Origin of the sequence: Streptomyces incanus (assembly GCF_042656345.1) — a bacterium.
In the GTDB taxonomy this organism is placed as follows: domain Bacteria; phylum Actinomycetota; class Actinomycetes; order Streptomycetales; family Streptomycetaceae; genus Streptomyces; species Streptomyces incanus.
Window position 1 is genome coordinate 17,776 of the sequence record NZ_JBHSPC010000011.1, and the last position, 51,957, is coordinate 69,732.

General features: G+C 71.4%; 43 protein-coding genes and 2 pseudogenes. 24 read left to right on the forward strand and 21 right to left on the reverse strand.

What is annotated here, in order from left to right:
- Positions 1 to 70 precede the first annotated feature (70 nt).
- On the forward strand, positions 71 to 439 hold the full coding sequence (locus tag ACFP2V_RS02915) for a hypothetical protein (RefSeq protein WP_381204860.1): 369 nt from the start codon (positions 71 to 73) through the stop codon (positions 437 to 439).
- A 38-nt stretch (positions 440 to 477) separates the two neighbouring features.
- On the opposite strand, the gene ACFP2V_RS02920 is transcribed toward ACFP2V_RS02915, so the two are convergent.
- On the reverse strand, positions 478 to 1,644 hold the full coding sequence (locus ACFP2V_RS02920) for a sugar ABC transporter substrate-binding protein (protein WP_381204862.1): 1,167 nt from the start codon (positions 1,642 to 1,644) through the stop codon (positions 478 to 480).
- 438 nt (positions 1,645 to 2,082) lie between these two features.
- Here ACFP2V_RS02920 and ACFP2V_RS02925 point away from each other — a divergent pair, with 438 nt between their 5' ends.
- On the forward strand, positions 2,083 to 3,054 hold the full coding sequence (locus ACFP2V_RS02925; RefSeq protein ID WP_381204864.1) for an SCO2400 family protein: 972 nt from the start codon (positions 2,083 to 2,085) through the stop codon (positions 3,052 to 3,054).
- Between the two features lie 46 nt (positions 3,055 to 3,100).
- Here the strand turns inward: ACFP2V_RS02925 and ACFP2V_RS02930 are convergent, their stop codons facing one another.
- Positions 3,101 to 4,606 (reverse strand): SulP family inorganic anion transporter, encoded by a 1,506-nt coding sequence (locus ACFP2V_RS02930; protein WP_381204866.1) that lies wholly within the window; start codon positions 4,604 to 4,606, stop codon positions 3,101 to 3,103.
- 229 nt (positions 4,607 to 4,835) lie between these two features.
- Between ACFP2V_RS02930 and ACFP2V_RS02935 the strand changes: the two genes are divergently transcribed.
- The gene (locus tag ACFP2V_RS02935; RefSeq protein WP_381205128.1) at positions 4,836 to 5,243 is read left to right on the forward strand and encodes a MerR family transcriptional regulator; all 408 of its coding nucleotides are present in this window, start codon (positions 4,836 to 4,838) and stop codon (positions 5,241 to 5,243) included.
- Positions 5,244 to 5,390: 147 nt separating this feature from the next.
- Positions 5,391 to 5,732: an antibiotic biosynthesis monooxygenase family protein gene (locus ACFP2V_RS02940; protein ID WP_381204868.1), complete on the forward strand. Its 342-nt coding sequence runs from the start codon at positions 5,391 to 5,393 to the stop codon at positions 5,730 to 5,732.
- A 568-nt stretch (positions 5,733 to 6,300) separates the two neighbouring features.
- On the opposite strand, the gene ACFP2V_RS02945 is transcribed toward ACFP2V_RS02940, so the two are convergent.
- From ACFP2V_RS02945 to ACFP2V_RS02955, 3 genes are all read right to left on the reverse strand, one after another.
- The gene (locus ACFP2V_RS02945; RefSeq protein WP_004985680.1) at positions 6,301 to 6,504 is read right to left on the reverse strand and encodes a cold-shock protein; all 204 of its coding nucleotides are present in this window, start codon (positions 6,502 to 6,504) and stop codon (positions 6,301 to 6,303) included.
- Between the two features lie 241 nt (positions 6,505 to 6,745).
- On the reverse strand, positions 6,746 to 7,126 hold the full coding sequence (locus ACFP2V_RS02950) for a MerR family transcriptional regulator (RefSeq protein WP_381204871.1): 381 nt from the start codon (positions 7,124 to 7,126) through the stop codon (positions 6,746 to 6,748).
- Between the two features lie 119 nt (positions 7,127 to 7,245).
- Positions 7,246 to 7,995 carry a TetR/AcrR family transcriptional regulator gene (locus ACFP2V_RS02955; protein WP_381204873.1) on the reverse strand — a complete coding sequence of 250 codons (750 nt, stop codon included), beginning with the start codon at positions 7,993 to 7,995 and terminating at the stop codon, positions 7,246 to 7,248.
- A 154-nt stretch (positions 7,996 to 8,149) separates the two neighbouring features.
- Here ACFP2V_RS02955 and ACFP2V_RS02960 point away from each other — a divergent pair, with 154 nt between their 5' ends.
- Positions 8,150 to 9,013, forward strand: a complete 864-nt coding sequence (locus tag ACFP2V_RS02960) for a patatin-like phospholipase family protein (protein ID WP_381204875.1) — start codon at positions 8,150 to 8,152, stop codon at positions 9,011 to 9,013.
- 51 nt (positions 9,014 to 9,064) lie between these two features.
- Positions 9,065 to 10,321, forward strand: coding sequence for a cytochrome P450 family protein (locus tag ACFP2V_RS02965; protein ID WP_381204877.1), 1,257 nt, complete (start codon positions 9,065 to 9,067; stop codon positions 10,319 to 10,321).
- A gap of 18 nt (positions 10,322 to 10,339) precedes the next feature.
- On the opposite strand, the gene ACFP2V_RS02970 is transcribed toward ACFP2V_RS02965, so the two are convergent.
- A complete protein-coding gene (locus ACFP2V_RS02970; protein ID WP_381204879.1) occupies positions 10,340 to 12,412 on the reverse strand; it encodes a TerD family protein in 2,073 nt (690 codons plus the stop codon).
- Between the two features lie 410 nt (positions 12,413 to 12,822).
- Here ACFP2V_RS02970 and ACFP2V_RS02975 point away from each other — a divergent pair, with 410 nt between their 5' ends.
- Positions 12,823 to 13,194, forward strand: coding sequence for a DUF6479 family protein (locus tag ACFP2V_RS02975; protein WP_381204881.1), 372 nt, complete (start codon positions 12,823 to 12,825; stop codon positions 13,192 to 13,194).
- A gap of 34 nt (positions 13,195 to 13,228) precedes the next feature.
- On the opposite strand, the gene ACFP2V_RS02980 is transcribed toward ACFP2V_RS02975, so the two are convergent.
- Entirely contained in the window at positions 13,229 to 14,992 is a 1,764-nt protein-coding gene (locus ACFP2V_RS02980; protein ID WP_381204883.1) for a glycoside hydrolase family 13 protein, read from the reverse strand.
- A 305-nt stretch (positions 14,993 to 15,297) separates the two neighbouring features.
- On the opposite strand from ACFP2V_RS02980, the gene ACFP2V_RS02985 reads away from it, so the two are divergent.
- Positions 15,298 to 16,272 carry an LAETG motif-containing sortase-dependent surface protein gene (locus tag ACFP2V_RS02985; protein WP_381204885.1) on the forward strand — a complete coding sequence of 325 codons (975 nt, stop codon included), beginning with the start codon at positions 15,298 to 15,300 and terminating at the stop codon, positions 16,270 to 16,272.
- A gap of 143 nt (positions 16,273 to 16,415) precedes the next feature.
- Here the strand turns inward: ACFP2V_RS02985 and ACFP2V_RS02990 are convergent.
- Positions 16,416 to 17,370: pseudogene (locus tag ACFP2V_RS02990) on the reverse strand (nucleoside hydrolase); the annotation flags it as partial.
- A gap of 392 nt (positions 17,371 to 17,762) precedes the next feature.
- On the opposite strand from ACFP2V_RS02990, the gene ACFP2V_RS02995 reads away from it, so the two are divergent.
- Complete coding sequence (locus ACFP2V_RS02995) at positions 17,763 to 18,566, forward strand: hypothetical protein (RefSeq protein ID WP_381204887.1); 804 nt, start codon at positions 17,763 to 17,765, stop codon at positions 18,564 to 18,566.
- 3 nt (positions 18,567 to 18,569) lie between these two features.
- Here the strand turns inward: ACFP2V_RS02995 and ACFP2V_RS03000 are convergent, their stop codons facing one another.
- The gene (locus ACFP2V_RS03000) at positions 18,570 to 18,839 is read right to left on the reverse strand and encodes a hypothetical protein (protein WP_381204890.1); all 270 of its coding nucleotides are present in this window, start codon (positions 18,837 to 18,839) and stop codon (positions 18,570 to 18,572) included.
- Between the two features lie 161 nt (positions 18,840 to 19,000).
- Here ACFP2V_RS03000 and ACFP2V_RS03005 point away from each other — a divergent pair, with 161 nt between their 5' ends.
- A complete protein-coding gene (locus ACFP2V_RS03005; protein ID WP_381204892.1) occupies positions 19,001 to 19,168 on the forward strand; it encodes a hypothetical protein in 168 nt (55 codons plus the stop codon).
- Positions 19,169 to 19,233: 65 nt separating this feature from the next.
- Here the strand turns inward: ACFP2V_RS03005 and ACFP2V_RS03010 are convergent, their stop codons facing one another.
- The 5 genes from ACFP2V_RS03010 to ACFP2V_RS03030 form a co-directional block, all read right to left on the reverse strand.
- On the reverse strand, positions 19,234 to 20,679 hold the full coding sequence (locus ACFP2V_RS03010; RefSeq protein WP_381204894.1) for an extracellular solute-binding protein: 1,446 nt from the start codon (positions 20,677 to 20,679) through the stop codon (positions 19,234 to 19,236).
- The gene (locus tag ACFP2V_RS03015; RefSeq protein ID WP_381204896.1) at positions 20,676 to 23,513 is read right to left on the reverse strand and encodes a caspase family protein; all 2,838 of its coding nucleotides are present in this window, start codon (positions 23,511 to 23,513) and stop codon (positions 20,676 to 20,678) included. The genes ACFP2V_RS03010 and ACFP2V_RS03015 overlap by 4 nt, the downstream gene beginning before the upstream one ends.
- Before the next feature lie 4 nt (positions 23,514 to 23,517).
- On the reverse strand, positions 23,518 to 23,880 hold the full coding sequence (locus ACFP2V_RS03020; RefSeq protein ID WP_381204898.1) for an effector-associated constant component EACC1: 363 nt from the start codon (positions 23,878 to 23,880) through the stop codon (positions 23,518 to 23,520).
- A gap of 106 nt (positions 23,881 to 23,986) precedes the next feature.
- Positions 23,987 to 25,153, reverse strand: a complete 1,167-nt coding sequence (locus ACFP2V_RS03025) for a hypothetical protein (RefSeq protein WP_381204900.1) — start codon at positions 25,151 to 25,153, stop codon at positions 23,987 to 23,989.
- Between the two features lie 80 nt (positions 25,154 to 25,233).
- Entirely contained in the window at positions 25,234 to 26,415 is a 1,182-nt protein-coding gene (locus ACFP2V_RS03030) for a PP2C family protein-serine/threonine phosphatase (RefSeq protein WP_381204902.1), read from the reverse strand.
- A 471-nt stretch (positions 26,416 to 26,886) separates the two neighbouring features.
- On the opposite strand from ACFP2V_RS03030, the gene ACFP2V_RS03035 reads away from it, so the two are divergent.
- From ACFP2V_RS03035 to ACFP2V_RS03045, 3 genes are all read left to right on the forward strand, one after another.
- The gene (locus ACFP2V_RS03035) at positions 26,887 to 27,330 is read left to right on the forward strand and encodes a hypothetical protein (RefSeq protein ID WP_381204904.1); all 444 of its coding nucleotides are present in this window, start codon (positions 26,887 to 26,889) and stop codon (positions 27,328 to 27,330) included.
- 607 nt (positions 27,331 to 27,937) lie between these two features.
- Complete coding sequence (locus ACFP2V_RS03040) at positions 27,938 to 28,894, forward strand: hypothetical protein (RefSeq protein ID WP_381205131.1); 957 nt, start codon at positions 27,938 to 27,940, stop codon at positions 28,892 to 28,894.
- A gap of 46 nt (positions 28,895 to 28,940) precedes the next feature.
- Complete coding sequence (locus tag ACFP2V_RS03045; RefSeq protein WP_381204906.1) at positions 28,941 to 29,951, forward strand: endonuclease/exonuclease/phosphatase family protein; 1,011 nt, start codon at positions 28,941 to 28,943, stop codon at positions 29,949 to 29,951.
- 150 nt (positions 29,952 to 30,101) lie between these two features.
- On the opposite strand, the gene ACFP2V_RS03050 is transcribed toward ACFP2V_RS03045, so the two are convergent.
- Positions 30,102 to 32,198, reverse strand: a complete 2,097-nt coding sequence (locus ACFP2V_RS03050; RefSeq protein ID WP_381204908.1) for a PhoX family protein — start codon at positions 32,196 to 32,198, stop codon at positions 30,102 to 30,104.
- A gap of 255 nt (positions 32,199 to 32,453) precedes the next feature.
- On the opposite strand from ACFP2V_RS03050, the gene ACFP2V_RS03055 reads away from it, so the two are divergent.
- From ACFP2V_RS03055 to ACFP2V_RS03065, 3 genes are all read left to right on the forward strand, one after another.
- Positions 32,454 to 34,274: a VWA domain-containing protein gene (locus ACFP2V_RS03055; RefSeq protein ID WP_381204910.1), complete on the forward strand. Its 1,821-nt coding sequence runs from the start codon at positions 32,454 to 32,456 to the stop codon at positions 34,272 to 34,274.
- A gap of 142 nt (positions 34,275 to 34,416) precedes the next feature.
- Positions 34,417 to 36,144: a methionine--tRNA ligase gene (gene metG, locus ACFP2V_RS03060; protein WP_381204912.1), complete on the forward strand. Its 1,728-nt coding sequence runs from the start codon at positions 34,417 to 34,419 to the stop codon at positions 36,142 to 36,144.
- Between the two features lie 101 nt (positions 36,145 to 36,245).
- Positions 36,246 to 36,611, forward strand: coding sequence for a PH domain-containing protein (locus ACFP2V_RS03065; protein WP_381204914.1), 366 nt, complete (start codon positions 36,246 to 36,248; stop codon positions 36,609 to 36,611).
- A gap of 112 nt (positions 36,612 to 36,723) precedes the next feature.
- Here ACFP2V_RS03065 and ACFP2V_RS03070 read toward each other — a convergent pair whose 3' ends face one another.
- Positions 36,724 to 36,933: a DUF397 domain-containing protein gene (locus tag ACFP2V_RS03070; RefSeq protein ID WP_381204916.1), complete on the reverse strand. Its 210-nt coding sequence runs from the start codon at positions 36,931 to 36,933 to the stop codon at positions 36,724 to 36,726.
- A complete protein-coding gene (locus tag ACFP2V_RS03075) occupies positions 36,930 to 37,805 on the reverse strand; it encodes a helix-turn-helix domain-containing protein (protein ID WP_381204918.1) in 876 nt (291 codons plus the stop codon). Before ACFP2V_RS03075 ends, ACFP2V_RS03070 begins: the two co-directional genes overlap by 4 nt.
- Positions 37,806 to 37,958: 153 nt before the next feature.
- On the opposite strand from ACFP2V_RS03075, the gene ACFP2V_RS03080 reads away from it, so the two are divergent.
- From ACFP2V_RS03080 to ACFP2V_RS03100, 5 genes and pseudogenes are all read left to right on the forward strand, one after another.
- Entirely contained in the window at positions 37,959 to 38,390 is a 432-nt protein-coding gene (locus tag ACFP2V_RS03080; RefSeq protein WP_381204920.1) for an ATP-binding protein, read from the forward strand.
- Positions 38,391 to 38,681: 291 nt separating this feature from the next.
- Positions 38,682 to 39,631 (forward strand): annotated as a pseudogene (locus ACFP2V_RS03085) (helix-turn-helix domain-containing protein).
- Positions 39,632 to 39,720: 89 nt separating this feature from the next.
- Positions 39,721 to 40,068, forward strand: a complete 348-nt coding sequence (locus tag ACFP2V_RS03090; protein ID WP_381204923.1) for a hypothetical protein — start codon at positions 39,721 to 39,723, stop codon at positions 40,066 to 40,068.
- Positions 40,065 to 40,322: a hypothetical protein gene (locus tag ACFP2V_RS03095; RefSeq protein ID WP_381204925.1), complete on the forward strand. Its 258-nt coding sequence runs from the start codon at positions 40,065 to 40,067 to the stop codon at positions 40,320 to 40,322. The genes ACFP2V_RS03090 and ACFP2V_RS03095 overlap by 4 nt, the downstream gene beginning before the upstream one ends.
- Positions 40,323 to 40,441: 119 nt before the next feature.
- Complete coding sequence (locus ACFP2V_RS03100) at positions 40,442 to 40,681, forward strand: hypothetical protein (protein ID WP_381204927.1); 240 nt, start codon at positions 40,442 to 40,444, stop codon at positions 40,679 to 40,681.
- A 233-nt stretch (positions 40,682 to 40,914) separates the two neighbouring features.
- Here the strand turns inward: ACFP2V_RS03100 and aspS are convergent, their stop codons facing one another.
- Positions 40,915 to 42,678 (reverse strand): aspartate--tRNA ligase, encoded by a 1,764-nt coding sequence (aspS, locus tag ACFP2V_RS03105; protein ID WP_381204929.1) that lies wholly within the window; start codon positions 42,676 to 42,678, stop codon positions 40,915 to 40,917.
- A 156-nt stretch (positions 42,679 to 42,834) separates the two neighbouring features.
- Here aspS and ACFP2V_RS03110 point away from each other — a divergent pair, with 156 nt between their 5' ends.
- On the forward strand, positions 42,835 to 45,054 hold the full coding sequence (locus tag ACFP2V_RS03110) for a SpoIIE family protein phosphatase (protein WP_381204931.1): 2,220 nt from the start codon (positions 42,835 to 42,837) through the stop codon (positions 45,052 to 45,054).
- 6 nt (positions 45,055 to 45,060) lie between these two features.
- Here the strand turns inward: ACFP2V_RS03110 and ACFP2V_RS03115 are convergent, their stop codons facing one another.
- The 3 genes from ACFP2V_RS03115 to ACFP2V_RS03125 form a co-directional block, all read right to left on the reverse strand.
- A complete protein-coding gene (locus ACFP2V_RS03115) occupies positions 45,061 to 46,152 on the reverse strand; it encodes an AI-2E family transporter (RefSeq protein WP_381204933.1) in 1,092 nt (363 codons plus the stop codon).
- 179 nt (positions 46,153 to 46,331) lie between these two features.
- Positions 46,332 to 47,312 carry a pirin family protein gene (locus ACFP2V_RS03120; RefSeq protein WP_381204935.1) on the reverse strand — a complete coding sequence of 327 codons (981 nt, stop codon included), beginning with the start codon at positions 47,310 to 47,312 and terminating at the stop codon, positions 46,332 to 46,334.
- Positions 47,313 to 47,498: 186 nt separating this feature from the next.
- The gene (locus ACFP2V_RS03125) at positions 47,499 to 48,002 is read right to left on the reverse strand and encodes an SseB family protein (RefSeq protein WP_381204937.1); all 504 of its coding nucleotides are present in this window, start codon (positions 48,000 to 48,002) and stop codon (positions 47,499 to 47,501) included.
- Between the two features lie 280 nt (positions 48,003 to 48,282).
- On the opposite strand from ACFP2V_RS03125, the gene ACFP2V_RS03130 reads away from it, so the two are divergent.
- The gene (locus ACFP2V_RS03130; RefSeq protein WP_381205134.1) at positions 48,283 to 50,109 is read left to right on the forward strand and encodes an acyl-CoA dehydrogenase; all 1,827 of its coding nucleotides are present in this window, start codon (positions 48,283 to 48,285) and stop codon (positions 50,107 to 50,109) included.
- Between the two features lie 487 nt (positions 50,110 to 50,596).
- Positions 50,597 to 51,919 (forward strand): M18 family aminopeptidase, encoded by a 1,323-nt coding sequence (locus ACFP2V_RS03135; protein ID WP_381205137.1) that lies wholly within the window; start codon positions 50,597 to 50,599, stop codon positions 51,917 to 51,919.
- Positions 51,920 to 51,957: the final 38 nt, after the last annotated feature.

Consider the following 51,957-nt stretch of genomic DNA (forward strand, 5'->3'; position numbering starts at 1 on the left):
GGCCGCCACGGCGAAGTGATCCGGGCCCGCACCGCCCGGCCGGGCCGAGGCTCGGCTACGCTCTTCGACCATGTCGCACCCTGACGATCTGCTCGTCGCCGTCGCCGCGATGGTCGAGACGGACCAGGACAGCCAGATGTCACTCACCGTAGTGATCCCCGGCGCCGTCATCACCGGACGGCTGGCCCCCGAGGCCCTGTGGCGGGAGCGCGTGGCGGAGGTACTGCGCGACTCCGCGCGCCTGCGCCACTTCGCCGTTCCGTTCGCGGAGGCCGGCCGGGGCGAAGCGCCGTCGCGCCCCTCCCACCTGCATTTCCACGTCGCCCGGATCCTCCAGGGGAGCTACGGCATCCCGGACACGGGCGGCATGTACCGGGTGGCGCTCGCCGATGTGAGCGCCTGGACGGTGGGAGACATCGGGTACTCCGACCAACAGTGAGCGGGCCGTCGTCGTCCTGCCCGCGGTGCTTACGACGCCTACGGCGTGAGGCCGATCGACGCGCAGGCCGCCCGGTACTCCGCCGTGCAGATGTCCTCCACGTCGTAGACGCCGTCCCGGATCACCGTGTCCTCGATGTTGTCCTGCGTCAGGGCGACCACCGGCACCAGCATCGACGGGATGTCCTTCTGCGTCGGGCTGTCGACCCGTTCGCCGGTCAGCGAGTCGAACTGGATGTCCCGCTCCTGGACCCTGGCCACCGCCATCTCGACGGCACCGCCGGCCTCCAGCAGGAACGACTTGTACACCGTCATGTACTGCGTGCCCGCGACGACCCGCTGCACGGCCTCCAGATCGGCGTCCTGCCCGGTCACCGGCGGGATGCCGGGGACGCCCGCCTCCTCCAGCGCCTCGATGACGGCTCCGGCCATGCCGTCGTTCGCCGCGTAGACCGCGGCGACGTCGTCGGCGCCGACGGCCTTGATCGCCTTCTTCATGTTCGCCTTGGCGACGGCGGGCAGCCACTTCTCGGTGTCGTACGACTCGGCTATGACCACGTTGCCGTTCAACTCTCCCATCGCGCCCTCCTTGAACAGCGCGGTGTTCGGATCGGCGGGCTCACCGTTCATCATGACGATCTTGCTGTTCTCCGCCTCGCTGCCGAGCGCGTCGACGAGCGCACGGCCCTGCACCTCGCCGACGAGTTCGTTGTCGTGCGACACGTACGCGTCGATCGGACCCTCGGCGAGCCGGTCGTACGCGATGACGGGGATGTCCGCTTCCTTGGCCCTCTCCACGGCCGGTCCGATGGCCCCGGCGTCCACCGCGGCCACGATGATCACGTCGACCTCGTCGGCGACCATGCGGCCGAGCTGCTCGCTCTGCTTGGCCGTGCTGCCCCCGGCGTTGGCGTAGGCGACCCTGCCCTCCTTCCCGGTGAGGACGCCGACCCGTTCCTGGATGAGGGGGCGGTCGAACTTCTCGAAGCGTGCCGTTCGCCTGTCGGGGAGAAGGAGGCCCACGGTGATGGCGTTGCGCCGGCCCGGCGACGCGGAGCCACCGTCTTCGCCGGTGGCGTCGAGCGCACCGCACGCGGAGAGCGAGAGCGCCGAGAGGGCCGAGAGGGCGGCCGTCAGAGCTGTGGTGCCCCGACGCCCCCGGATCGTGCGGCGTGCGTGGGCGGTACGGGCGGTACAGGGGTTCACATCAGGTGCCTTCCAAGCGAGAGTGCGGCGCGGCGACCAAGTGGTGGGCAAGCCAACGCCGCACGGCCCGGCAGCGTCAAACCGCGCCTTCACGGGAACAGCCTTGTCATTTCCGTGTCTTGAGCGCCTTCCGCCGGTTCCGATATCCGGTCGTGACGGCGCAAATCGACTCCGCGCGCGGCCCTCAACTGCCTTTGTCCCCCATGATTTTGGTGGAATGACATTCAGTCCGGGCCGCATTGCGCGCCGCTTGACGCACATGCTCACGGCATTCACGCGAAGCGGGCAGAGAATGTGTGCAGGAGTGACACACAGGCTGCACACAGCGGCTCGTGGGTGTCGTTAGCGTTGCTGTCCTGCTTCACCCGCTCTCGCGTGCGCAACGCGAACGGGCCGTCCCCGGCTCGGCGGGTGCCTGCCAACCCGGGAAGACAGCGGATGAACTACTGCTCCACGTGCCGTCGGCATCTGAACGGCGCCCTCGTGTGCCCCGGATGCGGCGCCTACGCCCCCGACATCGCGCCGAGCGTCATCGGCGGTCACACCGTCCCGGGCACGGCGACCTCGACCGCACCCGCGGCAGATTCCGGCACCGCGGCCGGTGCGGGAACCGGTACGGGGCCGGCCCCTGCCGCGGAAGTCCCGGACCCGGTGTCCACGGCCGCGTCCGTGCCGGCGCCCGTGTCCGCGTCCGTGATGTCCGCGCCCACGGGGCGGGCGGCGCGGCGGCGGCAGTTGGTCCGCTGGAAGAAGACCCAGCGACGCGCCCTGGTCGCCACGGCGGTGGCCTTCGTCGGCGGTGGACTCACCCTCGCCTCGATGGACCGGGATTCCGGCGACCGCGCCCAGGCCGCCACAGCACCCGAGGTGTCCGGCATGGGCGGCACGGACGGGCCCGCGGACCAGTACGGCGGCCCGGCGGCGCCGTCCGGGAGCCCGGCCGGCACGCAGCGCTCCCAGGACCGGTCCTCGCAGCCGGCCCCGGGCGACGCCGCACACCGGAAGCCGACCGGCACCGTGCCGGCGCCCACCACCGCGTCGAGCACCCGGCCGGACGGCGCCACCGGCGCCCCCACGACGGCCACGTCCCCGGCACGGACCGCATCCCCGTCCGACGGCTCGGGCACACGGACGGGCTCCGACTCCAACGGCTCCGGCGACGGTTCCAGTTCCGGTACGACGACCCCGCCCGAGGGCTCCTCGGGCAACGGCGGCGACAGCGGCAACGACGGAAGCGGCGGCTCGGGCGGGCGGAGCGGCTCGCAGCCCGTCACCTCGGCCCCCTCGGCACCCGCGCCCGAGCCACCGGGCACGTCCGGCTCCGACTTCGGCTCCGGTTCCGGTTCCGGTTCCGGTTCCGGTTCCGGTTCCGGCGCCGAGCTCTGTCTCCTGGTGATCTGCCTCGGCTGACGGCCGCCCCCGGTGACCTCTACCGGGCCTGCCCCGGGGCCGTCCGTCAGTGACCGCCGACGAGTTCCCCGCTGAGCTTGTCGTGGAGGCGGGCACTGGGCTCGTTCAGGCCCGTGATCTCGACGGTCTTCCCGCGCTGCGCGTACCGCGTCTCGACGGCGTCGAGGGCGGCGACGGAGGAGGCGTCCCAGACGTGGGCGGACGACAGGTCGATGACGACGCGGTCGGGGTCGCCCGAGTAGTCGAAGCGGCCGACGATGTCGTTGGACGAGGCGAAGAACAACTCGCCGGTGACCCGGTAGACGACGGACGTGCCGTCGGGACCGGTGACCGCGGTGACCTCGGCGAGGTGGGCGACCCGCCGGGCGAAGACCACCATGGCGGTGACCGTGCCGACGACGACGCCGACGGCGAGGTTGTGCGTGGCGACCACGCACACGACGGTGATCACCGTGACGCCGATCTCCCCGGCCGGCATCCGCTTGAGGGTCTTGGGGGCGATGGAGTGCCAGTCGAAGGTCGCGAACGACACCATGATTATCACGGCGACGAGCGCGGCCATGGGAATGCCGGAGACGATCGGCCCGAAGACGATGCACAGCACCATCAGGAACGCGCCCGCGAGGAAGGTGGACAGACGGGTCCGGGCACCGGAGACCTTCACGTTGATCATCGTCTGGCCGATCATGGCGCAGCCGCCCATCCCGCCGAAGAACCCGGTGACGATGTTGGCGACGCCCTGGCCGATCGACTCGCGGGTCTTGGAGGAGTGCGTGTCGGTGATGTCGTCGACCAGCTTGGCCGTCATCAGCGACTCCATCAGGCCGACCAGCGCCATGGCGAAGGCGTAGGGGGCGACGGTGGTGAGGGTGTCCATCGTGAACGGCACGTCGGGCAGGCCGGGTACCGGCAGGGACGAGGGCAGCTCCCCCTTGTCCCCGACGGTGGGGACGGCGATCCCGGCGGCGAGCGTGATCACGGTGAGGATCACGATGGAGACCAGGGGCGCCGGGATCACGGTGGTGATCCTCGGGAAGAACACCATCAGGGCCAGGCCACCGATGATCAGCGGATACACGGCCCACGGGACGTCCCGCATCTCGGGGACCTGGGCCATGAAGATCAGCAGGGCCAGCGAGTTGACGAAGCCGACCATCACCGAGCGCGGGACGAACCGCATCAGCTTCGCCACGCCCAGCGCGCCGAGGACGATCTGGAAGACACCGGCGAGGAGCACCGCGGCGACGAGGTACCCGAACCCGTGCTCACGGTTGAGTGGCGCGATGACGAGCGCCACGGCACCGGTCGCCGCGGAGATCATCGCCCGGCGTCCGCCGACGAACGCGATGGTGACGGCCATCGTGAAGGACGCGAACAGACCGACGGCCGGGTCGACACCGGCGATGATCGAGAAGGAGATCGCCTCCGGGATCAGCGCGAGCGCGACGACGAGGCCGCCGAGGATCTCGGTCCGCCAGACCTTCGGGTCGTTCAGCCAGTCGGGGCGCGCGGCGCGCAGCCGAGCGGCGGGGGACAGTGCGGGAGAGGACAAGGGGGCAGTACCTGTCGTGCTCGGGCGCGCTCCGGCCCGGCGGCGACGGCGGCGCGGGGGCGGGGCGGGGCGTGCGGGGGCCGAGGCCGGCCGAGGGATGGTCCGGGTGGCGCGGGGCGGGGTGACTCTACCCTAACGTTAGGGTAGAGATCGGGGTGCGTCCGACCGGTCACACCTCCGGGGCTGACCAGCAGAGCAGCACATGGACGAGAAGGGCCGAATCGGGCACGTGGACGGCAAGCACATGCAGATCGGCGAGGTCGCCGCGCGCACCGAACTGTCCCTGCGCACCATCCGGCACTACGAGGAGACCGGCCTCGTCGTCCCGTCGGCCCGCTCGCGGGGCGGCTTCCGGCTCTACACCGAGGGCGACGTGGCCCGCCTCATGGTGATCCGCCGGATGAAACCGCTGGGCTTCGCCCTGGAGCAGATGCGGGAACTGCTCGCGGCCACCGACCGCCTCGACGAGCACGTCGCGACCGGCCTGCCCGAGGGACAGGAACGTGAAGAACTGCTCGAGTCGCTGCGCGGCTTCGAGGAAGCGGCACGTCAACGGACGGCGGACCTCCGTACGCAGCTGGCGCGGGCGGAGGAATTCGCCACCACCCTGCGCAAACGAATCGAACAGATCGAATGAATCGAACGAACCGAACCGATCAAGACAGGCCGGACAGGTGAAGAAAGCGAAGGCGGATCCCGCCCGGAACTCACCGCACCCGCCTGCCTCGGCACGGCGGGAAGGCCCCGCCCGCGTCTCGCACCGGTGTTGCGGAACAATCGGGGCATGAGCATCGTCAAGATCAACGTACTCACGGTCCCGGAAGAGCAGCGGGAGACGCTGGAGAAGCGGTTCGCCGCCCGGGCGGGGGCGGTGGAGGGTTCGGACGGATTCGAGTGGTTCGAGCTGCTCCGCCCCGTGGAGGGCACCGACACCTACCTCGTCTACACCCGTTGGCGGACCGAGGAGGACTTCCAGCGCTGGATGGCCGGCCGTGGCCAGGCCGCGCACGGCGGTGGCGGCGCGCAGGGCGGCGGCGCGCAGGGCGACCGGCCGAAGCCCGCCGCCACGGACGCGACGCTGTGGTCGTTCGAGGTGGTCCAGCAGACCGGCCCGAAGCAGGCCTGACCCGCCCGCCGGCGCCACCGAAGCACACACCACGAAAGGGCCGGGGCGACGCCCCGGCCCTTTCCGAAGGACGCGTACCGGGAACCGGGACCGCGTTCAGGAATCCTGCATGCGCGTGGGCCCCGACCGTTCCTGGGCAGTGAGCAGGAGTGAGTCCTGACTCTCCAGCACGCCCCGAACGGTCTTGGGCGCACTGGTCCTCCGCTTTCGCGTCCTGGGCGGCGACGCATATCACGTATGCGGTCCGTCCCAGGTGGGCGGAATCCCTACGACCTGGTCATGTGGGTGTGGCCAGAGGCCACGGGGAGGCCCCGAACCATCTCTCTGGTAGAACCGGGGGCCCCGACTGCTGACGCCACACCCGGCGTCCCAGATCGCACCGAGTACGTTACGCGCACCCAGCCAGGCACACCCACGGAACGTCACGCCGTTCACTCAATCGTGCCCATGTGCACCAAAACGAGGTACTGGACCAGCAGTTGTGTACCCCTGGAAAAAACGGAGCAGGGGCCCCGCACCGATGTGCGGGGCCCCTGCTGCAATCCCTGCGTACTCGCGTACGTACGGGTCAGGCGGGAACGATGTTCTCGGCCTGCGGGCCCTTCTGGCCCTGCGTGACGTCGAAGGTCACCTTCTGGCCTTCCTGGAGCTCACGGAAGCCCGAGGTGGCGATGTTCGAGTAGTGAGCGAAGACGTCGGCGCCGCCGCCGTCCTGCTCGATGAAGCCGAAGCCCTTTTCCGAGTTGAACCACTTCACGGTACCGGTGGCCATATCAAATCTCCTGAGACAGTGCCGGGAAATCGCACTTTACGAATTCCCTCATCGTCGCGATGATCACCTGCCCGGAGAACCGGTAGCAAACTGGCAACCACAACTGCAACTGACGTCAGCGTAGCACGAACCATATCCGAGGCAAGCGAGGAAAATCACCCAGGAAAAGCATGGTCAACGCGTTTGAAGAAATAGATTTCTACGGCGGGCGCTAAATTTCTGTTCTGGCGAGGACAGATTTTCACTGATGCTGACGCACGGCGCGCCCGCCCTGCCGGCGCAGCTCCTCGCAGTCCCGCTCGACCCGCTCCAGCCGCTCCTCCAGGTCGACGATGCGGCACGCGGCGTCGGCCGGGGTCCCCTGATCGACGAGTTCGCACACCCGTGCGGCGAGCTTCAGCTGATGGCGCGAGTAGCGGCGGTGGCCGCCGTCCGAACGTGTCGGGGTGATCAGTCCCGTCCCGTCCAGGGCGCGGAGGAAGGCGGGTGTCACTCCGACCAGTTCGGCGGCCCTGCCCATGGTGTAGGCCGGGAAGTGGTCGTCGTCGAGCCGGCCGGCGACGGGGAGCCGGTCATCGTCCGGCTGCCGGGCACCGGCATTCGGCTGACTCTCCGGGGACATGCGCACCTTCCTGCGGCCCGCCGCGGACACGGACCGCCACGGGGACGGGTTCCCCGCACAGGAACTCTAACCAGCTCGACGGAAAAACTACTGCGACGCACACAGGTATCCACCCTTGCTCAGGGCGTCCGCGGCCGGCGTGCCCCCGCCCGGGCAGCAGAGCCGCCCGTCGGGCTCTGCCCGGGCCGTGACCGGTGCGGACCCATCTCCCGGAGTACGTCGCCGAGCTCGGCACCGGTGAGGGCGCGGTCCGGCAGCGGCGACGGCGGGGCGGTGCGCAGGCCGTCGAGGAACAGGGCGAGGGGGCGACGCCAGGCATCGGGCGTGGCGACCGTGGTGAGAGGCGGTACGGCGCGACCGAGGGCGGCGAGGGCGAACAGGACGTCCTCCGTGGTGACGTCGGGACGCACGACGCCTTCCTCGCGGCCCCGACCGAGCAGCAGCTCCACAGTCCGGCGGTTGTGGGCGTGCACGGCCTGAAGGGCCTCGACGTCCGGCAGGTGGGTGGTCATGAGGTCGTTGGTGCCGCGGTCGTCGGCCAGGGTGCCGAAGACGGCGCCGAGGTAGTCGCTCAGCCCCGTCCAGGCATCGGGTGCGGTTCGGGCCCGCTCGCCGGCCGCCATCGTGTCCGTCAACCGGTCTCGGAACACGGCGTCGACGAGTGCCGCACGGGCGGGGAAATGCCGGTAGAGCGTCGCATTGCCGATGCCTGCCCGGCGGGCGATCACGTCGAGCGGCGCGTCGAGCCCCTGCTCCGAGAACACCTCGCGGGCCGCCGCCACCAGCCGGTCCCGGTTGCGCCGGGCGTCGCGCCTTCGCCGGGGCGCGGGCTGCGGCTCCGGGACCGTGGAGTCCTCACCGACGCTCATGGCCGTCCCTCCGTCCACGCATCCGTCCGCCCACCCGCCGATCCGCCTTCGCGCGAAGGCGGGGAGTACTCCCCGGTGAGGATGCTATCGTCAGAAAACCAAGTGGGGAGTACTCCCCATTTAAGCTGCTTCGAAGTGTCGGAGGGCGTATCTGATGGGCGGAACGGACGGGGCAAGCGGAGCCGCGCTGGTGCTCGGAGGTGGAGGCCCGGTCGGCGGAGCCTGGCTGACCGGGGTGCTCGCCGGTCTCGCGGAAGCCGGTGTCGACCTGGACCGGGCGGACGTCGTCATCGGTACCTCGGCCGGAGCGATCTTCGGTTCCCGACTGCTCGGGGGAGAGACACCTGTCGAGATGTACGAGCGTCAGCTCACCGGCGCCGACCGGATCAACATCAACTCCGGCTTCTCCACGACGCTCCGCTTCCTCTGGGCAGCGCTCGGCTCCCGCGACCCCGACCGCTCGGTGCGGCGTCTGGGCCGGGCCGCCCTCGCCACGCGCAGCGGCCCCGAGTCCGAGGTGTTCGACGTCCTGCGCCCCCTGCTGAGGGGTGCCGCCGACTGGCCGGCCGGAGGGAAACTGCGGGTCACCGCGGTCGACGCCGTGACCGGGGAGGTGAACGCCTTCGACGCCGAATCCGGACTCACGCTCCTCGATGCGGTCGCCGCCAGCTGTGCGGTGCCGATGGTGTGGCCGCCGATCACGGCTGCCGGACGGCGCTGGATCGACGGCGGCACTCGCTCCACCGGCAACCTCCACCTGGCCCGCGGTTACGAACGGGTGCTGGCCGTCACCCCGATTCCCTCGGCCGTCGGCCCGCATCCCGACGCCCGGCGGCAGGCGGCCGACCTCACGGCCGAGGGCGTCGCGGTCACCCTCGTCACGCCGGACGCCGCGGCCCGACGCGCCATGGGCCGCGACATGACGGCCGACGCCCGACGCCCGGACGCCGCCCGCGCGGGACACACCCAGGGGGCCGCCGTCGCGGGCGCGATGACCGGGGTATGGCCCGGCCGGTGAGGTGAGCTCCCCACCGAGGTACGACACGGCCGACGCGGAAAGGACAGTGGCATGCGAGCACACACCCCGAAGGAGCCGGGCCTCGAGGACATCGACCCGGCGGCCGACCCGTACGCCGCCTACGCGGCGCTGCGCGCCAAAGGCCCTGTGCACCGCGTCCCTGTTGTCCCCGCCGGCGGGGACAGCTGGCTGGTGGTCACGCACGAGGCGGTCCGCCGTGCCCTGACCGACCCCCGGCTGCGCAACGACATCCGGTACTCCGCGGCCTGGGAGACCGACGGCGGCCACGCCGTCGGCCGCAACATGCTCCAGAGCGACCCACCGCAGCACACGCGCCTGCGGCGGCTGGTGGCGGGCCACTTCACGCCGGGACGGATCGCCGGGCTGCGCCCGCGGATCGAGGCCGTCGCACGGGAACTGCTCGCGGAGCTGCCCGAGCAAGGCACCGCCGACCTGGTGAGCGGTTACGCGCTGCCGCTGCCCGTCACGGTGATCTGTGAGGTGCTGGGCGTGCCCGTGGCTGACCGCACGGCCTTCCACACCTGGTCGAACGAGCTGGTCATGCCCACGAGTGAGGAGGCCGCCGCCGGTTCGGCGGACGCGCTGACCGGTTACCTCACCGAGCTGATCGCCGAGAAGACCCGGGCCCCGGACGACTCCCTGCTCGCAGCCCTGGCCGCGGCGGCCGCCGACACGAGTGCGGGTCCCCTCCCCGAACCCGGAGCCGGAGGCCTCACCTCTGAGGAACTGCTCGGGATGGCCTTCCTCCTCCTCGTCGCCGGCCACGAAACGACGGTCAACCTGATCTCGGCGACCCTGCACAGCCTGCTGACCCACCCGGACCAGCTCGCCCGGCTCCGCGCCGACCCGTCACTCACCGGCGGGGCGGTCGAGGAGTCCCTGCGCTACAACTCCCCCGTCCACGCGGGCGCCTTCCGTTTCGCGGCCGAACCACTGAACCTGGCAGGCACCCACATCGACGCCGGAGACGCTGTCCTGGTATCCCTGGCGGCGGCCTCCCTCGACCCGCTGGCCTTCCCCGACCCCGACCGTTTCGACATCACCCGCCGTCCCCGGGGTCACCTGGGTTTCGGCCACGGCCCCCACCACTGCCTCGGCGCCCCGCTCGCCCGCGCGGAGGCCACGATCGCCCTTCGCCTCCTCCTGGACCGCTACTCCTCCCTCACCTTCGCGACCGACCCGACGGACCTCGTCTGGCGGACGAGCACCCTGCTGCGCGGCCTGAAGGAACTGCCTCTGCGTCTGGGCCGGCCGGGAGGCCGGGACAGCACCGGACCACCGGCCTGACGATTCCGGCAGCACCGCTCACGCGGGCTTCGGATCGGCCTTGCGGGACGTCGGCCGCTCGAGGTGGACCACCACGGTGGAATAGAACCGGTGGACGGCGTCGTCCACGCTGCGGATGAACCCGGACTCGGCGTTGCCGCGCGTGCTGCCCATGCCCTTGAAGAGGGTCAGCCGGAAACCGGTGATCTGCGTACCGTTCTTCGGCAGCAGGTCCCCCGGCTCGGGTCGAAGCCGTTCCAGAGTGCCCCTCGGCCCGCCCGTCCCGGCCTCGACCAGCGTCTCGACGTGCAGGTCGGCCGGGGCCCCGCTCAACCACTTGACGAGCCGCTTCGCCCGGGCCAGGGGATAGCCCTGGTCGGGTGCCGGGATCTCGATGGACGTGCGCAGCCTGCCGGTCCGCAGGTCGGCGCTGATCGCGAGGACACCCGGCGTGTCCTCGATCCGCACCTCGGCCTGCAACCGCCCTTCCAGGCACAGCTGGTCGGCCATCCGCGCACGGCGCTCCCCGGGATCGGCTCCCCGCTTGACCCGGCGTACGGGAAGCACCTTCTGGCCGATTTCGCCGCCCAGCCCCAGACAGACCTGGCGGATCAGCCGTTCCCAGCTCTCGACCACCTCAAGGGCACGGGAGTCGCCCTGGCACAGGGTCTCGTCGTCGATGCCCCTGCGCACGGGGACCCACGCGGCACCCATGTTCTGGAAGCCGTGACAACCGGAGTTCTCGTGCTGGACGTAGTGCAGCAGCTCATGGAGCAGCCAGGCGTGCGCGCCGTTGCCGACGCCTTCGTGCCGGATGAGCATCTGTGCCTGGTGCGCCACCTCCGCCCAGGACAGATGCCACAGGGCCACCTTGTGCTTGCGCCTGCCGTCGATCTTGACGTCGACCAGCGGGCTTCCTTCCAGCGCGACGTCGTTGGACAGCGTGATCACGGCCTCGTAGCCACGCCGCGCCGCTATGTCCATGTACGCCTGCACTTGATCGGCCTTGAGGGCGTTGCCGTTGGTCTTGGTCTCGACGAGCGCCGTCCAGAGCTTTCCGGCCCGCTCGACCCGGATCACACCATCGGGACGCCGCGGGGAGTCGCCGTGCGGCAACGTGACTTCCGTATAGGTCTCCATACGGCCCGTGGGGGCGCCGAATCCGGCCGTCAGCCGGCGACCGAACTCCGGCACCTGCGCCATCACCGACAACAGCACGGAGGTGGCGCGCATCTCGCGGTCACGGTCGCTCTTGAGTACCGAAAGGGGGAAGAGTCTCGCCTGGTTCCACGCGTCGTTCTCGGCGAGAGACTTCTGCTCCGCCTTGGGCAGCGTGACCTTCTTCTTGGCGGTGCGGGGCCGCGACGTCTTCCTGCTCCGTCCTGCGTCCACCTCGGGCCGCCGCGGGGCGGGGACGGCCGGCGGAGGCGCCGGCGGTTCCTGCCCGCCGGGCACGGCCGAAGGCGCTGTGGCCGGCTCCTCTCCGGCCGTCGTCCCGCCCACTGCCGCCGACTCGCGTGGAGCTCCCGTCCCGCCGGCCTCCGCCGCTGCTCCGGCTTCCGCCGGATCGTCGTCGATGTCGACTCCGAAGTCGGCCGCCAGCCCGGCGAGGCCGGTGTCGTACCCCTGTCCGACGGCCCGGAACTTCCACTCGCCCGATCGCCGGTACAGCTCACCGAAGATGAAGGCGCTCACCGATCCGGTGCCCTCGATCGGGAACCGGAGCAGGCCGTCGCCCGAACCGTCGGCCAGCGTGACCTGCAGGCCGTCCAGTTCGTCGAAACGCATGTCCTCGTACCGGCTCGCGGCGACGACGATCCGCTCGACATCGTCCGGGACCGCTGTCAGATCGAAGACGATCCGGTCCTCGCTGCCCTCCCCGGCCGGCTTCTTGCCGAGGAGTTCCACGCTGCCGTCGGCGGCCACCGGATTGTTGTAGAAGTAGAAGTCGGCGTCACTGCGCACCTTGCCGTGCGCGCCCAGCAGCAGAACGGATACGTCCGCGTCGCCCTCGCCGGTCTGGCTGACCCACCCCAGACTCGCGATCACCGAATCCACGTTGTCACTCAGGGTGGCCAACCCGACGTTGGCCCCCTTGGTCATTTCGTGCATGAACCCCCCCCAGGAAGACCACGGCGGGCCAGAGGGACCCCTCCCTCGGCAGTCCGCCGCGCACCGTGCACGCCAGGACGCGCATTCAACGCAGCCGAAACTCTAGTACGCGAAACGCGCAGTCCGCGATGTTCCGGCGGAAACGGGGTGATCGCGAATGGTCGCGGATGGTCCCCGCAACGCGCGCACAGCGAAGGCCCGGGCAGAGGTGGCCCGATCACCTCCTTCGCGACGGCCGGAAAGGCCGGGGCGGGCCCCGAGCTGCACACGTGGGGACGCGACGGCCCGTCCCGGCCTCCCCCCTGGCCGCAATCTGCCACGGGACGGGGAGCCGCGCCCTCCGGGGCGGCCGAACGATGCAGCGGGACATTCCGGGCGCTCTATCTCATTTCATCGTCCATACTCGGAACATGAGTACGGCAACGTATGAACTGCTGGCCGCAAGTACGCCAGTCCTGCATCTGGTCGCTGCCTTTGTCGGCGGGCTGGTCATAGCCGGCGCGCTGATCTGGGCTGTACGCGTCGGCATGAAGGTCATGGACCAGGAGGAGCTCCGCCCCAACCCCGAGGACCAGCCGAGACTTCCGGAGACCGGCGCAATCCGCGAGGAGCGGGAGATGCGGGAGCCCGACGAGATGCCCTTGTCACCGAGGGACGGCGAACGCCTCATGCCCTACCAACTCCATCACTCCGCAACCAGAACGGGGAAGGACCAGCAACGGAAGCGCTGGCTGCCCGGGTCGAGCGGCGCCTTCGGCAGTGGGGGCCCGGGACACGTGTGACCGACGGAGCCGGAGACGCTCCGGCTCCGGCTCGTCAGCGGCTCAGCCAGGCCGTCGTGTCCGGGGCCAGGCGGCCGTCCGTCAGGGGTGCGCTGGTCAGCAGAACCTCGCCCGGGGGCAGGGGGACCGGGGCGGCCGACAGGTTGGTCACGCAGCGCCAGCCGTCGTAGCGATCGAACTGCAGCACCCCGGCGGGAGCGTCCTCCTCCCAGGTCAGCGTCTCGCCCTCCTGGAGTTTGCGGCGCAGACGCAGGGCCGTGCGGTAGAGCTCCAGGGTCGAGCCCGGCACGCCCTCGCGTGCCTCGACGCCGTCCTGCTCCTCGACGGCGTACGCGGCGAAGCCGGGCGGCTGCGGCAGCCAGGCACCGCCCGCGCCGAAGCCGTACGACGGTCCGGTCGTCGTCCACGGCAGGGGCACCCGGCAGCCGTCGCGGCCCTTTCGGACGTGGCCGGTCTGCTCCCAGACCGGGTCCTGGAGGACCTCCGTGGGCAGGTCGGCGACCTCGGGCAGGCCGAGTTCCTCGCCCTGGTACAGATAGGCCGAGCCGGGCAGCGCCAGCATCAGCAGGGTCGCCGCGCGGGCCCGGCGCAGCCCGGCGGCGGTGTCGACGGCAGGGGCGCGGCCGCCGGACAGCAGCCAGGCGTTGCCGTCGGTGTCCGGTGGGAGCATCAGGCGCGAGGCGTGGCGTACGACGTCGTGGTTGGAGAGCACCCAGGTCGCCGAGGCGCCGGCCGCTCGGGCGGTCGCGAGCGAGTCGGTGATGACCTGGCGGAGCGCCTCCGCGTCCCAGGGAGCCTGTAGGTACTCGAAGTTGAAGGCCTGGCCCAATTCGTCCCGCCGGGCGTACAGGGCGCGCCGGGCGCCGGGGACCCACGCCTCCGCGACGGCCGTGCGGGGCGGGGAGTAGGCGTCGAGGATCTTGCGCCAGTCGCGGTAGATCTCGTGCACCTCGTCACGGTCGTAGAACGGGTGGGTGCCGGGCGGGAACTCGGTGAGGGCGGCCTCGCCGCTCGGTTCGGAGGCGCCGAGGTCGCGCAGCGGCTCGCTCAGGTCCTTGGCGAGGGCATGCGCGACATCGACGCGGAAGCCGTCCACCCCCCGGTCGGCCCAGAACCGCAGGGTGGTGCGGAAGTCGGCGCGGACGTCCTCGTTCGCCCAGTTCAGGTCGGGCTGTTCAGCGGCGAAGAGGTGCAGGTACCACTGGCCGTCGGACACCCGCCGCCAGGCGCTGCCGCCGAAGACGGACTGCCAGTCGGTGGGCGGGTGTTCGCCCCGCGGGCCACGCCCATCGCGGAAGACGTAGCGCTCGCGGGCCGCGGAGCCGGGGCCGGCCCGCAGCGCCTCCTGGAACCAGACGTGCTGGTGGGAGGTGTGGTTGGGGACGATGTCGACGATCACCTTGAGGCCCAGGCGGTGGGCCCCGGCGACCAGCGCGCCGAAGTCGTCGAGGGTGCCGAGGCGCGGGTCGACGTCACGGGGGTCGGCGACGTCGTAGCCGCCGTCGGCGAGCTCGGAGGGGTAGAACGGGCTCAGCCAGAGGGCGTCCACGCCCAGGGCGGCGAGGTGGGTGAGGCGCCGGGTGATGCCGCGCAGGTCGCCAAGACCGTCGCCGTCGGCGTCGGCGAAGCTGCGGGGATAGACCTGGTAGACGACGGACTGCCGCCACCAGTCGGGGTTGCGCGAGGAGAGGTCGGGCGCGGCGTCGGAGAGAACGTCTGTGCCGGGTGTGACGGGTGCAGTGGGGGCGGAGGCCGACGGGGCCGGCCGGGGGGCGGGCGGATTGATGCGGTCGGTCACGCGGTCTCCTCCGGGTGGGTGCGGATGACAGCATGAATCTGTCCGGAACGCCGCAAAAATGAACACACGGGCGGAGCGGAGGCATTCCTTCCTTGTGTGAAGGAAGCATGAAGGGTGCGCAACTCCCCTTACTCCGCCGCAGGTTGACAGGGTGATGTGGCGCGGCCACCATGAAGGCGCACTGAGGCACATGTGACCAATGAGCTTCGTGTTTCTTCGACCACTCATACCCGGGCCGGCCGGCCGCCGCGTGCTGTCCTGCCGCCGTGCCCCGGTTTCCGGCACACGCCAAGAATGGGATCCGCATGTCCATAGCGAGACGTGTCCTCACCCGCCGCCTGCTGGGGACGGGCGCCGCGACCCTCGCCCTCTGCGCGGCCACCACCGTCGCCGCGACCTCCGCCTCCGCCCACGGCACCCCCGGCGGCGACGGCTGGAAGTCGGGCGGCGACTACCGGCCCGGGACCGGTGCCGGTACGGTCACCGAGACCGACCGCTGCCAGTTCTCGCTCGACGGCGCGAACTTCTTCGACTCCGTCAAGGTCGACGACCAGAACCTGCGGCCCAGCGAGGACGGCAAGGTGCACATCAAGGTCCGCGCCGCCGGCGACGCGACCACCTGCACCGCCTCGCTCGCCTCCTACCTGGCGCACGGCGCCACCTTCGCCTCCTCCGGCGAGCAGGTCTTCGTCGACTTCGGCACGGTGACGGTCAAGCCCGGCAAGACCGACTCCCTCGACATCGCCATCCCGGACAAGGGCTGCTTCGCGCAGATCGACCTCTACCGGGGCGCCGTGAAGTTCGACGGCAAGCTGGACGCGAACGACGGCTTCGAGCACGGTGAGCTGCCGAAGGGGCCGGACCGTCCGGTCATCAAGGACAAGCTGATCGCGGCCTGGAACGGCGGCACGAAGGACTGCACCGCCGACACCCCGCCCGAGGAGGAGACCCCCGAGCCGTCCACCCCCGCGCCGTCCACCCCCGCGCCGTCCACCCCTGCGCCGGAGCAGTCCGAACCGGCCGAGGACACCACTCCGCCGGCCTCCGAGACGCCGGGCGAGCCGTCCACGGCGCCCAGCACCGACGCACCCACCCAGTCCCCCTCCGAGCCGGCCACCGAACCGGGGGCCTCGCCGAACGGCGGCAGCGACAACCTCGCGGAGACCGGCGCCGACAGCAACACCGGTCCGTTCGCGATCGGCGCGACGGTCCTGCTGGCAGGCGGCGCGGCGCTCGTCGTGGCCACCCGCCGCAAGCGCGCCGGCGCCAACAGCCAGTAGCCAGTAGCCAGTAGCCAGTAGCGCCCCCATACGCGCCCGGCCCGTCCCACGGGCCGGGCGTTCGGGTTCCGGGGGCAGCACCGCGGGGGCGGCAGAGATGTCCGCGACGGACAGCGGTCCTCCTGCCGTGCCCCGGGCCCGCCTCCCTCGACGGTCGCCGGACAGAGCGTCACATAGCGCTGTACGTCCACGTCCAGCCCGACGTCCACCAGGCACTGCTCGCGCACGCCCTCGTGCAGTTCGGGCTCGCCGATACGGGGGCGGCGGTCGACGACGGTCTGGCCGCGGGCGGGGCCGGGGCTCAGGGGGACTTCGGCGGGGAGCCGGTGGGTGGTCAGGCCCTCCGGATCGACGACCGCGCACAGCGCACCCGCGTCGCCGAGCCCGCCCGCGTCCTCGGTGGGGTCGTCGGGGGCGCTGCCGGGGGTGACGGGACGGTGGGCCGGTCGGGCGTCCGGTTCGGTGCTCGCGCGCAGCCTGTGCACCTCGGCCGCCGGGACGACGACCCGGTTGAACACGTCCAGGCCGTACATCGTGATCGGCACCCCGGCGGTGAGCAGGATCGCGGCGGCCTCCGGGTCGTGCCATACGTTGAAATCGGCGACCGGGGTGGCGTCGCCGGCGCCCGCCGCGCCGCCCACGAACACGATCCGCCCGATGGTGCGGGTGACCTCGGGACGCGTCCGCGGCAACAGGGCGATGTCGGTCAGCGGGCGGTGGGCACCAGGGTGACCGGGCGCGGGGAGGCGAGGATCTCGCGGCGCAGCAGGGTCACCGCGTCCACGTCGGCCGGGGTGCGCCGCGGAGCGGGCAGGCCGAGGTCGCCCATCCCGTCGTGGCCGTCCACGCGGGCCGCGGAGCGCGGGGCCTCGATCAGCGGGCGCTCGGCCCCCGCGCGACGGGCACAGCGGGCGCGCCCGCCGTCTCCAGCACGGTGAGGGTGTTGCGCACCACGCCGTCCACGTCCGTGTTGCCGGCCGCGCAGGTCACCGCACGCAGGCCGATCCCGGGGTGACGGACGGCGAACAGCAGGGCGAGGGCGTCGTCGACACCCGTGTCGCAGTCGATGATCACCGGAATGGGCGGACCGTACGTCACGGCGAGGACTCCTTCGGGACGCGGGCTACGGGACACCGGGCGTGGGGCACAGGGCACCGGGCACCGGGCACGGGGACGCGGGCACGGGGACGCGGACGCGGGCACGGGGACGCGGGGACGCGGGGACGCGGGGACGCGGGGACGCGGGGACGCGGGGACGCGGGGACGCGGGGACGCGGGGACGCGGGGACGCGGGGACGCGGGGACGCGGACATTTTTCCTTGTCGTACTCACCCGGACGGACCGCCGCGCTGGTGGGATGGGCGGTGCGGTGGTGCCGTATGAGCACGTGTCGCTGCCCCGGCCCCGGTCCTGTCCCGGTCCCGTCCCGGACGGCCGGGGCGCGGTCGCAGCCACATCCACAGCCCGGCTCCACCAGGAGGCACACCCCGATGACGCATGCCCCGGCCGCCGCCCGCGCCCTTCTCGCCTCCGTGCTGTCGGTGTCCGCGCTGCTGACCACGGCAGCCTGTTCCGCCCTCGGGAGCGACACGGCCGGGCCGGCGGTCCCGGCGTCCGCCACCGCCTCACCCTCCGCCGTCACCTCGGCCGCCGAGCAGTCCTCGTCGGCGGCGCCCGAGCCCGGGCTGAGCGGGGAGCAGCTGCGGGCCGCGCTGATCACGGAGACGGACCTGGGACAGCCCTGGGTGCCGACGCGGGGCGCGGCGACCTGGCGGGACGGGCTGCTCAAGTCGAGCACGAAGAACGCCGACTGCCGGCGGCTGCTCGACGTCCTCTACACCGAGAAGCTGTTCGGCGTGCCGGCCGGGCCGGGGGCCGTGGTCGCCCTGGACGACGCCTACAGCGGCGCCCAACTGCGTTACCAGGTGGCCGCGTACCCGCCCGCCGACGTGGACCGCACGCTGAAGTGGCTGGGCGGTCTGCCGAAGAAGTGCGGAAAGTTCACCGCCACGGCCAAGAAGGACGGCGTCCAGAAGGTCGAGGTCGACGCGCTGACGCTGCCGGAGGCCGGGGACGCCCGGCAGGCGCTGCGGGTCACCATGACCGGCGAGACGTCCGACCACCAGCTGACGCGCCTCACCCTGGATGTGGCAGTGGTCCGGGTCGGTGAGGAAGCCATCACCCTCACCAACGGCGGCTTCGGTGATGTCGCCTCCGAACTCACCCAGGTGATCGCGGAGTTCGGGGTGAATCGGCTGACGGAGATCCAGAAGCAGGGCCGGGTACGGGTCTGATCGTCACGTCAGGCGGTCCACGGCCTGCTTGGCCTCGAGCAGACCGGCCCCGGTGGCCTCACGGTAGGCCTTGACCGCCTGGACCGTCTTGCCCTCCCGCACGAGCGCGACGATCCCCTCCTTGCCCGGGATCTCCTCGTGCAGGTCCAAGTGCTGGAGCACCAGGTCGAGTTTGCGTTCGACGCGCGCGGCGGTGCGCTCTGCTCGGGAGATGTCCTTCTGAACGGCCCACATCCCGAGAACCACGAGGCAGGCGAGGAAGAGTATGCCCATGGTCGGCCAGTGTACGGACCGAGGGCGGCCCCGGCCGCCCTCCCCGGATCATGACGCTCGCACCACCAACCCTCCTTGTGCCCCTTGCCGTTCGAGTCCGGCAGCCCTTAGGTTCAACCGCGGATTCACCGTGTCCAACCCATCGCTGTTGCGAGGTCGCCGTGCTGGAACGCATTCGCACCACCAGGCGTTACGCCAGAGGCTTCGTCGCGGCCATCGCCGCGGTCACCGCACTGGTCCTGGCAGCCAACGCGGGTCCGGCCAAGGCCACCCGCTCCGAGGAGCCGGACCACCGCACCACAAGCCCGGTGGAAGCCACCGTCCGCTAGAACCCGGTCTGTCCGCAGGCCCTCCGCGGTCACTCCGCGGTCACTCCGCGGTCACTCCGTCGGCCCTAATGCGGGAGGGCCTTGCGCAGGGCCCTGTCCAGTTGTTCGGCCAGGGCCTCGTCCGACGGCACGCCGTCGCCGTGCAACGGGTCGAGCTGGGTGATGAGCGTCTGGGTGAACGCGCCGTACAGCGGGGTCCTCGGCCGGTGGACCGCCTTGCGCAGGGCCGGCAGGAGGACGTCGCGGGCGTAGGCGGGGCGGCCGCCGCTGTCCCGCGGGACCGGGTCGGCGCCCTCGCCCGTGGGGGACGCGGAGGGTCCGGGGCCGACCGCGGTGCACCGCTCGCTGTCCGCGTCGCCCTCGTAGGCCGAGGTGCGGGTCGCCGCGAAGCCCGCCTCCAGCAGGCAGCGCTCGCTCTCCTTCCCGGTGAGGAACCGGATCAGCTCGGTCGCCTTGCCCTTGCGCTGCGACACCCCGGTGACCGCGAGGTTCTGCCCGCCGAGTACCGCCCGGCCGGGCAGCGGGGCGACCCCGAGCTGTCCCTGGGAGAAGGTCCGGTACAGGGTGCGGTACTCCGACGGCCAGTGGCGCAGGAACGCGGTGCGGCCCTCGGCGAAGTCGCTCAGGGAGGTGCCCTCGTCGGAGGCGACGGCGTCCTGAAGGGTGTACGCCGTCTCCGTGCGCCGGCGCAGCTCGGCGATCCCGTCGGCCAGTTCGTCGACGTCGCCGACGTAACGGCCGTCCTCGTCGACCAGCTCGAGGTCCGGCACCGCGGACGCGAACGCCTCCACCGCGTTGACCGTACGGCCTTCGTAGGCGGCGAGCTGGGTGGTCCAGCCCTTCTCGTAGGCGTCCGGGGCGGGATGGGCGTCCAGGACCTCGACCAGGCCGCGCAGCCCGTTCCAGTCGAGGTTCGCGCCGGGGTCGGGCCGCTCGACGCCGGCCCCCTTCAGGTAGTCGCGCCGGTAGTACAGCAGGCCGACGTCGCTGTTGAACGGCGCCGCGTACACCTGTCCGTCCCACCAGGCCGTGCCGGCCACCGACGGGATGACGTCGTCGTTGTCGACCAGGTCGCGCGGCAGCGGTTCGATCAGGTCCGCGGTGGCGAACTCGGGCACCCAGGTCACGTCCAGGTTGACCACGTCGTAGTCGGCGCTGCGGGACTGCAGGGCGCCGAGCAGTTGGCTGCGCTGTTCGTCGGCGCTGCCGGGAAGCTCGACCAGTCGGGCCTGGAAGCCGGATTTCTTCCGCTGCTCACGGAGGTTCCAGGCGTCGATGAGCTGCCGGCGTATGCCGTTCTTACCGGTGACGTCCCGGCCGCTGGCGACCACGATGAAGCCGGTCACGTCGCCCGGGGCCGCGGATCCGGCCGTCCCCGTGGGAGCACCGCCGCCGTCGGCCGGGCCCCGTGTGCCGCCGGTGCAGGCGGCGCAGACGGCGATCAGCAGCAGGGCGAGTGACAGGGCGAGCAGCGGCACCCGTGGAGCGGTGAGCCGTCGGGGCCGGGTCATGAATCCCCCGTTCCGGTGCGGGCGACCTCGTCGCGCAGGGCCGGGCCGGGATTGTCGCCGCTGTCCAGGCAGCGCCCCCTGGAGGCGTCGGCGATCCGGCGGTCCGGCCGGCCCGGGTCGCAGCCGCGGTTCGTCAGGGACACCACGGTCACCGGCACCTCGGAGTTCCGCGCCCCGGAGAGGATGTCGTCCAGGTGGTCCCGGGAGAGCTGGTCGCTGTCCTCGCTGTCGGTGATGTACACGATCAGCCGACGGCTGTCGGACCCGGACGGTCCCATCGCCTCGAACGCGGCGTCCAGGGCGCCGCGCGGGTCGGCCTCGGCGTCCCGGACCCGGGCGCGGGCGTCGAGGGTGCGCTCGACGTCGGCCCGCCGGTGCTGACCGATCGGCAGCAGCGGCTCGTACGAGCGGTCGCCGGTCTCCGCCACCGCCCAGACGCCGTACTTGTCCCGTTCGCCGAGGCCGCCCAGCGACTGCTTCAGCAGTCCGGGGCCGCCGCTCGGCCCCTCCCACAGGCCCTTCATCGAGAGGGAGCTGTCCAGCAGATACAGCACCCGTCCGGGGCCGCCCGCCGCCCGGTACTCCGTCAGGGCCGCCTCCATCGCGTCCCGCCCGGCGAACCGGTCGAGCGCGGAGGGCGCGGGCAGTACGCCGCCGGCGACCGTGTCCTGGTCCATCAACTGCCAGTCGTACGGGGAGCGGAAGCCGTCCCGGGCGAACACCGCGCGGCCCTCCTTGCCGGTCAGCCAGTCCTGGAAGGCGGCGGCCGACGCGTCGCGGGTCTCCTCGTCCCGGTCCGCGCCCTGCCAGCGGACCCGGACGAACACCGGCGCCACACCGGGGACGTCCGTGGGGTACTGGGCGGTGCGCGCGGTGCGCGTGGCCCGGTCGCAGCCGACGCCGCTGCGCAGCAGGAACTCGGGGACCAGGGCGGCCGTGTGGTTGTCCACATCGTCGCGGTCGGGCAGTGTGCACAGCAGCTCGGCGGCGGTGGGGGAGGGCGGGCCCTGCTGGGCGACCCGCCGTTCGGCGGTGACGACGGACTCGTCACCGCCGTACAGGCCGATCGTGGCGAGCAGTCCGATGTCGGTGAACTCCGGGTCGGGGCGCCGCACCGCGGCCTCCTCGTCCCGCTCGGACAGGTCCTCGATCATGCGGTTCAGGGTCAGGCCGGTACGGTTCTCCACGCCCTGGGCGGCGCTGTCCCCCGGGACGGCCAGCACGACCGGGGAGTAGGCGAGGGGCTTGTCGGCGGCCTCGGCGACGGCCACCGCGTCGGTGTCCTGGCCCGCCACGACCCGGGCGAGGTCGGCGCGGGAGGCGGGAATCCAGATGTCCGGCTGCGGCCCGATGTCCCGTTGCGGGTTGACATTCTCGTCGTGGGGCTCCTGCCAGGCGCCGGTCTCCTTGCGCAGCGCGGTGACCACGTCGGAGGAGCCCGCACTGTAGACGGTGATGCCGGTGCGGCGGCAGCCGTCGTCCAGGGTGTTCGCCGCCGAGGTCAGATGGGCGTCGGCGGCGGCGCGGATCGTCGGCTCCAGATCCGGGTCGGTCAGGACTCGCAGCTCCAGCGGTGGGGCGCAGACCGTGTCGCCGCCCCGGAGGTGTCCGACGAGCCCGAGCACGCCGTAGGCGCCGGCGGTGAGGAGGCCGAGGACGGCGAGGCACAGCGGGAGGACCGTCCGGGGGGTGCACCACCAGGCCGTCCTGCCGTGTCTGCCGGCTCTGCCCGTCAGGCCGGTTCCGCCCGTCAGGCCCGACCGGCCCGTCCACCGGTCGGTCCGGCCCGTCCGGTCGGTCCGGCCCGTCCGCTCCGTCCCGCGAGGGCTGCGGAGGCGGCCGACGAGCCGGGCGGTGAGCGGGGGCCTTGGCGCATCGGCGGCGGGCGTGGGCGTGGGGTGCGGCGTGAAGATGGGCGTGGGCGTGGGGGCGGATGAATCCGGATCCGGGTGCGCGCCGGGTCTCTTCGGGTCCGGGTCCGGGTCCGGGTCCGGGTACGTGCCGGGGTGCTCCGCCGGTCTCGCACCTCCTGCCGTTTTCGACGGTTCCGCCCGCCTCGATGGCTTCTCCGGTCTCCACGGCCTCGCCCGGGTGCGTGGCTTCGCCGCCAGCAGGACGTCCTCGCCGGGCTCCGCGCGCCACTGCGGCTCCCACTCGTCGCCGCGCACGGTGCTGAGGCCGCGGGCGGCCATCCGCTCCCGTATTCGCTCGGAGAGGTCCAGGAAACCCGTCTCGCCCTCCTCGTCGAGGAGCCGGACGAGTTCGGCGGTGTACGGCGTCGGTGTCCGCGGATCGCCCGCGTCGATACGGTGGTTGGCCTGGACGCTCATCATCAGCAGCAGGCGGTGCTTGTCGCCCAGGGTCTCCCGGACCCAGGCCGCGTTGCCCGCGAAGCAGCAGTCGAGGATCACCACGATCCGCCGGGCCGGGCTGGTGGCCAGCATCGTCAGGACGGTGGTGAAGGGCTCCGCGCCCGGGAACACCGCGTGCCCGCCCGCGACGATGCTCGCGTTGCGCATCTGCAGGAACAACTCGTCGCCCGCGCTGGGGATGGCGCCGTGCCCGGCGAAGTAGAGCAGCAGCACCCCCTCCGCCTCCGCGGCGGCCGAACGCAGTGCCCGCCCGAAGTCGTCCAGGGACGGCGAGCGGGCGACCGTTATCTCGTGCTCGCCGAACACCCGCCCGCGCGCCAGCACTTCACGCAGGTGGTTCACATTGTGCTTGACCGCCGGAAGGTCGCCGGGCACACCGTGCGGCGGCTCCGTGAGGTCGTACTCGGACACGCCGACCAACAACGCCCTGCTGGGCAGCCCCCGCGGGTCGAGACGGATCACCGGCCTACCTGTCGTCGAGGTTCACCGATTCGACTCTGCCCCCGGGCGGTTCGCCGTCCTCGACGTCGCGCCGGTTGGCCCGCCAGGCCGACACGGCCTTCTTGACCTGGTCCAGCAGCTCCGTGGCGATCGCGCCCGCACCCGCACCGACGAACAGGACGACGATGTCCATCCCGAGACCCATCGGGGCACCGGACTCGTCCGTCCTCGGCCGCTCCTGGATCTGCAGATCGCCCGCGCGTACCCGTTCGTCGAGCGGTTTCTCCCGTTCCAGCCACTTGCGCAGCGCACCGATGTCGCTCGCGTTCGCGGTGGCGTCCAGCCGGATCCGAATGCCCCCGTTGGCCACACCATCCCCCTCAGCCATAACTCACCATCATGGCACCGTTGTTGCTCAACGGGGAGAGGGCGGCAACGGTTGCTTCCTCCCGGCGGAAGAGGAAGGGTGCGGGCAGATCCGGTCGGGTCCCGGTTCAGTTCTGCGTCTGCAACTGGCTCAGCTGCCGCCGCACATGGTCCAGGGCTCCTTCCCGTCGTCCGGGCACACGGCTGCGCAACTCCGCCAGTGACAGGCCGAGTTCGCGGGCCCGCACCGGGTCGCCGATCCGGCCCCACTGGTGGTGCGCCCGGTCCACGGCGGTCTCGACGGAGGAAGCGTCCGCCGCCTGCCCGGTGCTGAGCCGTGCGGCGGCCACCGTCAGCCAGATGTGGCAGCTGAGCGCCGCGTCCCCGGCCAGCATCGCCAGATCCGCGCGCACCTCGGCCCAGTGCAGCGCCTCCTCGGAGGCGGGCCCGTGGGCGAGGGCGGCGCTCTGCTCGTACCGCGCGGCGAGCGCGTGGGCATCGGCGTGGCGGCCGGACCGTACGGCCTCCGTGATGACCGTGTGCGGGTCCCCCGGCACGGGCCCGGGTCCGGGCCGCGCCAGGACGAATCCGACGTGCGCGCCCTCCGCGGCGACCCGGACCAGCGCCTGCCGGTGCAACTCCTCGTCCGGTGGGCGCCGTCCACTGCGCAGCAGCGTCGCGACCGCCTTCATGTACGCCGGTTCCGCGACCGTACGACGGGAGCGGGTGGACGGCGGCGCGATGCGGCCGTGGACGGCGGTGTCGCGACCGGAGTCGAGCGCGGGCGGGAGCGCGGGCGGGCCCGGGTCCGGCGCCGGACCCGGTGGGCCCGGCGGCTGCGCGATGCCCAGTGCCTGCCAGGTCTCCTGGTCCACGTGCAGGTCGAGGATCAGCGTCGTGACACCCGGGGGACGCAGTCGCAGCTCGTCCCGGAACCAGTGCCACGGGAACGCCGTGTAGCGCACGGTCGACGCGGTGGTGCGGGCCAGTGCCAGATGGGGCAGACGCTGGCGGCGGTCGAGCAGCAGTTGCCCCGCGACGTACAGGGTGAGCGGTCCGGGGGCGGTCGCGGCGGCGCGCAGCCGGGTCAGGACCGCCTGCGGCTCCAGCGGGTCGGCGAGCTCGACGACGTTCGCGGTGTCCGTGCCGGACAGGACGGCGGGCGGTACGGCCGCGAGGACGGGGAGCACGGACGCCGCGTCCACCAGCCGTCCCCGCCCGGGCGGCGAGGCCGCCAGCAGCAGTGCGGTTCCGGGCGCGGCCCCGGGCTTGCTTCCGGGTGGGGTCCCGGGCATGGTTCCCTCCCCTGTCGATCACCATCCAGAGCAGCACCGTAACCGCTGCGGCTCCACCACGGGGCCTCGGATCAATGAACTTACCCCTTCGGGGCGTTCGCCCCCGGGCCGCGGATCCGGCGCACCGCGAAGACGGTGGTGTCGTCGTTCAGGTGACCGCCGCTGTGCCGGAGCGTCCCGTCCCGTACGGCGGCGGCCAGCCGGGCCGGTTCGGCGGCGCGTGGGTCCCGTGCGACCGTCCGCGCCAGTTCCTCGACGAGCGGGTAGAACGCCCCGCCGGCGTCCCGCGCCTCGGTCACCCCGTCGGTGACCAGCAGCAGCGTCTCGTCGGCGGCCAGCGGCAGCCGGTGCACGCGCACCGGAGCGGGGTCCAGTTCGCGCAGCCCCAGCGGAAGCCCGCCGGTCACCGGCAGCGGCCGTACGCCCGCGGGGCCGACGGCCAGCGGCGGTTCGTGACCGAAGACCACGGCCTCCACCGTGCCGGGGCCCACCGTACCGGGACCCGCGGCGTCGGCTCGCCCGGTGTCGGGTCGCCCGGTGTCGGGCTGGTCCGCGTCCGCCGGGAAGCCCAGCAGCACGGCGGTGGCGAAGCGGTCGCCGTCGGCCCGGCCGAGGGCCGCGGTGTAGCTCCGGTGCCGGAGCATCCGCTCCTCCAGCCGTTCGGCCACGGTCGCCAACTCCGGCTCGTAGTAGCCCGCCTCGCGGAACGTGCCGAGCAGTGCCGCCGCCGTCTCCACCGCGCCCAGCCCCTTGCCCTGCACGTCCCCGACCAGGACCCGGGTGCCGTACGGGCCTGGCTGAATGTCGTAGAAGTCGCCGCCGACCCGGGCACCGGCGTCCGCGGTGAGATAGACGCCGGCGTTCTCCAGACCGCCCCAGGACGGCGGAAGGGGGCGCAGCACCGTACGGCGGACCGTGTCGGCGACGTCCCGCATGTGCAGCGCGCGGTTCTCGCCGCGCACCCGGACCCCGCACGCCAGCGTTGCCAGCACACCTCCGGTGGCGACGAGGATGAAATCGGGCACACCCGTCTGGAACTCGTGCGGCCAGCCATGGTCCACGATCGTGAAGGTGCCTATCGAGAGCACTGCGAACACGGCTGTGCCCGGCACCCCGCAGATCGCGGCCGCGATGCCCGGCACCAGCACGATCCAGGAGATGATCCGGAACTCGCCGGTGGTGTGGTAGTCGATCGCCGCGATGGCGATCAGCAGCAGAAGCGGCGGCACCCAGGCGACACTGCGCCCCCGCACCTGCAGCATTGCGTGCCGGTACACGACGTCCCGGCGGCCGGCCCGGGGGTACCGCCGGATGAGCGTGCCGAGTCCCCTGCTGCCCTGGCCCACCGCCCCAGCGAAGCACGCGGGCGCACGGCCCGCATCCGGTCGGCCGGATTACGGGACGGGACGACGGGACCGGGGTCGAAGGCGGGAGGGGATCCGGGACGGGCGGGTGGGGGGTCGAAGGCGGGACGGAATCCTGAACGGGGCGGGTGGGGCCGAAGGCGGGACGGGATACAGGACAGGTGCGGGATCGGCGGCGAGACAGATCCGGGACGGATGCGGGCCGGGCCCCAGGGCGGGATGCAGGGCGGGTGCGGGCCGGGACTCGGGCCGGATCCATGGCGGGGTTCGGGGTGGGACGCGGAACGAGTTCGGGTGGCCGAGTTGCCGGCCACCCCGCACAGGTGTGCGCTGGAGGCGGGGGCGAGGCGAGGCGAGAGGAGTGCGCTCATGACTCATGCGGCACCCAGAACCCAGCTCATGCCCGGGCGGCAGCCGGACAGAACCCGCTTCTTCGGCGAACGGGCCCACGTCGTCGGAAAGCTGGCGGTGTCCGTCGTCCTCGGACTCGTCTACGGCTACTGGGCGGCGGCCAACCGGCGCGACGGCGGCCCCATCACCGGCTGGAACCTCCTGTTCGGGTTCCTCAGCGCACTGGTGTTCGCCGTCCTGTGCATGGCTCTGCTGAGCGTCGCGCCGAAGCTGCGGCGCGAGGTGCACGCCGTGTTGTGGGGCGCGTTCTCCGGTGCCGCGGTCGGCTTCCTGTTCAACCAGACCAACCTGAGCGTGCTGCAGTCGACCGGGCTGGGACTGGCGATCGCGGCAGGCGTCTTCGTCTCCATGTTCTACCGGTACTACACGCACGAGGACGCGCAGGGCCACCACATCGAGTGACACGGTCGTTCCTCCGGCCCGACGGACGCAGGGCGCAGGGCGCAGGACCCCGGGGACCGGCCCTGGGCGCTCCGGGGCCTCGGACCTCAGGTCTCGGATCTCAGGGTCCCGGGTCCTCCGGGGTCCTCGGACCTCGAAGCCTCCGGGGCCTCGGGTCCTCGAGTCCTCAGGTCCTCGAGTCCTCGAGTCCTCGAGTCTCGGGTCCGCCGAGATCCTCCGGGTCCTCGGATCTCAGGGTCCCGGGTCCTCGGGTCCCCGAACCTCGAAGCCTCCGAGGCCTCGGGCTCTCGGGTCCTCGGGCTCTCGGGTCCTCGGGTCCTCGGGTCCTCGGGTCCGCCGAGATCCTCCGGTTCCTCGGGTCTCAGATCCTCGGAGCCCCGGGTCCTCGGGGCCGCTGAGACCCTCCGGGGCCTCGGAGCCCCCGGGTCCTCGGGCTTCCGGTCTCGGAGCCTCCGGGCCTCCAGGTGGTCTCGGTACTCCGGATGCCCGCCCTGCGCTCGCGTGTACGTCTCCCCGCGCCTTGGCTGAAGGGGTGCCGCCCCACGTCGTACCGCTGGAACCACCGGAACCGCCGGAACCGCCCCGCCGCGAGCGGACGCCCGCCCGGCTGCGCAACGCCCTGTCGGCGGCGCTCGTCGCCCTGGCGTGTCTGCTCGTGCCCTGTGGCGCGCTCGCGGCCTGGGTGGTGCACGGGCTGGCCGACACCGGACGGTACGTCGGCACCATGGCGCCGCTGTCCGCCGACCCCGCCGTGCGCGACGCGGTCGCCGACGCCGTCGGGGACGGGGTCGTACAGGAGCTGGACGCGGGGTCGGCGCGCGACCTGCTCGAGCCGTTCGTACGGGACGCCATCCGCTCGTTCACCCGTACCGAGGCGTTCGGCACCGTGTGGGAGGTGGGCAACCGGGCCGTCCACGACGCGGTCCTGCACGCCCTGCGCGACGGCCGGGCGGACCCCGGCCCGGTCACCGTCGACCTCGCGCCCGTCACCGTCGAGGTGAAGCGGCAACTCGTCGCCGACCGTATGCCGTTCGCCGACCGCATTCCGGTCGAGCACACCCGGGTCGCGGTGGTGCGGGCCGGGGAGACCGCCGGGCTCCGGACGGGGTACCGGCTGCTGGCCGCCGCGGCCTTCTGGATGCCCCTCGCGGCCGTCGTCCTGGCCGTCGCCGGGATCGCCGTCGCCGTCCACCGCCGTCGCGCGCTCACCGCGACCGGGCTCGGTATCGCCCTGGGCGGCGGCCTGCTCGCCGTCGCCGTCGCGGTCGCCCGCCGGCTCACCCTGGCCGACGTGCCCGAGCCGGTCCACCGCCCCGCGGCGGGCGTCATCTACGACGCCCTCACCGCCACGCTGCGCACCGCGTCCTGGACGCTGCTCGCCCTGGGCCTGGCGGTGGCCCTCGCCTGCCTGCTGACCGGACTCCGCGGGCGCGGGCCCGCGGTACGGCGTTCGCGGAGGCCGCGGGCAAAGACCCGGACCACCGTTGCCGAGGCGTCGTCACCGGCCTGTGACGAGGCGCGGAACGGATCGCCGCAACCTCCCGTCGCCGGCCCTCGTCTTTGAGGGAGGATCTCCACGGATCGATCCACCGCGAGCGGAAGGCCGGACGTTGGACACTGCGATTGCCGAGACGGCCGAGTGGGCGGAGGCCGGGGAAGGGGCCGGCCGCCGCAGCGGAAAGCGGCGGTTCGGCGGCTGGTCGGCGGCACTGCTCTTCGCCGGGGTGAGCGTGATCGTCGGCTGCCGGGCCGTCGGCACCGACGCGGTCACCCCCGTGCCCCAGCTGCTCGCGTTCCTGCCCTGGCTCCTCGTGCCGACCGCCCTCGGGCTGCTGTTCACCCTGCTCGCCCGATGGTGGACCGGAGCGGTCTGGGGCGTCGTCCTGCTCGGGCTGCTGGCCTGGTTCATCGAGCCGTACGGGAAGACCGGCGCACCCGCCGGGCCGTCCGTCGCCGAGTTCCGGGTGATGACGTCCAACGTCGAGTTCGGCCGGGCCACCGACGGGCTGGTCGACGCCGTGCGCCGGCTGAAGCCGGACGTGGTGTTCGTCCAGGAGTGCGAGCACACCTGCGACGCGCTGCTGCGGCGGGAACTGACGACGGACTATCCACACCGCCGGGCCGTGGCGGGCGGCGGTTCCGAGGGCTCCGTCATCCTCAGCCGCTTCCCGCTCAGGGGCACCGACGGCGTCCCCGGCACCATGGGCATGCCCGGCGCCGTCGCCGACGTCGACGGGCATGCCGTACGGCTCCAGCTCGCCCACCCCATGCCCCCGGTCCCCGGCCAGGTGGACGTCTGGGAGCGGGAGCTCGGCGGACTGCGCGACGTCGCCACCGCGGACCCGACGGCCCCGATGGTGTTCGCCGGGGACTTCAACGCCTCCCAGGACCACGCCGCCTTCCGGCGCCTCCTCGACTCCGGGCTCAGCGACGCCGCCCGGCTGGGCGGCGCCCACCGGGTCCCGACCTGGCCGGCCAGGACCATGCCGACGTTCGGCGCCCAGATCGACCATGTGCTGGTGTCCCGGCAGTTCGCCGCGGACCGGCCCCGCTTCCTCGACCTCGCCGGCACCGACCACCGCACCCTGGTCGTCGACCTCGCGCTGCGCCGCGACGGCTGACCTCGGGCCGGCGCCTCGCCGCACCCGGATACGGCGGATGGGGTGCGGACGCCCCGCAGGGAGCCCGCACCCCATCCTTGACCGAACCCGAACCCGAACCCGAACCCGAACCCGAACCCGTGTCGGTGTCGGTGCCCTTGTTCGTAGAGGTCAGACGCCGATGTCGCGGCCGTCGGTGCGCCACACGGCGACCACGGCGGGCCGGGGGTACGTGCCGGGTCCGTCGGGCCAGGTGCTGCCCGGGTTCTCCACCGACGCGCCGTCCACCTCACCGGGGTGCTGCACGGCGACGAGCACCCGCCGGTCCTGGACGATCGGACCGCAGGTCTCCGCGCCCTTCGGCACGGTGAGGAACTGCTTCAGCTCACCGCGGCGGTCACCGCGGGTGGCGACACCGAAGAGCCCGTCGTGCGAGCCGAGGGCGGCACCGTCGGTGGAGATCCACAGGTTGCCGTGGTCGTCGAAGGCGACGTTGTCCGGGCAGGAGATGGGGCTCACGGAGTCCTTCGGGAAGCCGGCGAAGTACGTCGCCGGGTCCTGCGGGTCGCCCGCGACCAGGAACAGCGACCAGGCGAACCGGGTGCTCTCCGGCCGGTTCCACTGCTCGGTCAGTTCGAGGACGTGGCCGTGCTTGTTGGCGTTGCGCGGGTTGGCCTCGTCCGCCTTGGGGTTCGAACCGACACCGCGGTTGGTGTTGTTGGTCAGGGCGACATAGACCTTGCCGGTGACCGGGTTGGGCTCGACGTCCTCGGGGCGGTCCATCTTGGTGGCGCCCACCTTGTCGCCGGCGAGCCGCGTGAAGACGAAGACCTCCTCGGCGGTCATGCCGTCGACGTGCGAGACGGCGCCCTTGGCGGTGGCGGTGGCCAGCGGGATCCACTGGCCACCGCCGTCGAACTCGCCGTCCTTCGGGAGCTTGCCGGTGCCGTCGATCTCGATGGCGGGCGAGTCGCCGGTGATCCGGGCGACGTAGAGCGTGCCCTCGTCCAGCAGCGTGAGGTTGTGCTCGCGCGCGGAGCGGCTGTTGCCCTGCCGCATCCGCTTGCTGCCGACGAACTTGTAGAGGTAGTCGAACCGCTCGTCGTCGCCGGAGTACACGACCGGGCGGCCGTCGTGCGTCAGGCGCACGGTCGCGCCCTCGTGCTTGAAACGGCCGAGCGCGGTGCGCTTGCGCGGGACGGAGTCAGGGTCGTACGGGTCGAGTTCGACGACGTAGCCGAACCGGTGCGCCTCGTTGGGCTCCTGGGCGAGGTCGAACCGCTTGTCGAACCGCTCCCACTTGCGCTCGGTGGCGCCGGTGCCGATGCCGTACCGCTTGTCGGTCGTGCGGCTGCTGTTGGCGAAGTACTGGTTGAAGTTCTCCTCGCCGTGCAGGGTCGTGCCCCACGGGGTGGTGCCGCCGGCGCAGTTGTTGAGGGTGCCGAGCACCTTGCGGCCGGTCGGGTCGGCGGAGGTCTTCACCAGGTCGGACCCGGCGACGGGGCCGGTCAGCCGGAACTCGGAGGTGGCGGTGAGCCGCCGGTTGAGGTGGTGCCGGGTGACGGGCGTGAGCTTGCCGCTCTTGCGGTCCTCCTCGACGACGACGATGCCCAGGCCGTGCGCGGCCCAGCCGATCTCCACCTGCTCGCGGGTGGGGTTGTCGGCGTCGTAGCCGCGGAACATCAGGACCTCGTCGGTGTACTCGTGGTTGGCCACGAGCAGCTGCCGGCCGCGCTCGCCCTTGAGGGGGAGCAGCGCGAGGAAGTCGATGTTGTACCCGAACTGCCCGGCCTGCGCCTTGGCCGTCTGGTTCTCCGGGTCGAAGGCGGGCGCGCCGCGCAGGATGGGCTCACCCCAGCGGATGACGACGTTCTGGCCGTAGCCCTCCGGCACGGTGACGGCGTCGGCGGTGTTGGGCGCGACAGGCGTGAAGCGCAGACCGCGGGCGCCCTTCGGCTTCTGGTTCCCCTGGCCGTGCCCCTTACCGGGGCTTCCCTTGCCGGCGACGGGGGCGGCCTGGGCCTCGGGAGCACCGGCGAGGCTGACCGCGCCGGCACCGGCCGCGACAACCGTGACAGCGGCGGCGGCCCGCATCATCGACCGGCGGCTGAGGGCGTCGGAGATGACGTCGCCGACGTATGCGTTGGAACTGGTGTTGGGCACCTCGTGGAAGCAGGCGTCACCACACCGGAAACGGCAGGTCATGGCGGACCGGCCGCCGGGGTGCGAACCGGACGGCGTCCCGATCAACGGAAGCAGCTTGCGCACGTGTTCTCTCCTTGGGTACCCGGGGTGTCAGCGTGACCATAGGGGCACATACGTGCGGCAGCCGGGCGCCGGAGTGAACGGAGAGTGAACCTGCGGCAGCGCGAAGGGAGTTACCTGCTTCACTGCAGTCCGGCCCACAGGGGCCGAATGGCACCCTTGACACCCTGCCCAAGATCACCCACAAGGGCCGCTAACCTTACGTGTCCGTCCTGGCCAGGGATTGACGGGCTACAACTCACGCGAAGGGTTGCGCACATGGGCATTCTCACTCTCCTGCGGAACGCGTTCGGCCGGTCACGCAAAGCAAGCACGGCAGAGGTGGAGGGTGCGACGCCGGTCGCCGAAACGGACGGTGCGGAACAAACCGCCCGCCCGGACGCCGCGACCGCGGCCACCCCGACGCCGCCCGAGCCGGCCACCGAGTCCACGGCGGCCGCGGCTTCGGCCTCCCGGCTCCCGTCCCCCTCCCCCGAACCGACGCCGCAGGTCACCAAGGCCTCCGTCCCGGAACCCCGGGTCGAGGAACACGACCTCGTCTCAGCGGCCTTCAACGACGCAACGCCCCCCACCCCCGACCCGGAGCCGGCCCCCGAGCCCGCGGCCGAGAAGCCCGAGCCGAAGCCGGCACCCACCCCCGACGCTCCGCAGCCCGAGCCCGAGACAGCCCTCGAGCCGAAGGCAGAAACAACGACGACACCCACCCCCGAGCCCGACACCACCCCCGAGGCCGAGCCGAAGCCGGTGGCCGAGGCCGAGCCCGAGCCCGAAGCCGAGCCGGTGGCCGAGGCCGAGCCCGAGCCCGAAGCCGAGCCGGTGGCCGAGGCCGCCCCGAAGGCCAAGGCCGAGCCGCAGCCAGTAGCCAAGGCCGAAGCCGAGCCCGACACCACCCCCGAGGCCAAGCCGAAGCCGGTGGCCCAGCCCGAGGCCGAGGCCGCTCCGAAGACCGAGGCCGAAGCCGAGCCGATGGCCGAAGCCGCCCCGAAGGCCGAGCCCGAGGCCGAAGCCGAGCCCGAGGCCGAAGCCGAGCCCGAGGCCGAGGCCGACACCACCCCCGAGGCCAAGCCACAGCCGGTGGCCCAGCCCGAGGCCGACACCACCCCCGAGGCCGAAGCCGCCCCGAAGGCCGAGCCCGAGGCCGAAGCCGAGCCGGTGGCCGAGGCTGCACCAGAGCCGACGCCGGAACCCGCGGCCGAGGCCATCCCGGAGACAGAGCCGGAGCCGGAGGCCCAGCCCGCAGCCGCGACGACGCCGAAGGTGGAGACGGAGGCGAAGGCGGAGGCGACCCCGGAACCTCAGCCCGCGGCCGCCGACGGCGAGGACACCCCACAGGGGCCACCCGCACCCGACGACGAAACCCGCACGGGCGGTGCGGGCGGGAACACCACCGAGGCCGAAGGCGAAGCCGAGGCCGACGCCAACCCCACCACCCCCCTCAAAACGCCGGAGGCGCTCCGCACTGCCTACGACGCCGCGGGCCAGGCCCTCGCGGAGCGCGGCCTCGCCGACACCCGCGCCAAGGTCTACCTCGTTCTCGACCGCTCCGCGTCGATGCGCCCGTACTACAAGGACGGCTCCGCACAGGCCCTCGCCGAGCAGACCCTCGCTCTCGCGGCCCACCTCGCCACGGACCCCGAGTCCGTCACGGTCAAGGTCGTCTTCTTCTCCACCGAGGTCGACGGAACCGGCGAGCTGACCCTCGCCGACCACGAGGACAAGATCGACACCCTGCACGCGTCCCTCGGCCGTATGGGCCGGACCAGCTATCACGCGGCCGTGGCCGAGGTCCTCGCCCTGCACGACAAGGCGGCGCCCGGCACGCCCGCCCTGGTGGTCTTCCAGACGGACGGCGCCCCCGACGCGAAGACCCCCGCGACCCAGGCCCTCACGGAGGCCGCGAAGACCCACTCCTCCGTCTTCTTCTCGTTCGTCGCCTTCGGGGATCCGGACAACAAGGCGTTCGACTACCTCCGCAAGCTGAAAATGCCGAACACGGCCCACTTCCTCGCCGGCGAGTCCCCCCTGGAGCTCACCGACAAGGAGCTCTACGAGGCCGTACTGAAGTCCTGGCGCCCCTGACCCGGGCCTCGGCACCACGGCGACAGCCCTCACGCACTCCCGCGCCGCCCGCTTCTCAGTCCATAAAACGAGAAGCGGGCGGCGCACCCGTGTCGGCTACGATTTGGAGGTTCCGTACGTTTCAACCTGGGAGCAGCCCCCGATGGCTCGACACCTCATCACCAGCGCCCTTCCGTACATCAACGGGATCAAGCACCTGGGCAACATGGTGGGGTCCATGCTCCCGGCGGACGTCTACTCCCGTTATCTGCGCCAGCGCGGCCACGACGTCCTGTACATCTGCGCGACGGACGAGCACGGCACCCCGGCCGAGCTGGCCGCGAAGGAGCAGGGCCTGCCCGTCGACGTGTTCTGCGCACAGGCGCACGACGCGCAGAAGGCGGTCTACGACGGCTTCGACCTCGCCTTCGACCACTTCGGCCGCAGTTCGTCGCCGCAGAACGTCGAGATCACCCAGCACTTCGCCCGCCGTCTCCACGAGAACGGTTTCATCGAGGAGCGCTCGATCCGGCAGGTCTACAGCCCGGCCGACGGCCGCTTCCTCCCGGACCGCTATGTGGAGGGCACCTGCCCCCACTGCGGCTACGACAAGGCCCGCGGCGACCAGTGCGAGAACTGCACGCGCGTACTGGACCCGACCGACCTGCTCGACCCGCGTTCGGCGATCTCCGGCTCCACGGACCTGGAGGTCCGCGAGACCAAGCACCTCTTCCTCCTCCAGTCGAAGCTCCAGCACGAGGTCGAGGAATGGGTCGCCCGGCACGAGGAGGAGTGGCCTCATCTGGCGGCCTCCATCGCCCGCAAGTGGCTGACCGAGGGCCTGCACGACCGTTCGATCACCCGCGACCTGGACTGGGGCGTCCCGGTGCCGGCCGACACCTGGCCGGAGCTGGCGGCCGAGGGTAAGGTCTTCTACGTCTGGTTCGACGCCCCGATCGAGTACATCGCCGCGACGAAGGAGTGGGCGGACTCCGCGCCCGACGGTGAGACGCGCGACTGGCGGTCGTGGTGGTACGAGGCGGACGACACCGTCCGCTACACGGAGTTCATGGCGAAGGACAACGTCCCGTTCCACACGGTGATGTTCCCGGCCACCCAGCTGGGTGTCCGCGAGCCGTGGAAGAAGGTCGACTACGTCAAGGCCTTCAACTGGCTGACGTACTACGGCGGCAAGTTCTCCACCTCCCAGAAGCGCGGTGTCTTCACCGACCAGGCGCTGGACATCCTCCCGGCCGACTACTGGCGGTACTTCCTCATCGCCAACGCGCCCGAGTCGGACGACTCGTCCTTCACCTGGGAGCACTTCACCGCCACGGTGAACAAGGACCTGGCCGACACCCTCGGCAACTTCGTCAACCGCGTCCTGTCCTTCTCCAAGAAGCGCTTCGGCGAGGAGGTCCCGGCGGGCGGCGAGCCCGGCGAGGCCGAGACCCGGCTCGGGGAGGAGATCGCGTCGCTCCTCGCGGAGTACGAGTCCCAGATGGAGGCGAAGCAGTTCCGCAAGGCGGCGGCCGCGCTGCGCGCCCTGTGGTCCGCGGGCAACTCCTACCTGGAGGAGAAGGCTCCCTGGCTGGAGATCAAGACCGACAAGGACGGCGCCGCCCTCACCCTGCGTACGGCGATGAACCTGATCCGCCTGTACGCGGTCGTGTCGGAGCCGTTCATCCCGGCGACGTCGGCGGCGATGCGCCAGGTCTTCTCCCTCGCCGATGACACCGCGGCCTGGGTCTCCGCCGAGGAGGCCCGCGCCCTCACCTCCGTCCCCGCCGGCACGCCCTTCACCGTCCCGCCGGTCCTCTTCGCCAAGCTGACGGACGACGACCTGGACGCGTACAAGGAGCGCTTCGGCGGCGAGCCCGAGTCCGCGTAACGACCCCGCACCACCGACGTCAGGGCCCGGGAACAGAGGTTCCCGGGCCCTGACGCGTCCGTTAGCTTCGCGGTACGACCACGTCACGCAGGGGAGCGCTCATGGCACTGTTCGGTAACGCGCACAGCATCAACCCGGCGGAGGCGCAGCAGGAGTACGCCCGCCTCCTGGGCCACGGCGAGCAGGTGCACGCCGCCTACCTGCTGATCCGCGACACCATCCTCTTCACCGACCGCCGGCTGATCCTGATCGACAAGCAGGGCATCACCGGCAAGAAGACCGAGTACCACTCGATCCCGTACCGCAGCATCACCCACTTCGCCGTCGAGACCGCCGGCCACTTCGACCTCGACGCCGAACTGAAGATCTGGATCTCGGGCACCCCGGCCCCGGTGGAGAAGACCTTCACCAAGGGCGTCGACATCTACGAGGTCCAGGCCATCCTCACCCAGTTCGTGGCCCGCTGACCCGCACGGCACCCACCGCGACCACCACCGCGAGCGCGAGCACGACCACCGCCGGAGCGGAGCGACCCCGCTCCCGGTGACAACCAGGGGTGGGGCGCGTGCCGTCGCCGAGTCAGCGTCCCGAGGTGTACGCCACGAAGTCCGCCCATGCGCCGGGCGTGAGCACCAGCCGGGGGCCCTCGACGTCCTTGGAGTCGCGGACGTGCACGGTGCCGGGGGTGAGAGCAAGCTCGATGCAGGAGTTGCCATCGGGGCCGTCGCTGTAACTGCTCTTGAACCAGGCCAGTTCAGAAGCGTCCCCGGCAGAAGCCTTGCGGATCATGTTTCTCCCAGCACTTGCTCGATGAGGGCCAGCGACTCCCGTGGGGTGAGAGCCTGCGCACGGATGGTCCCATAGCGCAGCTCAAGGATCCGCAGCTGCTTCGGGTCCGAAGTCGGCCGACCGTTGAACGCACCGTCGGAACGACCCGCCGCCGTACCGTCGGCGAACTTCAGTACCTCGATCCTGCCGTCCAACCCGGGGTGAGCTCCCGCGCCGGTAGGCATCACCTGCAACGTAACGTTGCGCAACCGCCCCACCTCCAATAGGTGTTCGAGCTGCTGTCGCCACACCATTGTGCCCCCAACGCGCCGACACAGCGTCGCCTCTTCCAGGACGAAGCTGAGAGCCGGAGCGGGAGACCGTTCGAAGATCGACTTTCGGGCCATCCGAGCAGCTACCAGGCTCTCCGCCTCGTCCTTCGAGTATGGCGGCTGCCATGCGTCGAACAGCGCACGCGCATGTTCTGGTGTCTGCAACAGCCCGTGGATGCTGAGCCCGACGTACACCCCAAGCTCAACCGCCTTGGCCTCCAGTTGCGCCAGCGCCCGCACACTCTTCGGGTACCGGACCCTCTTCACGTCCTCCCAGGCCGCCGCGACGAGCCCACCCGCGTTCAACACCTCGTCGGCCCTGTCCAGGTACTCCTGCTGGGGAATCCGCTTCCCGCCCTCGACCTTGTAGACCAGGTCGTCCCCGTATCCGACCGCCGCCGCGAAGTCGACGACCCGCATCCCCACGGCCTCCCGCCGCAGCCTCAACTGCCTTCCCACCGTGGCGAGAACGGCCACACCCCACTCGTCGTCCGGGTCCACCTCCCACCCCGGTTCGTCCGCCTCGGTCCGGAGCCGTACCGCCTCGCCGTCCACCGACATACCGCACTCCCCTGTCGTACCGCCGTGCCGCAACACCCTTGCCCGCAGGCCGGTTTCCGACGGTCCGGACAGCGGCCGACAAGCTCCGACAGTCACCCTACGTGTCGGGGCTGTCACTGTTCACGGTAAGCGCGCCCGGCCACTCTCGGTCACGTGAACAGCGAAAAGACCACCCACCTTGTGTCGGCCACCGACCCCTTCAGCGTGCTCCTGTCACCCACGCCCCGCGGCGCCCGCCTCGCCCGGCTGCTCGCCACGGACTGGATGCGCGACCGCGACCTGCCCCACCGCGTCGCGGAGGCCGCCGAACACCTCGTCGCCGAACTCGCCGCGAACGCGGCCACCCACGGCCGGCTCGCCGGACGCGACTTCCGCCTCGCCCTCCTGGACCGCGACGGGACCCTCCACATCAAGGTCACGGACACCCGCGGTGACGACCTCCCGAGCCGCCGCGTGCCCGCCCCCGACGCCGAGTCCGGACGCGGCCTGCTCCTCGTCGAGGCCCTCGCCGACCGCTGGGGCGTGGATCTCGGACCGGTCCCCCGCAAGACCGTATGGGCGGAACTCGATCTACCGCCGTCCTGACCATCGGAAACATCACCGGCACCGGACCCCGGCCGGGTGTGTTCCGGTGCCGTCGGCCGTCTTCCCCAAGGACCACGGGAGAGAAAGAAACCCCACCAAGCCCCACCCCTCCCGCCCACGGCGCACGCTCACTCGCGCGAGTGAACATCACCGACTGAACTGGATATGTGACGGGTTGCCTGCCCTACGCTCAGCGCAGCACGGCACACATCCTCAGACATGCAAACGGCCCCCGCCGGGACTGGCATCCCACTGCGAGGGCCTGACCACCAAGGAAGAGCGACCTTCCCGATGGACACCCAAAACACTAGCGTGCGCCCGCACGCCCAGTCCCGTGACAGCGGGAAAAACCACCCCTCTCCCACCGCGCCCGCGCGAAGGGGCACCCCGGTGGCGTTGCCCACGACAACTCCCGCCACACCGACCGCTTCACGGTGATCGGCAACCACCTCGCCCAGCACCCGGACCTCTCCCTGCTGGCGATCGGACTGGCCTGCCACATCCAGTCCCTGCCCACCGGCGCCGCCGCCGACATCAAGACCCTGGCCGCCCGTTTCCCCGAGGGTCCGACCCGGATCGCCGCCGCCCTGCGCGAGCTGGAGACCCACGGCTACCTGCGCCGCACCCGCGAACGCACCCCGACCGGCCGGATCGTCACCCGCACCGTCTCCTGCAACCAGCCCGGCCGACGCGGCGCCCCGTCCGAAACGAGTGAGGCGCCCACACCCCCGGCCCGCCGCGCGGCCACCGCCCCGCAGCGGGAACCCGCACGCCGCCGCGCCCTCCCCGCCGTACCGAAGCCCTCGTACACCTCCCCCGACCTCCTCCAGGCGGCCACCGACGTCCTCGCCGGCCTGCGCCGCGAGGACCCCCGCCTGCTGCTCTCCGCCACCGACGCCGAACACCTCGCCCCCGGCGTCGCCGCCTGGCTGGAACGGGACCTGACCCCCACCGCCGTCCGCAAGGCCCTGGCCGGCAACCTGCCGCTGGAACCCCTGGTCCGCCCGGCCGCCTTCCTGGCCCACCGCCTGACGGCCAAGCTGCCGCCCCTCCCGCCGTTCCGCGCCCCCGAGCCGCCACCGGCCGTCCGACACCCCCTCCGCAACTGCGACACCTGCGACCACGCCTACCGCGGCCCCGACACCCACCACTGCCAGGGCTGCGCCTCGGTGGGTGTCGGTTCCGGTGCCCCCCACACCGGAACCGACGAGCCGTCCCTCGTTGAACAGGGCCGACCGTGACAGGCCGCTCGCGACCTGCCCGGTTCCCGGTCCGGCTCCTCCGCGGCCCCGTCCGGATACCCTGGCCAGGGCACCCTGTGGAGGACACCATGAGTACTCAGGCCGATCACGGACACGAGCTGATCCCACGTCCCGAGCAGACTCCTGACGCCCTGCGCACGGCTCTCGCCGTGGTCGATCCGGGGCGCCTGGACGAGATGCAGGCCACAAAAGACGACGCCTTCACCAAAGCCGTGGAGTGGCAGTCCCTGAGCCCCGTGCGGAGCTGGGTCCTCACCTGGGCCCGAGACATCGAGATCGCCCGGCGCCCTGCTCTGTCCTCCCGCTTCGCGCAGGCCCAGAGCAGGCTGGAGCACGAGAATCCCGCCATCGCCGAGGAGGCTCTGCGGGAGCTGAGCGCAGTCCTGGACGAAGCCATGAAAGCAGTGCGCGGTTGAGCTGGAAGTGGGAGTACGCCTTCGGTGCGGAGGAAACCGCCCGCACCGCGCCCGCCGAGTTCCTCGCCGGTGTGAAGAGGAAGGCGGACGAGCTGGTCAGAGCCGCCGAAGCCGTCCACATTCACGGCCGGGCCCACGAGGGCATCGACCCGAAGGGCGGCGACGTCATCGTCCCCGGCGGCATGTTCAGATACCAGGTCGTCGTACGCAGCGAACGTGTCTACATCGTCCAGATCACCTACCTCGGGTACTGAAATCAAGGACGACCGCTCTGCGGGACACGCCGCAGAGCATCACCGACCCGATCATCGAACTCGTCACACAAGGCCTGGGCGAGCACCCGGCCGCACAGCTGTGGAGGAAACTGGTGGCCGTGGACCTCTCCTTTTACAAGTCGCCCCTCTCCGAGGAAATCCGCGACGAGGGCCGGGCCGAGGGCGCGGCACGACGCGCCGCCGAGGACGTCCTGGAGATCCTGGAAGTGCGCGGCATCAGCGTCCCCGAAGCGGTCCGGGAACGCATCACCGGCTGTGGTGACCCCGAGATCCTGCGCCAGTGGCACCGCCGTGCCGTCACGGCCCCGACGGCCGCAGAGATCTTTGAGGACGAGTAGTTGATCGGGTTCCGCACGGAAGTCCGTACCCGTTGTCGGTGACCGCCCCCTGATCCGGCCCCGTGACCCAGCAACCTCTCGCCGGCCGCCGAGTAGCTGAGCAGCTGAGCCACCGAGCAGCTGAGCAGCCGCCATGAGTCCGGTGATGAAGGCCCGGCTGCGAAGGGGTCCGGAAGCATACGAAGGGGCCCGGAAGCGTTCGATGCTTCCGGGCCCCTTCGCTGCCGTGCGGGTTACTTCGCCTGCGGCTTGCGCACCGTCAGGTGCAGTTCCTTCAGGCGGGCCTCGTCCAGCTCCGTCGGGGCGCCCATCATCAGGTCCTGGGCGTTGCCGTTGAGCGGGAAGGCGATGGTCTCGCGGATGTTGGGCTCGTCGGCGAGGAGCATGACGATGCGGTCGACGCCGGGCGCGATGCCGCCGTGCGGCGGGGCGCCGAAGCGGAAGGCGCGCAGCATGCCGGCGAACTTGTCCTCGACCGTCTCACGGTCGTAGCCCGCGATCTCGAAGGCCTTGATCATGATGTCCGGCTCGTGGTTCCGGATCGCGCCCGAGGACAGCTCGACGCCGTTGCACACGATGTCGTACTGCCAGCCCAGGATGTCCAGCGGGTCCTGGGTCTGAAGAGCCTCCAGGCCGCCCTGCGGCATCGAGAAGGGGTTGTGCGAGAAGTCGATCCGCCCCGTCTCCTCGTCCTTCTCGTACATCGGGAAGTCGACGATCCAGCAGAAGCGGAAGACGTCCTCCTCGAACTGGCCGGCCCGCTTCGCGGCCTCGACCCGGACGGCGCCCATGATCTTGGAGACCTCGTCGAACTCACCCGCGCCGAAGAACACCGCGTGGCCGGGGGCGAGGGACAGCCGTTTGGTCAGCTCCGCGACGTTCGCCTCGGTCAGGAACTTCGCGATCGGGCCGGTCAGCGAGCCGCTCTCGGCCACCCGCACCCACGCCAGGCCCTTGGCGCCCTGCGAGACCGCGTAGTCACCGAGCTGGTCGAAGAACTTGCGCGGCTGACCGGAGACGTCCGGCACCGGCAGCGCGCGCACGTGCTTGCCGGCGAACGCCTTGAACTCCGAGCCCTCGAAGACGTCGGTGATGTCGGCGAGCTCCAGCTTGGCGCGCAGGTCCGGCTTGTCGGAGCCGTACTTCAGCATCGCCTCGCGGAACGGGATCCGCGGGAACGGCGAGGTGACGTGCCGCCCCTTGCCGAACTCCTCGAAGAGCTCGGTCATGAGCTTCTCGATGGGCTGGAAGACGTCCTCCTGCTCGACGAAGCTCATCTCCACGTCGAGCTGGTAGAACTCGCCCGGAGAGCGGTCCGCGCGGGCGTCCTCGTCGCGGAAGCAGGGCGCGATCTGGAAGTAGCGGTCGAACCCGGAGACCATCAGCAGCTGCTTGAACTGCTGCGGAGCCTGCGGCAGCGCGTAGAACTTGCCCGCGTTGAGGCGCGACGGGACGACGAAGTCGCGGGCGCCCTCGGGGGAGGTGGCGCTGAGGATCGGCGTCGCCATCTCGTTGAAGCCCAGCGCCGTCATCTTGTGGCGGATGGCCGAGATCACCGACGTGCGCAGCAGGATGTTGCGGTGCATGCGCTCGCGGCGCAGGTCCAGGAAGCGGTACTCCAGGCGCCGCTCCTCGTTGACCCCGTCCTCGGCGTTGATCGTGAAGGGGAGCGGAGCCGCCGCACCCAGCACCTCGACCTCGCCGACCTCGACCTCGACCTCACCGGTCGGCAGCTCGGGGTTGACGTTCTCCGTACCGCGGGAGACGACCTTGCCGTCGATCCGGACGACGGTCTCCTTGGAGAGCCGGTCCAGGGCCTCGTAGGCGGGCGTGCCGGGACGGGCCACGAGCTGCGTGATGCCGTAGTGATCGCGCAGATCGATGAAGAGGATGCCGCCCAGGTCGCGCCGATTGTGCAGCCAGCCGCTCAACCGGACGTCGGTGCCGACGTCAGAGGCGCGGAGCTCGCCGCAGGTGTGGGACCTGTACCGATGCATCGTCGTTCATCCAGCCTTCGCGGATCGGGGTCTTCGTTTCACGTGAAACTCCCCCAAGCCTACCGGCCGGCCCAAGATCGCTGCCCCAGGATTACCGGCCGGGCCCGCGGAGACCGCCGGTGGCGTTTTCATCCTGAAGCTCCATAAAGTGGGGCAATGCGCACAGGTGAGCCCCTGCCGTCCATGGGGGACGTCCTCGCCCTCCTCGACACCGGCAGATGGCACTGGGACACGGCAGCCGGGCAGGTCACGGTCGACGAGGTGGCGGCACGGCTCCTGGGACTACCCGCCGAGCAGGTCACCCTCACAGAGGCCCAGGTGCGGGCGCGACTGCACCCGGTCGACTGGAACGAGGTCACCGGAGTGGTCCGGCTCGCCGTCACCGAAGGCGCCCTCGCCGAGGCGCGTATCCGGATCATGAACGACCAGGAACGGGTCGTACGGATGGTGCGCAGCCGCTTCAAGCCGACCTTCGACCCTCTGCGGAAGGCGTACCTGCTCACCGGAACCCTTCAGGAGGTCATCGAGCCGGCCCCCGGCACGCCCGCCGCCCGCAGGGCGGTCACCGGCGACTGGCGCCGGTGCCGGGAGGCGTTCCTACTGGACGCGGGCAGGGCGCTGGCCGAGGCGCGGTCGACGCAGGAAGTGCTGCGGGTCACGGCGAACCTCTCGATGCCGGGCTTCTCACCGGACGGACTCGCGGTGTTCGGCGTGGCGGGCGACCGGCTCACCATCATCGGTCACCACGGGCAGGAACCCGACGCCGAGGACGCCTTCTCCATGCCGCTGGACACGGCCTACCCGGCCGCCGAGGTGGTACGGACGGGCCGCGCGGTCTACCTGTCCACCCCGCAGCAGTACCAGGCGCGCTATCCCCTCACCTGGCCGCTCGCCGAACGCTTCGGCCGCCAGTCCTGGGCGTTCCTGCCGCTGACCGTGGCCGGCCGCACGATGGGCACCTGGATGGCGGCCTTCGCCCACCCGGTCGCCTTCACCCCCGAGGAGCGGTCGGTGCTGACCACCGTGGCGCGGATGCTGGCCCAGGCACTGACCCGCGCGGGCACCGCCGAGAACGAACGGGCCCTCACCGACGACCTGCAGCGCTCGATGCTGCCGAGGCTCGGCCCGCAGCGCATCCCCGGAATGAGTCTCGCCGCCCGGTACATCCCCACCGGTGGCGGCCTCCAGGTGGGCGGTGACTGGTACGACGTGATTCCCCTGCCGAACGGACGGTTCGCCCTGGTCATCGGGGATGTGCAGGGCCACGACGTACGGGCCGCCGGGCTCATGGGCCAGTTGCGGATAGCCCTGCGGGCGTACGCCTCGGAAGGGCACCGGCCCGACGCCGTGCTCTCCCGCGCCTCCCGCTTCCTGTACGGGATCAACGAGGTGGACCCCGTCGATCCGCGCTTCGCGACCTGCCTGTACGTGGAGGTCGACCCTGCCGGCGGAGTGCTGGACGTCGCCCGCGCGGGACACTCCGACCCGACGGTCCGCATGCCCGACATGACCGTACTGACCCGGCAGACGGCCGGCGGGCTTCCGCTGGGCATCGCCCCGGACGCCGACTACCCCACCACCGGCATGGTCCTGGAACCCGGCGAGACCCTGCTGGTCTGCACGGACGGTCTGATCGAGACCGGCGGCCATGACCTGGACACGGGCTGGCAACGGCTGCGCGGCATCCTCGAACGCCACGAGGGCACCCTGGAGGAACTGGCGGACGCCCTGGTCCAAGCGGTCCACGGCCCCTCCTCGCACTACACCACCGGCCCCCTGATCGACCGCCGCGAGGACGACATCGCCCTGCTGCTGCTCACCCGGCGGGCCGAGGACCACGGCGCGGGCCGGGACACGGTACGGCCGTCGCTGCGCCGCACCATGCTGACGGTGGATCAGGCCGAGCCGGAGCGGGTCGCGGAGGCCCGGCAGCAACTGCGCGAGCTGCTGCACGACTGGTGCTCGCCGGACCAGGTCGACTCGGCGGTCCTGCTCCTGTCGGAGGTGCTCACCAACGTCCTCGTGCACACCGACGCCGACGCCCTGCTCGAAGCCGAGATCACCGACGGGCCTCAGGGCCGCCGGATACGCATCGAGGTCACCGACGCGGGCGACGACCTCCCGCACCTCCGCACACCGGGCGAGCTGGCGTCCTCCGGCCGCGGCCTGCTCCTGATCGAACTCCTGGCCCACACCTGGGGCGTCGACCCGCGCGGCAAGGGCAAGAGCATCTGGTTCGAGCTGGACGAGTCGGGCACCCCACCGGACAGGGCCGACGGGGCTGCCGCCTCACAGCCCTACGAGGACCGCCCCACCCACAAGGACCGCACGTTCCACCAGGACCGCACGTCCCACGAGAGCCGCACCACCCCGTGAAGGCCCTCACGACGACTCGGGCTCCGGGGGCGACGTCGAGGGCGGTCCCGTCGACGCGGTGTGGCGTTGGCGCAGTTCGTTCAGGACTCCGACGGCCGCCGCCGTCAGCGGTACCGCCATCAGCATGCCGACGATCCCGGCGACCGAGGCGCCCGCGGTGATGGCGAGCATCACGGCCGCCGGATGCATCTGCACGGTGCGGCTCTGGATCACCGGCTGGAGCACATGCCCCTCCAGCAACTGCACCGCGAGCACCACGCCGAGCGCCCACAGCGCGATGACGAACCCCCGGTCGGCCAGCGCCACCAGCACGGCCACCGCCCCGGAGATGAACGCCCCGAGGTAGGGGATGTACGCCCCGACGAAGACCAGCGCGCCCAGTCCGACGGCGCCGGGCACCTTGAGGACGAGCAACCCGACGGTGATGCAGAGGGCATCGATGAGGGCGATGAAGGTGGTCCCGCGCATGAACCCCTCGACCGCTTGGAAGGCCCGGCGGGCCACGGCCACCACCACGTCCCCGGAACCGCGCGGCACCAGCCCGCGCAGGGTGTCGGCGGCGCGGTCGGAATCACGCAGGAAGAAGAACACGAGCAGCAGCGCGAGCACCGCCATGGCGAGCGCCTCGCCCACCACGCTGACCCCACTGATGACACCCGACGCGGCCGTACCGCCGAACTTGGACAGCAGCCCGCGCGCGTTCGCCGCGATGTCGTCCAGCGAGGTACCGGCCGCCCCGAAGTGCCGGGTGAGATCCCGCGCCGCGATCCTGAGCGAGGCGATGATCTGGTCCCCGGAATCGATCAGCGCGGACACCACGATGTACACCGCGCCGCCGACCACGGCGACGACCGCGACACACGTGAGCCCCGCCGACAGGGACCGCTGCACCCCCATCCGCATCAGCCGCCGGTGCAGGGGCCGCAGCAGAGCCGTACCGAGGAGGGCGAGCAGTACGGGGATCACGGCCACCCGGAACTGCACGCACAGCAGTACCCCGATGTAACCGACCCCGCAGGCGAGCAGGATGACGGCACACCAGGCGGCGAAGCGCCGAACGGCGTCGGGCAGCAACGGAGATGACGAGGAGTCCTGCATCGTCTCAGCCGATCACGCCCGGCAGACGCTGTCCAGCCGCCGGCCCGCCCTCGCCCGGCGACCGCGTCGAAAGCGACATGTCGCCTTTGGCCACCGCGCCGGGAACGGCGGGTGGCCCCGTCCGGGATCGGACGGGGCCACCACACACTCGGCCGGTCAGGACTCCCGGGGTCCCCGGGTCAGGACTCCTGCGGGCCCGATGTCGACATGCCGTGCACGGCCGGGACGGAGCCCAGACGGCCCTTCTGGTAGTCGTCGAAGGCCTGCTGGAGCTCCTCGCGGGTGTTCATCACGAACGGGCCGTAATGCGCCATCGGCTCCCGGATCGGCTGTCCGCCGAGCAGGACGACCTCCAGGTCCGGCGTGTTCGCGTCCTGCTTCTCGTCCGCGCGGACGGTCAGCGAGCCACCGGCGCCGAAGACGGCCGTCTGCCCCACGTGGACCGGACGGCGGTCGGTGCCGACCGCGCCGCGGCCGGCCATCACGTAGGCCAGCCCGTTGAAGTCCTCGCGCCAGGGCAGGGTGATCTCGGCACCCGGAGCCAGCGTCGCGTGGACCATCGTGATCGGCGTGTGCGTGATGCCGGGACCCTCGTGACCGTCCAGCTCACCGGCGATGACCCGCAGCAGCGCGCCGCCGTCGGGGGAGGTGAGCAACTGGACGCTGCCGCTGCGGATGTCCTGGTAGCGCGGCGCCATCATCTTGTCCTTGGCCGGCAGGTTCACCCACAGCTGGAGGCCGTGGAAGAGGCCGCCCGACATGACCAGCTGCTCCGGCGGCGCCTCGATGTGCAGCAGCCCGGAACCGGCCGTCATCCACTGGGTGTCGCCGTTGGTGATCGTGCCGCCACCGCCGTTGGAGTCGTGGTGGTCGAAGATCCCGTCGATGATGTAGGTGACGGTCTCGAAGCCGCGGTGCGGGTGCCAGGGCGTGCCCTTGGGCTCGCCCGGCGCATAGTCCACCTCGCCCATCTGGTCCATCATGATGAACGGGTCGAGATGGTGGTAGTTGATCCCGGCGAACGCCCGGCGCACCGGGAAGCCCTCGCCCTCGAAGCCGCTCGGCGCGGTCGTGACGGTGAGCACGGGGCGTGCCACGGCGTCGGCCGAAGCGGTCACACGGGGGAGCGTCAGCGGGTTCTCGACGGTCACTGCAGGCATGTCGGTACCTCTCTCTCGTACGGCCACCTTAGTTGAACGTTGAACTTCATGCCACCCCCAACGGCAGAAGCCCGGAGGGAATTCCCTCCGGGCTCCACAGGTTCCGGGACGGGCGGAGATCACCCACCCGTCACACGACGACGGTGACACCGGCGACGACACGGGGCGTGCCCGCGGCCGGGGCGGCTAGCCATACATGCGCCGCATCGCGAACTCGACCATCTGCTCCACGGCCTTCGCGTCGAACACCATCCGGTGCTCGCCCTCCATGTCCAGCACGAAGCCGTAGCCGGTCGGCAGCAGGTCGATCACCTCGGCACCGGTGATCACGAAGTACTTGGACTCCTTGCCCGCGTACCGCCGCAACTCCTTCAGCGAGGTGAACATCGGGATCACCGGCTGCTGGGTGTTGTGCAGGGCGAGGAACCCCGGGTTGTCGCCGCGCGGGCAGTACACCTTGGACGTCGCGAAGACCTGCTGGAAGTCCTCGGCGGCCACCTGCCCCGTGGTGAAGGCGCGCACCGCGTCCGCGAGCGACGGTGCGGACGGCTCCGGGTACAGCGGCGGCTGCTGCTGTTGTTGCTGCTGCTGCTGCTGCTGCTGCTGCTGCTGCCCATAGCCGCCCGGCATCTGCTGCTGCGGCGGGACATACCCCTGCTGTGCCCCTACGTTCTGGTCGTAGCCGTACATGCGCGCAAGCGTACCGAGAGCACCGGAGGGCCGGGCGGGGTACGGCGGGAACGGCCGGATCATCGACGGTGTGACTGGTCACGACGGGCTTCCGGGACCGTCACGCCCCCGGCTTCCCGGTCCCCCCGGGTGTCGGAGGGCGGATCTCGTCACAGATGGCCGGATCGGGCTTGCTTCTTATTACTGGCGGGTAGCATCATCGTAGCCACTTGTTGGAATGCAAACCTGTGCGAGGAATCAAGTGCCTCGCCGATCTCTCTACGGACCGGGAGCCGTCACCATGGGGCACTACAAGTCCAACCTCCGCGACATCGAGTTCAACCTGTTCGAGGTCCTCGGGCGCGACAAGCTGTACGGCACCGGGCCGTTCGAAGAGATGGACGTCGACACCGCGAAGAGCGTCCTCGAGGAGCTGGCCCGCCTCGCGGAGAACGAGCTGGCCGAGTCCTTCACCGACGCCGACCGCAACCCCCCGGTCTTCGACCCGGAGACCAACACCGCGCCGGTCCCCGCGTCCTTCAAGAAGAGCTACCAGGCCTTCATGGACTCCGAGTACTGGCGGCTCGGCGTGCCCGAGACCGTCGGCGGCACGACGGCTCCCCCGTCGCTGATCTGGGCGTACGCCGAGCTGATCCTGGGCGCCAACCCGGCCGTGTGGATGTACTCCTCCGGCCCCGCCTTCGCCGGGGTCCTCCACGAGGAGGGCAACGACGAGCAGAAGAAGATCGCGCAGCTCGCCGTCGAGCGGCAGTGGGGCTCCACCATGGTCCTCACCGAGCCGGACGCCGGTTCGGACGTGGGCGCCGGCCGCACCAGGGCCGTGCGGCAGGAGGACGGCTCCTGGCACATCGAGGGCGTGAAGCGGTTCATCACCTCGGGTGAGCACGACATGTCGGAGAACATCCTCCACTACGTGCTCGCGCGTCCCGAGGGTGCCGGTCCCGGCACCAAGGGCCTGTCCCTCTTCCTCGTCCCGAAGTACCTCTTCGACGCCGAGAGCGGCGAGCTGGGCGAGCGCAACGGCGTCTACGCGACGAACGTCGAGCACAAGATGGGCCTGAAGGCGTCCAACACCTGCGAGATGACCTTCGGTGACCGGCACCCCGCCAAGGGCTGGCTGATCGGCGACAAGCACGACGGCATCCGCCAGATGTTCCGCATCATCGAGTTCGCCCGCATGATGGTCGGCACGAAGGCGATCTCCACCCTCTCCACCGGCTACCTCAACGCGCTGGAGTACGCCAGGGAGCGCGTCCAGGGACCGGACCTCGCGAACTTCATGGACAAGACCGCGCCCAAGGTCACCATCACCCACCACCCCGACGTGCGCCGCTCGCTGATCACGCAGAAGGCGTACGCGGAGGGCATGCGCGCGCTCGTCCTGCACACCGCCTCGGTGCAGGACACGATCGCGGTCAAGGCGGCCGCGGGCGAGGACACCTCGGCCGAGCACGCGCTCAACGACCTGCTCCTGCCCATCGTCAAGGGCTACGGCTCCGAGAAGGGCTACGAGCAGCTCGCCCAGTCGCTGCAGACCTTCGGCGGCTCCGGCTTCCTGCAGGAGTACCCGATCGAGCAGTACATCCGTGACTCCAAGATCGACACCCTGTACGAGGGCACCACCGCGATCCAGGGCCAGGACTACTTCTTCCGGAAGATCGTCCGCAACCAGGGCGCGGCCCTGAACTCGGTCGCCGAGGACATCAAGGAGTTCCTCGCCCTCGGCACCGGCGGCGAGGAGCTGGCGGGTGCCCGCGAGCACCTGGCCAAGGCCACTGTCGAGCTGGAGGCCATCGTCGGCCTGATGCTCACCGACCTCGCGGCCACCGAGCAGGACGTCAAGAACATCTACAAGGTGGGCCTGAACACCACCCGCCTGCTGATGGCCTCCGGTGACGTGATCGTCGGCCACCTGCTCCTCAAGGGTGCCGCGGTCGCCGTCGAGAAGCTCCAGACGGCCTCCACCAAGGACGTCCCCTTCTACACCGGCAAGATCGCCGCGGCGAAGTTCTTCGCGGCCAACGTCCTGCCCGGCGTCACCCTGGCCCGCAAGGTCGCCGAGAGCGTCGAGCTGGACCTGATGGAGCTGGACGAGGCGGCCTTCTAAGACCTCCCGGACCTCCCGGACCCCCCGGATCTCCCGGACCTCCTGCCACAGATCGCGCGAGACCGGCCGAGAACCACCCGAGAACCGCCCGAGCCCGTACGAGGGCCCGCTTCCGCACAGGGAAGCGGGCCCTCGTCTCGTTAAGGTGAACCTTGGCCTCCTCCCCCTCATGGACGAGGGGGATTCCCACGGCTCGCGCCGTGGGGTTTTCCGCTTCACCGCCGACCGTCCGCCCGGAGAACCCCGTTGAGGTCTTACACCAGCTCCACAGACAGACACCGCCGGCCCGACGGCCGGAAGCGGTACTCGAACGTCCGCTTCACCTACTTCCCGGTTACGCCGACACACCCACATCATCACCCACAGTGAACAAACCTGCGGACAGAGCGCCGGGACCCGCCCCGGCGGCGCATCCCCGTCCCCCGCCCTGCTCCGCAGAGTCCGTTTCCCCTCCGCCCGAAGAGCGGAGTATCCACGGAGGAACATGATGAGCGAACCCTCCCACTTCGACCGCGGCCACACCGACGACCTCATGACCTTCCTCGCCGCCTCCCCCACGCCGTACCACACGGTGGCGAACGCCGCCGAGCGGCTGGAGAAGGCGGGCTTCCGTCAGGTCATGGAAACGGACGCCTGGGACGCCGACACCTCAGCGGCTCCCGGCGCGGGCAGCGGCGGCACGTACGTACTGCGTGGCGGCGCGATCATCGCCTGGTACGTCCCCGAGGGCGCGGCGCCCCACACGCCGTTCCGGATCGTCGGCGCCCACACCGACTCCCCCAACCTGCGGGTGAAGCCGCGGCCCGACACCGGGACGCAGGGCTGGCGACAGGTGGCCGTGGAGATCTACGGCGGTCCGCTGCTCAACTCCTGGCTCGACCGCGACCTCGGCCTGGCCGGCCGGCTGTCCCTGCGGGACGGCTCGACCCGGCTGGTGAACGTCGACCGGCCGCTGCTGCGCGTTCCGCAGCTCGCCATCCACCTGGACCGCTCGGTGAACGCCGACGGCCTCAAGCTCGACAAGCAGCGCCACATGCAGCCGATCTGGGGCCTGGGCGAGGACGTGCGCGACGGCGACCTCATCGCCTTCCTGGAGGACACCGCCGGGGTTCCGTCCGGCGAGGTCACCGGCTGGGACCTGATGGTGCACTCCGTGGAGCCGCCGGCGTACCTGGGCCGCGACAAGGAGCTGCTGGCCGGCCCGCGCATGGACAACCTGCTGTCCGTGCACGCCGGTACGGCCGCGCTGACGGCGGTCGCCGCGACCGGGGCCGGGTTGCCCTACATCCCCGTCCTGGCCGCCTTCGACCACGAGGAGAACGGCTCCCAGTCCGACACCGGTGCGGACGGGCCGCTGCTCGGCGGCGTGCTGGAGCGCTCGGTGTTCGCCCGCGGCGGCTCGTACGAGGACCGGGCGCGCGCCTTCGCCGGCACCGTCTGCCTCTCCTCGGACACCGGTCACGCCGTCCACCCCAACTACGCGGAGCGGCACGACCCGACGCACCACCCGCGCGTCGACGGCGGCCCGATCCTCAAGGTCAACGTCAACAACCGGTACGCGACGGACGGTTCAGGCCGGTCCGTGTTCGCGGCGGCCTGCGAGAAGGCGGGCGTGCCCTTCCAGTCGTTCGTCTCCAACAACTCCATGCCGTGCGGCACCACGATCGGCCCGATCACCGCGGCCCGGCACGGCATCAGGACCGTCGACATCGGTGTGGCCATCCTGTCGATGCACAGCGCGCGCGAACTGTGCGGCGCGAAGGACCCGTTCCTCCTGGCGAACGCGCTGACGGCGTTCCTGGAGGGATAAGGGCGCCTGCTCCCGGTCACCAGCCGCATGCGTCGGGG

Coding starts and splice junctions, on each gene's coding strand:
- ACFP2V_RS02915 (WP_381204860.1), top strand. CDS start 71: ATGTCGCACCCTGACGATCTGCTCGTCGCCGTCGCCGCGATGGTCGAG.
- ACFP2V_RS02925 (WP_381204864.1), top strand. CDS start 2,083: ATGAACTACTGCTCCACGTGCCGTCGGCATCTGAACGGCGCCCTCGTG.
- ACFP2V_RS02940 (WP_381204868.1), top strand. CDS start 5,391: ATGAGCATCGTCAAGATCAACGTACTCACGGTCCCGGAAGAGCAGCGG.
- ACFP2V_RS02945 (WP_004985680.1), bottom strand. CDS start 6,504: ATGGCCACCGGTACCGTGAAGTGGTTCAACTCGGAAAAGGGCTTCGGC.
- ACFP2V_RS02950 (WP_381204871.1), bottom strand. CDS start 7,126: ATGTCCCCGGAGAGTCAGCCGAATGCCGGTGCCCGGCAGCCGGACGAT.
- ACFP2V_RS02955 (WP_381204873.1), bottom strand. CDS start 7,995: ATGAGCGTCGGTGAGGACTCCACGGTCCCGGAGCCGCAGCCCGCGCCC.
- ACFP2V_RS02960 (WP_381204875.1), top strand. CDS start 8,150: ATGGGCGGAACGGACGGGGCAAGCGGAGCCGCGCTGGTGCTCGGAGGT.
- ACFP2V_RS02965 (WP_381204877.1), top strand. CDS start 9,065: ATGCGAGCACACACCCCGAAGGAGCCGGGCCTCGAGGACATCGACCCG.
- ACFP2V_RS02970 (WP_381204879.1), bottom strand. CDS start 12,412: ATGCACGAAATGACCAAGGGGGCCAACGTCGGGTTGGCCACCCTGAGT.
- ACFP2V_RS02975 (WP_381204881.1), top strand. CDS start 12,823: ATGAGTACGGCAACGTATGAACTGCTGGCCGCAAGTACGCCAGTCCTG.
- ACFP2V_RS02985 (WP_381204885.1), top strand. CDS start 15,298: ATGTCCATAGCGAGACGTGTCCTCACCCGCCGCCTGCTGGGGACGGGC.
- ACFP2V_RS02995 (WP_381204887.1), top strand. CDS start 17,763: ATGACGCATGCCCCGGCCGCCGCCCGCGCCCTTCTCGCCTCCGTGCTG.
- ACFP2V_RS03000 (WP_381204890.1), bottom strand. CDS start 18,839: ATGGGCATACTCTTCCTCGCCTGCCTCGTGGTTCTCGGGATGTGGGCC.
- ACFP2V_RS03010 (WP_381204894.1), bottom strand. CDS start 20,679: ATGACCCGGCCCCGACGGCTCACCGCTCCACGGGTGCCGCTGCTCGCC.
- ACFP2V_RS03020 (WP_381204898.1), bottom strand. CDS start 23,880: ATGGCTGAGGGGGATGGTGTGGCCAACGGGGGCATTCGGATCCGGCTG.
- ACFP2V_RS03025 (WP_381204900.1), bottom strand. CDS start 25,153: ATGCCCGGGACCCCACCCGGAAGCAAGCCCGGGGCCGCGCCCGGAACC.
- ACFP2V_RS03030 (WP_381204902.1), bottom strand. CDS start 26,415: ATGCTGCAGGTGCGGGGGCGCAGTGTCGCCTGGGTGCCGCCGCTTCTG.
- ACFP2V_RS03035 (WP_381204904.1), top strand. CDS start 26,887: ATGACTCATGCGGCACCCAGAACCCAGCTCATGCCCGGGCGGCAGCCG.
- ACFP2V_RS03055 (WP_381204910.1), top strand. CDS start 32,454: ATGGGCATTCTCACTCTCCTGCGGAACGCGTTCGGCCGGTCACGCAAA.
- metG (WP_381204912.1), top strand. CDS start 34,417: ATGGCTCGACACCTCATCACCAGCGCCCTTCCGTACATCAACGGGATC.
- ACFP2V_RS03065 (WP_381204914.1), top strand. CDS start 36,246: ATGGCACTGTTCGGTAACGCGCACAGCATCAACCCGGCGGAGGCGCAG.
- ACFP2V_RS03070 (WP_381204916.1), bottom strand. CDS start 36,933: ATGATCCGCAAGGCTTCTGCCGGGGACGCTTCTGAACTGGCCTGGTTC.
- ACFP2V_RS03075 (WP_381204918.1), bottom strand. CDS start 37,805: ATGTCGGTGGACGGCGAGGCGGTACGGCTCCGGACCGAGGCGGACGAA.
- ACFP2V_RS03090 (WP_381204923.1), top strand. CDS start 39,721: ATGAGTACTCAGGCCGATCACGGACACGAGCTGATCCCACGTCCCGAG.
- aspS (WP_381204929.1), bottom strand. CDS start 42,678: ATGCATCGGTACAGGTCCCACACCTGCGGCGAGCTCCGCGCCTCTGAC.
- ACFP2V_RS03110 (WP_381204931.1), top strand. CDS start 42,835: ATGCGCACAGGTGAGCCCCTGCCGTCCATGGGGGACGTCCTCGCCCTC.
- ACFP2V_RS03115 (WP_381204933.1), bottom strand. CDS start 46,152: ATGCAGGACTCCTCGTCATCTCCGTTGCTGCCCGACGCCGTTCGGCGC.
- ACFP2V_RS03120 (WP_381204935.1), bottom strand. CDS start 47,312: ATGCCTGCAGTGACCGTCGAGAACCCGCTGACGCTCCCCCGTGTGACC.
- ACFP2V_RS03125 (WP_381204937.1), bottom strand. CDS start 48,002: ATGTACGGCTACGACCAGAACGTAGGGGCACAGCAGGGGTATGTCCCG.
- ACFP2V_RS03130 (WP_381205134.1), top strand. CDS start 48,283: ATGGGGCACTACAAGTCCAACCTCCGCGACATCGAGTTCAACCTGTTC.
- ACFP2V_RS03135 (WP_381205137.1), top strand. CDS start 50,597: ATGAGCGAACCCTCCCACTTCGACCGCGGCCACACCGACGACCTCATG.